Source organism: Tessaracoccus sp. O5.2 (genome assembly GCF_964266725.1).
In the GTDB taxonomy this organism is placed as follows: domain Bacteria; phylum Actinomycetota; class Actinomycetes; order Propionibacteriales; family Propionibacteriaceae; genus Arachnia; species Arachnia lapidicapta.
The window spans coordinates 1-56937 of the sequence record NZ_CAXWGV010000007.1; the positions used below are offsets into that span (position 1 = coordinate 1).

At 70.1% G+C, this 56937-nt stretch carries 48 protein-coding genes, 1 tRNA gene and 2 pseudogenes (1 of these 51 only partly in view); 20 read left to right on the plus strand and 31 right to left on the minus strand.

Annotation, left to right across the window (positions count from 1 at the left end; all coding sequences use genetic code 11):
- Positions 1–15: 15 nt before the first annotated feature.
- From ACFQPD_RS04290 to ACFQPD_RS04305, 4 genes and pseudogenes are all read right to left on the minus strand, one after another.
- A pseudogene (locus tag ACFQPD_RS04290) lies at positions 16–928 on the minus strand (IS5 family transposase).
- A 51-nt stretch (positions 929–979) separates the two neighbouring features.
- Positions 980–1160 (minus strand): annotated as a pseudogene (locus ACFQPD_RS04295) (transposase); the annotation flags it as partial.
- Positions 1161–1206: 46 nt separating this feature from the next.
- Positions 1207–1395, minus strand: coding sequence for an ankyrin repeat domain-containing protein (locus ACFQPD_RS04300; protein WP_385898780.1), 189 nt, complete (start codon positions 1393–1395; stop codon positions 1207–1209).
- Positions 1388–1654 carry a hypothetical protein gene (locus ACFQPD_RS04305; protein ID WP_385898782.1) on the minus strand — a complete coding sequence of 89 codons (267 nt, stop codon included), beginning with the start codon at positions 1652–1654 and terminating at the stop codon, positions 1388–1390. Before ACFQPD_RS04305 ends, ACFQPD_RS04300 begins: the two co-directional genes overlap by 8 nt.
- 321 nt (positions 1655–1975) lie before the next feature.
- Between ACFQPD_RS04305 and ACFQPD_RS04310 the strand changes: the two genes are divergently transcribed.
- The gene (locus ACFQPD_RS04310; protein WP_385898785.1) at positions 1976–3601 is read left to right on the plus strand and encodes an endo-1,4-beta-xylanase; all 1626 of its coding nucleotides are present in this window, start codon (positions 1976–1978) and stop codon (positions 3599–3601) included.
- A gap of 91 nt (positions 3602–3692) precedes the next feature.
- Here the strand turns inward: ACFQPD_RS04310 and ACFQPD_RS04315 are convergent, their stop codons facing one another.
- From ACFQPD_RS04315 to ACFQPD_RS04330, 4 genes are all read right to left on the minus strand, one after another.
- Entirely contained in the window at positions 3693–4967 is a 1275-nt protein-coding gene (locus ACFQPD_RS04315) for an alpha-L-fucosidase (RefSeq protein ID WP_385898788.1), read from the minus strand.
- A gap of 78 nt (positions 4968–5045) precedes the next feature.
- Positions 5046–5885 (minus strand): carbohydrate ABC transporter permease, encoded by an 840-nt coding sequence (locus ACFQPD_RS04320; RefSeq protein ID WP_385898789.1) that lies wholly within the window; start codon positions 5883–5885, stop codon positions 5046–5048.
- Positions 5878–6747 carry a carbohydrate ABC transporter permease gene (locus ACFQPD_RS04325; RefSeq protein WP_385898792.1) on the minus strand — a complete coding sequence of 290 codons (870 nt, stop codon included), beginning with the start codon at positions 6745–6747 and terminating at the stop codon, positions 5878–5880. Before ACFQPD_RS04325 ends, ACFQPD_RS04320 begins: the two co-directional genes overlap by 8 nt.
- 76 nt (positions 6748–6823) lie before the next feature.
- The gene (locus tag ACFQPD_RS04330; RefSeq protein ID WP_385898795.1) at positions 6824–8059 is read right to left on the minus strand and encodes an ABC transporter substrate-binding protein; all 1236 of its coding nucleotides are present in this window, start codon (positions 8057–8059) and stop codon (positions 6824–6826) included.
- 357 nt (positions 8060–8416) lie between these two features.
- Here ACFQPD_RS04330 and ACFQPD_RS04335 point away from each other — a divergent pair, with 357 nt between their 5' ends.
- The 5 genes from ACFQPD_RS04335 (at position 8417) to ACFQPD_RS04355 (ending at position 15936) form a co-directional block, all read left to right on the plus strand.
- A complete protein-coding gene (locus tag ACFQPD_RS04335) occupies positions 8417–9019 on the plus strand; it encodes a hypothetical protein (protein WP_385898797.1) in 603 nt (200 codons plus the stop codon).
- Between the two features lie 382 nt (positions 9020–9401).
- Positions 9402–11420 carry an AAA family ATPase gene (locus tag ACFQPD_RS04340; RefSeq protein ID WP_385898800.1) on the plus strand — a complete coding sequence of 673 codons (2019 nt, stop codon included), beginning with the start codon at positions 9402–9404 and terminating at the stop codon, positions 11418–11420.
- A complete protein-coding gene (locus ACFQPD_RS04345) occupies positions 11420–12268 on the plus strand; it encodes a hypothetical protein (protein ID WP_385898802.1) in 849 nt (282 codons plus the stop codon). Before ACFQPD_RS04340 ends, ACFQPD_RS04345 begins: the two co-directional genes overlap by 1 nt.
- Entirely contained in the window at positions 12265–14340 is a 2076-nt protein-coding gene (locus tag ACFQPD_RS04350; protein ID WP_385898804.1) for a hypothetical protein, read from the plus strand. The genes ACFQPD_RS04345 and ACFQPD_RS04350 overlap by 4 nt, the downstream gene beginning before the upstream one ends.
- Positions 14341–14532: 192 nt before the next feature.
- Complete coding sequence (locus ACFQPD_RS04355; protein ID WP_385898807.1) at positions 14533–15936, plus strand: ADP-ribosylglycohydrolase family protein; 1404 nt, start codon at positions 14533–14535, stop codon at positions 15934–15936.
- A 4-nt stretch (positions 15937–15940) separates the two neighbouring features.
- On the opposite strand, the gene ACFQPD_RS04360 is transcribed toward ACFQPD_RS04355, so the two are convergent.
- Entirely contained in the window at positions 15941–17047 is a 1107-nt protein-coding gene (locus tag ACFQPD_RS04360) for a YihY/virulence factor BrkB family protein (RefSeq protein WP_385898809.1), read from the minus strand.
- 171 nt (positions 17048–17218) lie between these two features.
- Between ACFQPD_RS04360 and ACFQPD_RS04365 the strand changes: the two genes are divergently transcribed.
- Both ACFQPD_RS04365 and ACFQPD_RS04370 read left to right on the plus strand, forming a co-directional pair.
- On the plus strand, positions 17219–18904 hold the full coding sequence (locus tag ACFQPD_RS04365; protein ID WP_385898811.1) for a glycoside hydrolase family 10 protein: 1686 nt from the start codon (positions 17219–17221) through the stop codon (positions 18902–18904).
- Between the two features lie 155 nt (positions 18905–19059).
- Positions 19060–20205 (plus strand): lycopene cyclase family protein, encoded by a 1146-nt coding sequence (locus tag ACFQPD_RS04370; protein ID WP_385898814.1) that lies wholly within the window; start codon positions 19060–19062, stop codon positions 20203–20205.
- Positions 20206–20211: 6 nt separating this feature from the next.
- On the opposite strand, the gene ACFQPD_RS04375 is transcribed toward ACFQPD_RS04370, so the two are convergent.
- Both ACFQPD_RS04375 and ACFQPD_RS04380 read right to left on the minus strand, forming a co-directional pair.
- A complete protein-coding gene (locus ACFQPD_RS04375; protein ID WP_385898816.1) occupies positions 20212–20823 on the minus strand; it encodes a YncE family protein in 612 nt (203 codons plus the stop codon).
- Positions 20824–21064: 241 nt separating this feature from the next.
- On the minus strand, positions 21065–21721 hold the full coding sequence (locus ACFQPD_RS04380; RefSeq protein ID WP_385898818.1) for a LysR family transcriptional regulator substrate-binding protein: 657 nt from the start codon (positions 21719–21721) through the stop codon (positions 21065–21067).
- A 35-nt stretch (positions 21722–21756) separates the two neighbouring features.
- Between ACFQPD_RS04380 and ACFQPD_RS04385 the strand changes: the two genes are divergently transcribed.
- Positions 21757–22116, plus strand: a complete 360-nt coding sequence (locus ACFQPD_RS04385; RefSeq protein ID WP_068749583.1) for a DUF5997 family protein — start codon at positions 21757–21759, stop codon at positions 22114–22116.
- 151 nt (positions 22117–22267) lie between these two features.
- Here the strand turns inward: ACFQPD_RS04385 and ACFQPD_RS04390 are convergent, their stop codons facing one another.
- Entirely contained in the window at positions 22268–23215 is a 948-nt protein-coding gene (locus tag ACFQPD_RS04390) for a DUF4349 domain-containing protein (RefSeq protein ID WP_385898821.1), read from the minus strand.
- A gap of 134 nt (positions 23216–23349) precedes the next feature.
- On the opposite strand from ACFQPD_RS04390, the gene ACFQPD_RS04395 reads away from it, so the two are divergent.
- From ACFQPD_RS04395 to ACFQPD_RS04415, 5 genes are all read left to right on the plus strand, one after another.
- Positions 23350–24297 (plus strand): hypothetical protein, encoded by a 948-nt coding sequence (locus ACFQPD_RS04395; RefSeq protein ID WP_385898824.1) that lies wholly within the window; start codon positions 23350–23352, stop codon positions 24295–24297.
- Between the two features lie 25 nt (positions 24298–24322).
- A complete protein-coding gene (locus ACFQPD_RS04400; protein ID WP_385898826.1) occupies positions 24323–26035 on the plus strand; it encodes an NERD domain-containing protein in 1713 nt (570 codons plus the stop codon).
- Between the two features lie 450 nt (positions 26036–26485).
- Positions 26486–27538 (plus strand): ABC transporter substrate-binding protein, encoded by a 1053-nt coding sequence (locus ACFQPD_RS04405; RefSeq protein WP_385898829.1) that lies wholly within the window; start codon positions 26486–26488, stop codon positions 27536–27538.
- Positions 27535–28320 (plus strand): ABC transporter ATP-binding protein, encoded by a 786-nt coding sequence (locus tag ACFQPD_RS04410; RefSeq protein ID WP_385898832.1) that lies wholly within the window; start codon positions 27535–27537, stop codon positions 28318–28320. The genes ACFQPD_RS04405 and ACFQPD_RS04410 overlap by 4 nt, the downstream gene beginning before the upstream one ends.
- A complete protein-coding gene (locus tag ACFQPD_RS04415; protein ID WP_385898834.1) occupies positions 28292–29167 on the plus strand; it encodes an ABC transporter permease in 876 nt (291 codons plus the stop codon). Before ACFQPD_RS04410 ends, ACFQPD_RS04415 begins: the two co-directional genes overlap by 29 nt.
- 826 nt (positions 29168–29993) lie before the next feature.
- Here ACFQPD_RS04415 and ACFQPD_RS04420 read toward each other — a convergent pair.
- The gene (locus ACFQPD_RS04420; protein WP_385898837.1) at positions 29994–30995 is read right to left on the minus strand and encodes a sugar phosphate isomerase/epimerase family protein; all 1002 of its coding nucleotides are present in this window, start codon (positions 30993–30995) and stop codon (positions 29994–29996) included.
- Positions 30992–32164 (minus strand): Gfo/Idh/MocA family protein, encoded by a 1173-nt coding sequence (locus ACFQPD_RS04425; protein ID WP_385898839.1) that lies wholly within the window; start codon positions 32162–32164, stop codon positions 30992–30994. Before ACFQPD_RS04425 ends, ACFQPD_RS04420 begins: the two co-directional genes overlap by 4 nt.
- 113 nt (positions 32165–32277) lie before the next feature.
- Here ACFQPD_RS04425 and ACFQPD_RS04430 point away from each other — a divergent pair, with 113 nt between their 5' ends.
- Complete coding sequence (locus tag ACFQPD_RS04430; RefSeq protein WP_385898842.1) at positions 32278–33288, plus strand: LacI family DNA-binding transcriptional regulator; 1011 nt, start codon at positions 32278–32280, stop codon at positions 33286–33288.
- A gap of 34 nt (positions 33289–33322) precedes the next feature.
- Here ACFQPD_RS04430 and ACFQPD_RS04435 read toward each other — a convergent pair whose 3' ends face one another.
- From ACFQPD_RS04435 to ACFQPD_RS04445, 3 genes are read right to left on the minus strand one after another with little or no spacing between them, the layout of a single operon-like run.
- Complete coding sequence (locus ACFQPD_RS04435; protein WP_385898845.1) at positions 33323–34036, minus strand: SGNH/GDSL hydrolase family protein; 714 nt, start codon at positions 34034–34036, stop codon at positions 33323–33325.
- Positions 34033–34302 (minus strand): maleylpyruvate isomerase N-terminal domain-containing protein, encoded by a 270-nt coding sequence (locus ACFQPD_RS04440; RefSeq protein WP_385898847.1) that lies wholly within the window; start codon positions 34300–34302, stop codon positions 34033–34035. The genes ACFQPD_RS04435 and ACFQPD_RS04440 overlap by 4 nt, the downstream gene beginning before the upstream one ends.
- 1 nt (position 34303) lies before the next feature.
- On the minus strand, positions 34304–34945 hold the full coding sequence (locus tag ACFQPD_RS04445) for a TetR/AcrR family transcriptional regulator (protein ID WP_385898850.1): 642 nt from the start codon (positions 34943–34945) through the stop codon (positions 34304–34306).
- A 70-nt stretch (positions 34946–35015) separates the two neighbouring features.
- Here ACFQPD_RS04445 and ACFQPD_RS04450 point away from each other — a divergent pair, with 70 nt between their 5' ends.
- Both ACFQPD_RS04450 and ACFQPD_RS04455 read left to right on the plus strand, forming a co-directional pair.
- Positions 35016–35579 (plus strand): hypothetical protein, encoded by a 564-nt coding sequence (locus ACFQPD_RS04450; protein WP_385898853.1) that lies wholly within the window; start codon positions 35016–35018, stop codon positions 35577–35579.
- A 27-nt stretch (positions 35580–35606) separates the two neighbouring features.
- On the plus strand, positions 35607–36422 hold the full coding sequence (locus ACFQPD_RS04455) for an oxidoreductase (protein WP_385898856.1): 816 nt from the start codon (positions 35607–35609) through the stop codon (positions 36420–36422).
- A gap of 6 nt (positions 36423–36428) precedes the next feature.
- Here ACFQPD_RS04455 and ACFQPD_RS04460 read toward each other — a convergent pair whose 3' ends face one another.
- Genes ACFQPD_RS04460 through ACFQPD_RS04470 form a run of 3 tightly spaced genes read right to left on the minus strand, consistent with a single transcriptional unit; the run spans position 36429 to position 39796 of the window.
- The gene (locus tag ACFQPD_RS04460) at positions 36429–37316 is read right to left on the minus strand and encodes a phosphoribulokinase (protein WP_385898858.1); all 888 of its coding nucleotides are present in this window, start codon (positions 37314–37316) and stop codon (positions 36429–36431) included.
- Positions 37317–37326: 10 nt separating this feature from the next.
- Positions 37327–38397, minus strand: a complete 1071-nt coding sequence (locus ACFQPD_RS04465) for a class 1 fructose-1,6-bisphosphatase (RefSeq protein WP_385898861.1) — start codon at positions 38395–38397, stop codon at positions 37327–37329.
- A gap of 22 nt (positions 38398–38419) precedes the next feature.
- Positions 38420–39796, minus strand: coding sequence for a ribulose-bisphosphate carboxylase (locus ACFQPD_RS04470; RefSeq protein ID WP_385898864.1), 1377 nt, complete (start codon positions 39794–39796; stop codon positions 38420–38422).
- A 161-nt stretch (positions 39797–39957) separates the two neighbouring features.
- On the opposite strand from ACFQPD_RS04470, the gene heR reads away from it, so the two are divergent.
- Positions 39958–40707: a heliorhodopsin HeR gene (gene heR, locus ACFQPD_RS04475; RefSeq protein WP_385898867.1), complete on the plus strand. Its 750-nt coding sequence runs from the start codon at positions 39958–39960 to the stop codon at positions 40705–40707.
- Positions 40708–40777: 70 nt separating this feature from the next.
- Here the strand turns inward: heR and ACFQPD_RS04480 are convergent.
- The 4 genes from ACFQPD_RS04480 to gyrB all read right to left on the minus strand — a co-directional run bounded on the left by ACFQPD_RS04480 (position 40778) and on the right by gyrB (position 46739).
- Positions 40778–40854, minus strand: a tRNA-Ile gene (locus tag ACFQPD_RS04480).
- Between the two features lie 343 nt (positions 40855–41197).
- Positions 41198–42082 carry a DUF3566 domain-containing protein gene (locus ACFQPD_RS04485; protein WP_385898870.1) on the minus strand — a complete coding sequence of 295 codons (885 nt, stop codon included), beginning with the start codon at positions 42080–42082 and terminating at the stop codon, positions 41198–41200.
- A complete protein-coding gene (gyrA, locus tag ACFQPD_RS04490; protein ID WP_385898873.1) occupies positions 42075–44696 on the minus strand; it encodes a DNA gyrase subunit A in 2622 nt (873 codons plus the stop codon). The genes ACFQPD_RS04485 and gyrA overlap by 8 nt, the downstream gene beginning before the upstream one ends.
- 45 nt (positions 44697–44741) lie before the next feature.
- Complete coding sequence (gyrB, locus tag ACFQPD_RS04495) at positions 44742–46739, minus strand: DNA topoisomerase (ATP-hydrolyzing) subunit B (RefSeq protein WP_385898940.1); 1998 nt, start codon at positions 46737–46739, stop codon at positions 44742–44744.
- A gap of 456 nt (positions 46740–47195) precedes the next feature.
- Between gyrB and ACFQPD_RS04500 the strand changes: the two genes are divergently transcribed.
- A complete protein-coding gene (locus ACFQPD_RS04500; RefSeq protein ID WP_385898876.1) occupies positions 47196–47942 on the plus strand; it encodes a sulfite exporter TauE/SafE family protein in 747 nt (248 codons plus the stop codon).
- Between the two features lie 3 nt (positions 47943–47945).
- On the opposite strand, the gene ACFQPD_RS04505 is transcribed toward ACFQPD_RS04500, so the two are convergent.
- The gene (locus ACFQPD_RS04505) at positions 47946–49271 is read right to left on the minus strand and encodes a M23 family metallopeptidase (RefSeq protein WP_385898878.1); all 1326 of its coding nucleotides are present in this window, start codon (positions 49269–49271) and stop codon (positions 47946–47948) included.
- 148 nt (positions 49272–49419) lie between these two features.
- Positions 49420–50043, minus strand: coding sequence for an SIMPL domain-containing protein (locus ACFQPD_RS04510; protein ID WP_385898881.1), 624 nt, complete (start codon positions 50041–50043; stop codon positions 49420–49422).
- Between the two features lie 46 nt (positions 50044–50089).
- On the opposite strand from ACFQPD_RS04510, the gene ACFQPD_RS04515 reads away from it, so the two are divergent.
- The gene (locus ACFQPD_RS04515) at positions 50090–50614 is read left to right on the plus strand and encodes a DUF721 domain-containing protein (RefSeq protein WP_385898884.1); all 525 of its coding nucleotides are present in this window, start codon (positions 50090–50092) and stop codon (positions 50612–50614) included.
- A gap of 6 nt (positions 50615–50620) precedes the next feature.
- Here ACFQPD_RS04515 and recF read toward each other — a convergent pair whose 3' ends face one another.
- The 5 genes from recF to ACFQPD_RS04540 all read right to left on the minus strand — a co-directional run.
- A complete protein-coding gene (gene recF / locus ACFQPD_RS04520) occupies positions 50621–51769 on the minus strand; it encodes a DNA replication/repair protein RecF (protein WP_385898887.1) in 1149 nt (382 codons plus the stop codon).
- A gap of 8 nt (positions 51770–51777) precedes the next feature.
- Positions 51778–52659 (minus strand): phosphogluconate dehydrogenase (NAD(+)-dependent, decarboxylating), encoded by an 882-nt coding sequence (gene gnd / locus ACFQPD_RS04525; RefSeq protein WP_385898890.1) that lies wholly within the window; start codon positions 52657–52659, stop codon positions 51778–51780.
- 24 nt (positions 52660–52683) lie between these two features.
- Positions 52684–53844 (minus strand): DNA polymerase III subunit beta, encoded by a 1161-nt coding sequence (gene dnaN, locus ACFQPD_RS04530; protein WP_385898892.1) that lies wholly within the window; start codon positions 53842–53844, stop codon positions 52684–52686.
- 137 nt (positions 53845–53981) lie between these two features.
- Positions 53982–56543, minus strand: coding sequence for an ABC transporter permease (locus ACFQPD_RS04535; RefSeq protein ID WP_385898895.1), 2562 nt, complete (start codon positions 56541–56543; stop codon positions 53982–53984).
- 4 nt (positions 56544–56547) lie between these two features.
- A protein-coding gene (locus ACFQPD_RS04540; protein WP_078919907.1) for an ABC transporter ATP-binding protein crosses the window boundary here: on the minus strand, positions 56548–56937 show its 3' portion. It continues 474 nt past the right edge of the window; only the last 390 of its 864 coding nucleotides appear in the window; its start codon lies beyond the right edge, outside the window; it ends in the stop codon at positions 56548–56550.

The following is a 56937-nucleotide window of genomic DNA, read 5'->3' on the forward strand; positions in this document are numbered from 1 at the left end:
CTAGGGCGTGTCTCCTTATGCGTGAAGCCAGAGGGTGATCGCGCGTAGGACAACGCCTCCTCGGTAGATGGCTGCGTGTTTGTCGTATCGGGTAGCGATGCCGCGCCATTGCTTGTGGTCGTTGAAGGAGCGCTCCACGACGTTGCGGTTCTTGTAGGTGACCTTGTCGAACGCTGGAGGGCGTCCGCCTGCGGACCCGCGGCGTTGCCGGTGTCCGATCTCGTCGGCCCGCTGCGGGATCACGGCGGTGATGCGTTTGCTGCGCAGCAGCGTCCGGTTGCCGCGACCGGAGTAGGCCTTATCGCCCAGCACCGCCTCAGGGCGGGTGCGTGGTCGGCCTGGCCCGGGCCGTTTGACAGCGAGGTCGGCCAAGAGGAACTTCAGCACCGGCGAGTCAGCGGCCTGGCCCGCGGTCAGCGTGATCGTCAGGGGGCGTTTGCGGCCGTCGACCAGCTGATGGATCTTGGTGGACAACCCGCCGCGGGAGCGTCCGATCGCGTGGTCGGGTGGCTCGTGGGCGGGGTCTGCGGAGGAGTTCTTGTAACTCCATTCAGCCCCCTGTGAGGCCCGCTGGTCGCTCGACGCGCTTGGTGTTGGTGGCGTGTTGGTGGGCGCGGTTGATAGTGGCGTCCACGCTGACGGTCCAGTCGACCTCGCCCTTGGCGTCGGCCTCAGCGACCAGCCGGGCGTGGATGCGATCCCAGGTGCCGTCGGTGCTGAATCGCTTGTGTCTCTTCCACACGGTTTGCCAGGGGCCGAAGGACGCGGGGAGGTCCCGCCAGGCGATCCCGGTCCGCAGACGGTAGATGATCCCTTCGATCACCTCGCGGTGGTCACGGAAGGGCCGCCCCCGGCGGCCGTCCGAGGACGGCATCAACGGCTCGATCCGGGCCCACGAAGCGTCATCGAGCACAGCAAAACGAGACATGAGTCAACAATCCCGCCCATCGACCCAGATCTTTGGGAGACACGCCCTAGNGCCAGGGGCCGAAGGACGCGGGGAGGTCCCGCCAGGCGATCCCGGTCCGCAGACGGTAGATGATCCCTTCGATCACCTCGCGGTGGTCACGGAAGGGCCGCCCCCGGCGGCCGTCCGAGGACGGCATTAACGGCTCGATCCGGGCCCACGAAGCGTCATCGAGCACAGCAAAACGAGACATGAGTCAACAATCCCGCCCATCGACCCAGATCTTTGGGAGACACGCCCTAGCGCAGCAGTCTTCCACGGAGGTGGGCGCACACGTCGCCGTGCCCGAAGTGGTCGGCCCACACCGCGGGCGTCATGCCGAACTGGGCATCGGCCAACTCCCTGTCGGCCCCATGGTCCAGCAGAAGCTCGACGATTGCCCGCTCCCCGGCCGCGGCCGCGTAGTGCAGTGCGCTCGGGTTACCCACATCGACAGCGGCGCCATGCTCCACCAGCGCCCGGCACCACATCCCAGCGTCTGAGTCCAGCCGTCTCCGCCAGCAACGAGACGGGCACCGCCGCCCCGCCGTCGAGCAGCCGCGACACCTCGTCAGCATCCCCCCGCCTCGCCGCCGCCACCATCGGATCCAGGCCGTCACGCTGGGCGCGGTAGAGGTCGCGCAGCAGGCAGATCTCCGCTCCGTGGGCGATCACCTCGCGGTTGATGTGCATCACCAGCGCGGCCATGGACTGGTCGGCATGGCGCTCGCCCTTCGGCCCGAGGGGCTGGAGGAGTGCGTCGTCGTCCAGCGAGGCGCGCGATGGTCGTCACCGGCGGGACTGGCGGTTCCACCGGTTCGCCTTTCGCTCGACGCCCCGGCCGAAATTTCCCGAAACCTCTTGACGGGCACCGAACACCCTTCGTAGGGTCTCATTCAGTTTGGTACTGAACGCGAACTAATTCGACGTGACGAAGGGCCAGCGCAGGCCCTAGTCAACCCACGAGTGCACGCACGACGTCCCAGGGCGCCTGGCCGCACCGACGGTACTTTCAGAGAGGACCACCCTTTGTCCACCAACCGACTCAAGACACGGATTCTCAGGACCGCGGGGCTCGGCGCAGCCGCAGCTCTCGCTCTGTCCGGGCTCGCCGCGCCAGCCCACAGCAGCCCGGATGACGGCCTGATCCCGCCGCTGAAGGACGTCTACTCCGACTACTTCAAGGTTGGCAACATCTACTCCGGTGAGCAGACGTACGCGGAGGACTCGCCTAACTGGGCGCAGGTCGAGCGGCACTACAACATCATGACCGCCGAAAACATCATGAAGCCCGACCAGCTCCTGCCGAACGACAACATCAACACGGACACGGGCGAGTGGACCTTCAACTTCGGCCCAGCCGACTACTTCGTCGACGAGAGCCGTGAGCGTGGCATCGACGTCCACGGCCACGTGCTGGTGTGGCACAGCCAGTCGCCGTCCAAGATCTACGGACTCGAGTCCGCTGACCCGCGCGCGCAGGCCAAGGCCAACATGGAGCGCTACATCAAGGAGGTGCTGACGCACTTCAAGGGCCGGATCGTCTCCTGGGACGTCGTGAACGAGGCCTTCGTCGACGGTCTCGACACCTTCGACCCCGCCACCCAGAACTGGGAGGACTTCCTGCGCGGCAACCCCAGCGACTACAGCTACTCCGGGTGGTACGACGCCTACACCACGGACATGGACGAGGCGGCGGGCGAGCGCCCCGGCGACTTCATCTACGACGCCTTCGTCTTCGCCCGCAAGTACGGCCCCGAGGCCAAGCTCGAGTACAACGACTTCAACGTCTTCCAGTCCGAGGGCAAGGCCAAGGCCATCCTGGCCATGGCGACGGAGCTCAACGAGCGCTACGCCGCTGAGTATCCCGAGGACGAGCGTCAGCTGATCGAAGGCATCGGGCTGCAGTCGCACAACTACATCAACCAGACGCCGGCCTTCGCCTGCTCCGACCTGACCCGTCTGCCCAAGCTGGTCGACGAGGACGCCGCGGAATGGCAGCCCGGCGCGTGCTCGGACCACGCATCGGTGGAACGCTCCCTGCAGCTGATCACCGAGGCCGGCTTCACCGCTAGCGTGAGCGAGCTGGATCTGCAGGTGTGGGAGGCGTGGAACGCCGAGCCGCAGGGCGATCGTGGCCCCTACTACGACCTGGATGACCCGGCCGCGGCGGACCTCTTCTACAAGGAGGGCTTCACCTACTGGGTGGGCAAGATCGACAACCGCATGGAGCTCGAAGCCATCCAGGCGCAGCGCTTCGCCGAGTACTTCGCGGTCTACAAGAAGTACTCGCAGGACCTCGATCGCGTCACGTTCTGGGGACTGACCGACGCCCTGAACTGGCGGCGCAACCACAACCCGCAGCTGTTCAACGCCGACTTCTCCCAGAAGCTCGCCGCCCCGGCGGTCGCTGATCCTGAGGGTCTGCTGGGCGTGAAGAAGCCGATCACCGACGCCTCCGGGCTGTTCGACGCCATCGGCGAGGCAGAGGCGCTGGGCCTTCAGGGCAAGCAGTACACCGGCAAGTCCATCGGTGCGCTTCGGGCCATCATCGGGCGGGCCACCGCGACGGCTCAGTCCGGACAGACCCAGGCCGAGATCAACGCAGCACACGAGGAGGTCGTCGAGGCAGCGGCCGGACTCGAACTGAAGTAGTCCCCACAATCCAGGAGCGCCCGCGGTGATCGCCGCGGGCGCTCCCTGGGTGCAGGCTTCTCCCTCAGGGTGCCTGCGCAGAGCTACCGCCTCACAGAAGGATCGGACCGGGCCTTCCTGCGGGGAGCTCGACCGAGACCTTCTCGCCACCGACGGTCAGCGTGGCCGTGGCAGCAACCTGGGGGTCGGCGTCCTCGACGTCGACGAACAGCCGACGCTCGCCATCCTTGCCCACACCCCGCACCCAGACGCCCTCACCGGGCGTGACGTCCTGCATGCTCACCGGGCGAGACCCGTAGAGGACCTCCTTCGCTCCGGTCTGCATCCATCGTGCGAGATCCAGAAGCGCCCGCCGCTGAAGCTCCGGGAGTGTGCCGTCGGCCTTCGGCCCCACGTTGAGCAGGAAGTGTCCTCCCCTCGACACGATGTCGGTGAGCATCCGGGCGATCTGATAGCCAGTCAGGTAGTGGCTCTCGTCCTCGAGCTGGTTGTAGGCGAAGGAGTAGCCGATGCCGCGGCAGTTCTCCCACGCCTTGGCGCCCTCATTGTCGAGCAGATGCGAGTACTCGCTGGTGAGGTAGTCGGAATGCGTGTCGCCGTACCGGTCGTTGACCACACCGGAGGGCACGCGAGCGTAGAAGTAGTTGAACAGCGTGCCCAGACCGTCGGGGCCGAAGTTCTTGGCATCGTCGGGCCATTGGATGTCGTTCCACAGGACCTCCGGCTGATACCGGTCGATAAGGTCGCGACAGTGCGCGGCGCAATACGCGCCGTACTCCGCGTCCTTCGGTCGGCCGGTGTCATTGACGGATTCGTCCGTGGTGTGAGGGGGCATGGGCCTGACGTGCCAATCCAGCCCACCCGAGTAGTACACCCCGAAGTGCATGCCGGCGCCGCGGACCGCTTCGGCGATGGGTGCGATCAAGTCACGCTTGGGGCCACGCGCCACTGTGTTACGCCCGTTCGTGTGCGGCGCATCCCACAGGGTGATGCCATCGTGATGTTTGGTGGTGGGGATGACGTAGCCGGCTCCCGCGTCGCGGAACAGCGTCGCCCACTCTGCGGGATCGAAGTTCTCAGCCTTCCAGAGATCGAGCAGACCGTCGTAGGGCATGTCGCCGTACACCTCACGATGGTGCTCCTGCGCCGGTGACCCGTCGATCCTGATCGTGTTGTAGTACCACTCGGAGTAGGGATTGTGCTTGAACCAGGTCTCCCACTCGATCGTGCCGAGGGCGCCGATGGGCTCCCCCCACGCGGAGACGGAGTAGGCCCCCCAGTGGATGAAGATCCCGAAGGGAGTGTCCGCGTACCACTGCGGTAGCTCACGCTCGGAGAGCTCCTCGAAGGTCGTGGCATCAGTCATGATTGACTCCTTTTCAGCGACTCGACGTCGCGTTGATGTTGAGCGAGATGCCGAGCCAGCCGGCAAAGGATCCTGGGGCTAGCGACCACCGAAGCCGCCGATGTTGATCCCCTTCGCGATCTGCCTCTGAAGGAAGACGACGATCGAGAGGCTTGCCAGCACCGCGATCGACGTTGCCGCCATGAGCGGACCCCAGTCCGTTCCGCGCTCTCCCGAGAACATGCTGAGCCCCAACTGCAGCGGCGCCTTGGCCGGATCAGTCACGATGATGAGCGGCCATAGGAAGGCATTCCAATAGTCGATGAACGTGAAGGCAGCCACGATAGAGATCGGGCCGCGGAGCAGCGGCACGATCACGTGCCGCAGCAACTGCCACTGGTTGGCACCGTCGATGCGCGCAGCCTCCTCGTAGTCCGGAGGGAGGGAGAGGAGAAACTGCCTCAGGAGGAACGTTCCGAAGGCTCCGAATGCAAAGGGCAGGATGATCGCTGGGTAGGTGTTGACGAGGCCCAGGCTGTTGGCGCCGATGAAGAGCGGGATAACCAGGACCTCGATCGGCAGCATCAGGGTGGCGATGAAAACGGCGAACAGTCCCCCCCTGCCAGGAAACTCGAGCCTGGAGAACGCATAGGCGCTGAGCACCGACACCGTCACGGCTATGAGGGCGCCCATTCCTGCGATGAAGAACGTGTTAGCGAGGATCCGTGCGAAGGGAATCGCCGAGAATACCTCGGCATAGTTGCTCCACCGCACCTCGGTGCCGAAGAGGCTGCCCCCGCCGAGGAGCACCTCGTTGCTGGGCTTCAGCGAGGAGAAGAGCATCCATATGAATGGGACGACGAAGATGAAGCCCACCACAGCCAGAGCGACCTTGCTGAACAGTTGCCCGTAGTTGAACGGCTTGCGGCGGTCAGGCATCGTAGCTCACCCACTTCTTCTGACCCACGAACTGCAGGGCAGTGACCAACATCACAATCACGAACAGCACCCACGCCATTGACGACGCGAGTCCCAACCGGTCATAGGAGAATCCCGTCCGGTAGAGGCTCAGAACAAGTGTGTTTGTTGCGTTTCCGGGACCTCCGAGGGTGAGCACATACGGCTGAGCGAAGACCTTGAATCCACCGATGACCGTCATCACGCTGCAGAAGAACAACGAGGGCGAGAGCATGGGGAACGTCACTCTCCAGAACCTGCTCCAAGCGGTCGTTCCATCGATCCGGGCGGCCTCCATGACTGACGGGTTGATGTTGTTGAGGCCGGCGATGAGGATCACGATGTTGTAGCCGATCCCTTGCCACAGGGACATGAGGATGAGCGACGTCATGGCCCAGCCGCCATCTCCCAACCATGAGGGGCCCTCGACGCCAAACCACCCCAGAAACGTGTTCAGCAGGCCACGGTCCTGCAGCATGAGGCGCCAGATCAGGGCATTCGCCACCATGGGCGTGACCACGGGAACGAAGAAGAGGATCTGGAAGAACGGCGCCCAAGTGGGAAGCGACCGCAGCCACACTGCGATGCCTGTGCAGATGATGAGGTTGGCGATCGTGTAACCGAAGGCGAAGAGCGCGGTGTTGCCCAGTACCGTGAAGAACACGGGATCCGCGCCCGACAGGATCTGGGCGTAGTTGTCCAGCCCCACGAACTCCCTCGAACCAAAGAGCGGCCATCGGTAGAGGCTGATCACCAACGAAGCGATCAGCGGAACGACGATGAACGAGATGAAGCCGGCCATGCCCGGAGCCAAGTGGAAGAAGGCCAGCAGGCGTTGGCTCATGCCTGGCTTGCTGGCCCTCTTAACATCTCGCTTCGGTGTGGTGCGACCCGCTACCGGAAGCGTGCTGTTCATCTGATCAGCCGATGCCCTGCTCGATGGAGGTGAGGATCTCCTCGGCGGTGCGGACACCGCGCACACCTTCAGGTGAGTACTGGGCGAATTGCGTCACGAACTGGTTCCACGTGGACGTGGTCTCCAGCGGAAGCGCGTTCTCGAGCAGTGCCTCCACAACTTCGACGTCCTCGGCGGGCTTGCCCTCAGACCAAGCACTCATGGCCTCAGGCACAGACGGCACAGTGCCGCGATTCTTGCCCACGTAGCCCACCACGTCAGGCGTCGTCATCTTCATGATGTTCTCGAACGCCGCCTCCTTGTCGGGGCAGGACTCCGCGATGCCGAAGCCCGAGCCCTGGATCATCCCAACAGGCTCACCCGATGTCGACGGCGGAACGGAGATTCCCACCTCGAACTCGGCCCCATCGACGATAGTCGAGTAGAACCAGGGTCCGTCGATGATCATCGCCACGTTGCCGGCGAAGAACTCCGCGCGACCGCGCTCGTCGTTGTCACCCGCGCTGGGGGCCGCCGCAACCTGCTCGACATTCACGAGGTCCATGACCCACTGAAAATCCTCGACGAAGGCGGGATCCGTGATCGCCAGTTGGCCGTCCTTGACGGGCGCGTTGCCGTCAGCGAACGCGATCGGAAGGTAGGGGTACATGGAGTCCGCTGCGACGTAGACGCCGTACTTGCCGTCGCCGGTCAGAGCCTTGGCGTCGGCCAGGAACTGATCCCGCGAGTAGGTAGCGCCCGGCAGATCGAGGCCCTTCTCCTCGAAGAGCGCCTTGTTGTAGTACAGGAGCATCGGCTCGGCATCGTACGGCAGTGCCCGCACCGTTCCGTCGACGGTCAGGCCCTGCATCATGGCCTCGTTGTACATGGAGAGGTCGAGGCCCGCATTCTCAGCCAGATCGTCCAGCGGTGCCAGGAGCTGTGACAGCTCCTGCGCTCGGGCAGCCTGGGTGGTCATGATGCAAGGCGCATCCCCCGCCGACATCCGGGTCTTCACCAGGGTCCAGTACTCCTGGAAGCTCGGGCCCTCCAGCGACAGGTCGAACTCGGCGTCGCCTCCCTCCTGGACGCCCGCGATGAACGTCTCCCACTGCTCACGATCGGACTCATTGGAGACCCACGTGTACATCTGGTTGGCCCGCTCGCTACCTGCGGCGCTGCCTTCCTCGTCCTGGCTGCAGCCCGCCAAGCCCAGCACGAGAACGCCAGCCAACAGCCCAGCCGAGATCCTTCTTGGCATCAGAACACTCCTTCGTTTTCTGCGCGGCCGGCCCGTGATGGGGTCTCCGTCGTTGGAGCCCGGGGTCTCGACCTGTGTGTCTCACGTTAACATCTTCTGTTAGCGTTACCAAACGACAGGACAATTCGTTACCAAACCGTGACCTTCGGAGGCTGACGCACTCATTCCCACTGCCCGCGGGTCGCGGGCGCGAGCGAAGGATGTGCCCTGCACCACCTCTGTCAGCCACCGTCGATAGACTCGCACGAGTCAGATCGGCTGCGCTCCACACGCTGGCGGGGACGCCGGCGTCCTTGATCCGCGGAGTTGGCCGAGCCCAGGGGCGGCACCTGACAGTGAGGTTGGGGGACCCACCACATGGCGGCAGTCAAGAAGTTCATCGTTCCGGCGCTCCTCGCCCTCCTCGTGGGGGTGCTCGCGCTGGTCGGATACCAGGCGGCGCAGAGCTGGCGGCTGTTCGGCAGCGAGTCCGAGTCCACGGACACGCGCGTCATCCAGTCCATCAAACGCGAGGAGCAGGTGGTGCTCCTCAGCCTGGGCATCCAAGGCATCTCCGAGAAGACCGAGAAGCGCACATTCCTGGGGGTCGAGGTCCCAGGCAGCGACCGGGCAACCTTCATGCAGTACTCCTTCAACGCCAAACTGGGCATTGACGGCCGAGACGTGCGGATCGTCCCGGTTGGCGAGAAGAAGTACCGCATCTCCATCCCCGAGTACATCTTCATCGGACACAGCAACGAGGACTTCAGGCTGGTGGCCGAGAACAACGGGGTCCTGAGCTTCATCACGCCGGAGAACGACCCGGTCGAGATGATCAACAGCATCCTCAGCGCAGATGCGCAGGCGGACTACATCGCCGACAACGAGCAGATCCTCCGCGAACAGGCCACCTACTTCTACTCCAGCATCATCACGGGCATCGACCCGGAGATCGACATCACCTACGACTTCAGCCAGTAGCCCTCTGCTCTACCGGCCCGGCACCTGGGACGCCGGGCCGGCGTCGTCGCCGTCACGAGTTGACGATCAGCACTCCCCGACCACCAGCGAGCGCGACACCTGTCCCAACACCCCAGGGCCCGTCACCTCGTCGCTCGCAGGGCCCGCCACCACGATGTCGGACCCCGGCTTGGCCGGGCCATGGACCTAGGTCGCATGTCGCCGGCGCGTCACATTTCTCGCTGTGGGGCTTCTTGCGTGCATATGCACAGAGAAAGCTCCACAGCGAGAAACTTGCCGGCACACAGGACCACTCGGAGCCCACATCCCACTCCAGACCGTCCTGCCTCTTCCCCGCTAGCCCGGTCGCCGCAATAATCCCCACCAACAAGGGGGTGCGCCTATGAGGCTCCGACGACCCGCTCAACCCGACGTTCTCGGCGCCGCCACGGAGCGGCTCACGGAGGAGACCGCGCGCGCCTGGCGGCAGAAGCGCTCCCGGGGACCCGAACTGGACCCCGTCCTTCACCACCCCGATGTCATGGATTCGTTGCTCCGCATGACGAATGGCACCTGCGCCTACTGCGAGCGTGCTCTGGAGGCGCAGGGCCCGGACGCGGCGGTCGTTGCCCACCATCGCCCGTCCTGGGGCGCGGTGGGCCTCGACGGCGCCATCGCCCTGTCCGCCTACTGGTGGCTCACCTACGACTGGGCCAACCTCTACCCCGCCTGCGCTGACTGTGTCCGCTCCCGCGGCACGAGGTTCCCCGTCGACGGGCCGCGCGCGGCGGCACGCCAACCGCTCGACGCCGAGCTTCCACTTCTCCTCGATCCCCTCGACGACGACCCCGACGAGCACCTGCGCTACCAGCCCGACGGCACCGTCACGGCCCTGACCGACCGCGGCCGCGCCACCATCGACGTCCTCGCCCTCAACCGCGACTTCCTCGTCAAGGCCCGCCAGGCCGCGCTCACCTCGCCCGGCCACGCCTTCCCCACCCTCCACCGCCAGCTCGGCGGCTACGCGGAGTCCGCGCCCCCGGAGGCGGAATCAGTTCCCCCTCCCGCGCCGCTACCCCAAGGCCCCGACCTCCCGCCCATGGCCGGCGCCGGGCCGGGCGCCCCCGCCTACGACCTCAACGTCGCCATGGCGGCGCCCGAGCGCGGCAACTACTACCAGGCGACGCAGTGGATCGAGCGCGTCGTCATCCGCAACTTCCGCCCCGTCCGCGACCTCGAGATCGACCTCGCGCGCTCCACCAGCGACCGCGGCCCCTGGACGGTGCTCCTCGGCGAGAACGGCTGCGGCAAGAGCTCGGTGCTGCACGCCATCGCACTGACGTTGATGGGCGGCCAGCAGCGCCGCCAACTCGGCATCGACGCCCGCCGCTTCCTCCGCGACGGCGCCCGCAAGGGCCTCGTCGAGGTCTACCTCTCCGGCCGGCAGGAGCCACTGCGCCTCGAGTGGGCGAAGGGCGAGCGGGACTTCCACGGCCCCGAACCGGTCCCGGCGCTGCTGCTCGGCTACGGCGCCACCCGCCTGCTGCCGCGCACGCCGTCGCCCCTCGACGACAACCGCGTGGTGCGGGTGGACAACCTCTTCGACCCCGTCGCCCCGCTCACTGACCCCACCTCGTGGCTGCTCTCCCTCGATGAGGACACCTACGACGACGTCGCCAGCGGCATCCACGAGATGCTCGCCCTCGACCACGACGCCGAGCTCATCCGCCACCGCGACCGTGTGGTCCTCAAGCAGGGCCGCACCCGCTCGGACATCGGCACGCTGAGCGACGGCTACCAGTCGATGGTGGTGATGGCCTGCGACATCCTCCGCTCCACGATGCGGCTGTGGACGCAGTCGGCGCTCGCGGAGGGGATCGTGCTGATCGACGAGATCGGCGCCCACCTCCATCCGCGATGGCGGCTGCGGATCGTCACCGCGATGCGCAACCTCATGCCGCGCATCCAGTTCATCGTCACGACCCACGACCCGCTGTGCCTGCGGGGCATCGTCGACGGCGAGGTCGTCGTCATGCGCCGCAACAGCGAGGGCGACATCGTCTCCCTCTCCGACCTCCCGCCCGTCACGGGCATGCGCGTCGACCAGCTCCTCACCTCCGAGCACTTCGGGTTGGGCTCGACCGACGACCCGGAGGTCGCCGAGCTGTGGGAGAGCTACTACCGCCTCATGGGCCTCAAACACCCGACGGCGGAGCAGGCTGAGCGCCTCGGTCGCGTCCGGGCGCGGCTCGACGAGCTCGAGCAGTTCGGCTCCACGGAGCGGGAGCGGCTGCTGCTGACGTCGGCCGCCGGCTACATCGCGCAGCGCCGCGAGTCCGGCGACGCCGTCGCCCCCACCAGCGCCGAGGTCAACGCCAAGCTGGCCGACCTGTGGCGCCAGTACCTGCCGGGCGGCGACTGATGCGCCGGGTGAAGCGGCCCGCGGCGCCGACGAGCCTGTCGGAGAAGAAGGCGCTCGACGAGCGCCAGGCGGCCCTCGACTTCTACGCGGCCTGGGACGGCACCACGAAGTACGACGGCTACAAGGTCTACAAGAACCCCGACATCCGGGCGGAGCTGGAGAAGGCGTTCGGCGGCAAGTGCGCCTACTGCGAGACGTACTACGCCGCGACCCAGCCGGTCGCCATCGAGCACTACCGCCCCAAGGGCGAGGTGACCATCGGCGGGAAGCGGGTCCCTCCGGGCTACTACTGGCTGGCCAGCGAGTGGACCAACCTGCTGCCGTCGTGCACCGACTGCAACAGCCCCCGCAAGCAGGACCTGCCCGACGACACCCGCACCGCCGGCAAGGCCAACGCGTTCCCGCTGGCGTCGGAGGCGTCGCGCGCCACCGCGCCCGGCGACGAGAAGCGCGAGAAGCGGCTGCTGCTGCATCCCTACCTCGACTATCCCGAGAAGCACCTGGAGTTTGTGTGGGGCACCGGCACCGTCGACGACGGCTGGGTCCGGCCCCGGCGCGGCAGCGCGAAGGGCGAAGCGACCATCGCCGTGTGCGCGCTGCAGCGTCGCGGGCTGCGAGCCGCCCGCCGCGACCGCCTCCTCGACCTCGTCGCCCACCTGGAGACCGTCGTCGAGGCCAGGGAGAACGTCGCCCGGCATCCCGACGACCCCGCCCTCCTCGCGCAGTACGAGCGGCGCCTCGCCGAGGTGAGCCGCTTCGTCGACGACCACGCCCCCTACAGCGCCATGTGCCGCCAGGTGGTGTCCAGCTACCACGACCGGCTGTTCGGACCGAAGGAGCCCCGATGACCACACCCAGCCCGTACGCCGCGCCGTCGCTGACCTGCGACATCGTCATGAAGGGCGGCATCACCAGCGGCGTGATCTATCCGCGCGCCGTCGCGGAGCTCGCGCAGACCTACCGGTTGAGCTCGGTCGGCGGGGCGTCCGCCGGGGCGATCGCGGCGGCCGCCGCTGCCGCCGCCGAGCTCGGCAGGCAGACCGGGGGCTTCGAGGAGCTCGACGCGATGCCCGACGAGCTGGCCGCCGTCGGGCCCGACGGGCACTCGACGCTGGCGTCGTTCTTCCAGCCGACGGCGACGGCGGCGCCGCTGTTCCGGCTGCTGTTCGCTGTCGCGGGGGCTGAGGGCGGGAAGGTCGGCGCCCTGGTGCGGGGTCTGCTGGGCAGCTTCTGGAAGGAGGCCCTCGGCGGTTCCCTCGTGGGATTGGTCCTGGTGGTGGTGAGCCTGTTGGGCGAGGGTGTCGCGACGGTCGCGGGCCTCATCGGTGGGCTGCTGCTGCTCGTGATCGGCGCGGCGGTGGGGGTCCTGGTCGGGGCGCTGCGGACGTTCGCGCGGGTGGCGGGCGACGGCTTCGGCATGTGCACGGGCATGGAGGGCGACGGCGCCGGCGGCGCGACCCCGCTCACGCCGTGGCTGTACGAGAAGATCCAGTCGCTGGCCGGGCGCGGCCCGGGCGACGCGCCGCTGACGTTCGGGGACCTGCGCCGCGCCGGCGTGACGCTGCGCGTGATGACCACGAACCTCACCCGGCACCAGCCGATGGCGATGCCGTGGACCACGGGCGAGTTCTGGTTCGACCCCGACGAGTTCCGCCGCCTGTTCCCCGAGGACGTGGTCGCGTGGATGGAGAACCCGTTCGCTGAGGTCGCGCCCGACGGCGCAGCCGTCCGGGCGAGTCTCGAAGCCGACGCCACCCCGCTCGCTGAGGTCGCGCCCGACGGCGCAGCCGTCCGGGCGAGTCTCGAAGCCGACGCCGCAGGCGTCGATCCCCTGACCCGAGCGACCCCCTTCGACACCCAGCTCCGCAGCGCACAGGCCGGGCGACTCCGCCCGTGGCCGTCCCCCGACGACCTGCCGGTGATCGTCGCGACCCGCATGTCGCTCAGTTTCCCCGTCCTCATCTCCGCGGTCCGGCTCTGGTCCATCGACTTCACCCAGCCGTCGAACTGGCGCGCCGTGGACGAGGCCGCGCGCTGGCGTCGCGCCAACCCGGACGGCACCGTCGAGCAGGCGCTGGCGGCACTCCCGGCACCGACGTTCTCGCCGGTGTGGTTCACCGACGGCGGGCTGTGCGCGAACCTGCCGGTGCACTTCTTCGACTCGCCGCTGCCCAAGCATCCGACGTTCGCGTTCAACCTCGGTCCGTTCCCGCCGGGTCGGGAGAAGTCGCCGGACCAGTCCGAGAACAGCTACCTGCCCACGGCCAACGCGGGCGGCCTGCAGCGACCGTGGTTCCCGCTGCCGACCGCGGGTCTCGGCGCGTGGGCGTCGTTCGGCATGCTCATGGTGCACACCGCGCGTGAGTGGGTCGACGCCGCGCAGATGGTGATGCCGGGCTACCGCGACCGCATCGTCACCGTCCACCACGACGAGTCCGAGGGCGGGATGAACCTGTCGATGCCGCCGGACGTCGTGCGCGACCTCGCCGAGCGCGGCCGCCTGGGCGCGGTGAAGCTCGTCGACGTGTTCGCGGGCGAGCGGCCCGGCGTCGTGCCCGCCCGCGGCTGGGACAACCACCGCTGGATCCGGTTCCGGACCGCGGCGTCGGGCCTGGCGGGCTGGCTGGGGGCGTGGAACCGCAGCTACCGTGACGCGTCTCCCGGCGGCACGTCGTACCCCGACCTGGCCGGGCCCGGCGCGGACGCCGAGCTGCCGTCGTACCGGCCGACGAACGCGCAGCGGGAGTCGCTCAACGAGAAGACGGGCCAGCTGGCGGGCCTGGCCGACGCCTGGGGGGCCGCGCCGATGCCGCCCGCGCCCCAGCCGGCGCCGCGGCTGCGGCTGGTACCCGACGACGGCACCGCGGCCGGCCTCGACGCCTCCGACGACCCGCCGTCGCCGCCCCCCGCGACGTCGTGACTGGGCTGGTTCGTGTCGGTGCCGCCGGGCGGATGGGTTTGAGCAGATGGCACTGCTCAACGTGGTCGGCCCGCGTGGGCTGAGCGTCGGCCTGGCCACGAGTCGTGCCATCTGCTCAAACCCCATCCCGGCACGGCCGACGGGGCGAGAATGGAGCCCTCCCCTGAGCCCACCCATACCTGGAGGACCGCAGTGACGCCCAACACCTTCCCGGACGACGCCGGCCGGCTCGTCGCCTCCGCGCGGATCTCGTCGCTCGCGCCCGACGAGGTGTTCGTGTTCGGCTCCAACGCCGCGGGCGCACACGGCGGGGGTGCCGCGCGGTTCGCGATGGACCGGTTCGGCGCGGTCTGGGGACAGGGACACGGTCCGCAGGGCCGCAGCTACGCCGTCGACTCCATGAGCGGCCTCGACGTGCTGGCGCGCGAGGTCGCGGACTTCCTGGCGTACGCCGCCGCGCACCGCGACGAGGTGTTCCTCGTCACGGAGATCGGGTGCGGGATCGCGGGGTACACGCCCGACGACGTCGCGCCGCTGTTCGCCGGGGCGCCGGGGAACGTCGCGCTGCCGGCGTCGTTCCTGGAGCGGCTCCCCGCCTCGGACGCCGCCACGCCCGGATCCGTGCCGCTCGGCGCTGACGACCGGGTCGCGGATCGGGCTGCGGGGGTCGTGGTCGCCTCGGCCGCCGGCGACGCCCTCGGCGCGCCGTACGAGTTCGGTCCGTCCCTGTCCGACGAGGTCACACCGGCCTTCGGCGTCGGCACCTTCGGCCACGCCCCCGGCGAGTGGACCGACGACACGTCCATGGCGATGCCGATTCTCGAGGCCATCGCCCGCGGCGACTCCCTCCGCGACCCCCAGGTCCTCGCCCACATCGTCCGCCGGTGGTGGGAGTGGTCCCGCGACGCCCGCGACGTGGGCGCCCAGACCCGCGCCGTCCTGGCGGGCACCGAGGCGACCGGCCCGGCCGCCATCACGGAGGACTTCATGCGGGGCCGGGCCCGCGCCGTGCACGACGCCACCGGGCGGAGCGGCGGCAACGGCTCGCTCATGCGCACCGGCCCCGTCGCGCTGGCCTACCTGGCGCAGGGCGCGGAGCGAGATCTGGTCGACGCCGCCGCCCGCATCGCGCAGCTGACCCACTGGGAGGACGACAACGTCGACGCCGTCGTGCTGTGGTCGCTGGCCATCCGGCACGCGGTCCTGACCGGGGAGCTCGACCCGCGTGTCGGGCTCCCCTTCGTGCCGGAGCAGCGTCGCCACAGCTGGGCCGGCCTCATCGACGACGCGACGGCACCCGGAGCACATCCCCGCGACTTCCACGCCCAGAACGGCTGGGTGGTCCGGGCGTTCCAGGCGGCGCTGGCCGCCGTCGTCGGCGCGGCCGGTCTCCGCGACGCCCTCGAGCGCGCCGTCCGCGGCGGGGCGGACACGGACACGGTCGCGGCCATCGCGGGATCCCTCGCCGGGGCGGTGTGGGGCGCCTCCCACGTACCGGCGGAGTGGCGCGCATCCCTGCACGGCTGGCCCGGCTACACCGTCGACGACCTCAGCCGCCTCGCCCTCGAGGCCCTCGGCGAAAGCCCGGCGAGCTGAGCCCTCACGCCTCGCGCGAGCGATCCCGGCCTTGCTCGAGGCGCAGTTCGCGGCCGCGATCCACCAACGCTGCGTGCTTGTCGGCGAGCTTCTCGGACGCGCGGGTGTCGCGGGGCGGGAGCTTGATCGTCTCCTCGGCCTCGATGCCGCCCTGCAGCTGCCGGCCGCGCTCGATCTCGGCGTCGATCTCCGCGCCGAACAACAGGACGTTGTTGATGATCCACAGGCCCAGCAGCATGACGATGACCGAGCCGATGATCCCGTAGGTGGCGTTGTAGGACGCGAAGTTCGCCACGTACACCGAGAACGCCGCGACCGCCAGCGCCGACACCACGAGCGCCACCACCGCGCCGACGCTGATCCAGCGGAACCTCGGCTGCCGCACGTTGGGCGTGAAGTAGTACAGGAGCGCGACGGCGAGCACAGCCAGCGCGACGACCACCGGCCACTTGGCGATGTTCCACAGCAGGACGGTGGTGTCGGCCAGGCCGATGAACGCGCCGACGGTGTCGGCCAGGTCGCCGGACAGCAGGAGCGCGAACACGATGACCGCCATGAGGAGGACGAGCACGAACGTCAGGGCGAGCATCTGGGGCTTGTGCTTCCAGATCGGCCGCCCCTCCTCCACCTCGTAGATGCGGTTCATCGCGCGCGAGAACGCCCCGACATACCCCGACGCGGCCCACAGCGCGCCCGCCAGGCCCGTGATGAGCGCCAGGCCCGCCCCGGTCTGCCCCGCGAGGCCGGTGATGGTGTCGCCGAGGAGTTCGGCGAGCTCGGCCGGCGCATAGGTCTCGATCCAGCGGTTGATGCCCTCGACCGTCTGCTCGCCGCGCCCGAACACGCCCAGCAGCGACACGAGCGCCAGCAGCATCGGGAACAGCGACAGGACGGCGAAGTACGTGAGGCTGGCCGCCAGGTCAGTGACGTGGTCCTTGGAGAACTCCGACAGCGCCCGACGCAGCGAGTACCGCCACGAGGGCTTCGCGAGATCCGACGGCGAGTCGGGCTTGCGGGGATCCTCCGGGTGGGGCGCGGTCGCGGCCTTGTCGCGGGTCTGCTCGACGGACTCGGGCTCCGAGCCGTCGGCGAACTTCTGGTCAGGGGACATAGTCCGTCGATACCCCACAGGCCCCGGCGTCAAACCGTCGAGCCCCTTCCAGTACGGAGCGCTCAGGCGTAAAATTGCTAGCCCGGTGGCTTCGAGCAGCCCCGACGCCCGCCCACCCGCGCCCGCCGCAGCGCTCCTCCCCTGACCATCGGATACCGGTGGGAGGACACCATGAGGAAGTTCATCACCCTGGCGATCGCGGCGCTGCTCGCCGTCGTCGCCTTCCAACCGAACCCGGCCGCGGCTGCGCCCGTGTCGCAGTGGCGCTCGCTCTGGGTCGACGCGTTCAACCCGGGCTTGTCGTCGCCGCAACAGATCGCCCAGGTGGTGGCCGACGCGAAGGCGGCCAACGTCAACACCCTCCTGGTGCAGTCGGTGCGGCGCTTCGACTGCTTCTGCACCAAGTCCACCTATCCGCGCAGCTCGACCATCGCGACGCCCGCCCCGTTCGATCCCCTCGCAGAGGTGATCCGGCAGGCGCACGCCGCGGGGCTGCGCGTGCACGCCTGGTTCAACGTCGGCACCCTGTGGAACAGCACCACCCCACCGGCCGACCCCTCGCACCTCTACAACACCCACGGCCCGTCGGCGACCGGGGCGAACCGCTGGCTCGACAAGCGCTACGACGGCGGCGAACTCTCCGGAAGCAACTCCTACGTCGACCTCGCCAACCCCGCCGCCGTCGACTACATCGTCGCGGGCGCCAACTCGATCGTGCGCAACTACGACGTCGACGGCATCAACCTCGACTACATCCGTTACCCCGACCGCACCGGCACCATCGCGGGCAACGACTGGGGCTACTCCGCCACCTCGCTGCAGCGGTTCCGCGCCGCGACCGGCCGCACCGACACGCCGCTGCCGTCGGACCAGCAGTTCTCGCAGTGGCGTCGCGACCAAGTCACCAACGTCGTGCGCCGGATCAGCCAGACCGTCGCGGCGGCGGACACCTCCGTCGTGCTGTCGGTCAACGCCATCTCCTACGGCGACGGGCCGTCCGCGACCCTCAGCTGGCAGGCCAGCGCCCCCTACGCCGCGGTGCTGCAGGACTGGTACGGGTGGACCAGGGCCAAGCTCATCGACGCCGTCGTGCTGATGAACTACAAGCGCCAGCACGACGCCGCCCAGGCCGCCATGTTCACGTCCTGGAACCAGTTCCTGGTGCGGGTGCGCAACGAGACCGGCCGGCACATGATCTCCGGCGCCGCCTTGTACCTCAACACCATCCCCAACTCGGTGCGGCAAGCGCAGGCGGTCACGTCGCTCGGGCTCGGCTGGTCCGGGTTCAGCTACGCCAACACCAGCCAGGCGGCCGCGGCGTCGACCTCGCTCACGGTGAAGACGGAGCAGCGACGGCAGACGTTCGCCGCGCTGAAGGCCAGCGTGTTCGCGGCCCCGGCGTCGGTGCCCGCGATGCCGTGGAAGACGCCGGTCGACGTCTACAGCACGCCCGGCTACCACCAGGTCAACGGACGCGAGTGGCGCACGACCTGCGAGCCGTACTCGCAGACCATCCGCTGCCGCACCGACATCTGGGCCACCGCCGTCACGTACACCGGCGGGCGGTACGTGAAGACCAACACGTGGGTCTTCAACAACCTCACCTACCTGCCGTACATGACGCGCGCGCAGTGGGGCAGCAACCCGCTCGCCAATGACTCCGACGGCAAGGTGTTCTACTCCGGCGGCCGGCAATGGAAGACGGAGTGCGACACCGCCACCACCGGATACGGCGGCTGCCGCAGCTACATCCTGTCGCTGGGTGTGGTGCACGCGGTGCGCAACCCCGACGGCACGTGGCGGTACTACCGCGCCGACACCTGGGTGTTCAACAACATGGTGCGCTTCAAGCTGTGACGTGAGGCGGGGTGGTTCCCCGCCGTGCCGCGGGCCGGTCGGGCCGGTGGGGGTTGAGCAGATGGCACCACTCGCGGATGGCGTCGCGCGTGAGCCGAGCGTGCCCCGCTCGTTGAGCCGTGCCATCTGCTCAACCCCATGGGACGATGGGCGGCGTGAGTGCTTCGTCCCGCTTCGACGTCGCGGTGGTCGGGCTAGGCCCCGCCGGGCGGGCGCTGGCGTCGCGCGCCGCGGCGCAGGGCCTGCGCGTGCTGGCCGTGGACCCGCGGCCCGACGCGGTGTGGTCGCCCACGTACGGCATCTGGGCCGACGAACTGGGCGACCTCCCGCCGTCGGTGGTCCGGTCACGGGTCGCGCGCCCCGAACTGCGCTCCCACGGCGTCTACCCCCTCCCCCGCGACTACCTCGTCCTCGACAACCCCACCCTCCAGGCCGCACTCCCCCTCGACGGCGTGGCCGTACGGCGAGAGAGGCTCGATGACGACGGCGTCGCGGCGCTGCGCGCGGAGGCACGGGTCGTCGTCGACGCGCGGGGCGCGCGGCCCGACGGCATCGTCCCCGGCGACCCGGCGCCGGCGCAGACCGCGTTCGGCATCGTCGTCCCGGCCGACGACGCGGCCCCCGCGCTCCAGGGCGCGACCGGGCTGCTGATGGACTGGCGGACGGACTGGGCGGCGGGCGACGGGGCCGGCGCGACACCGACCTTCCTCTACGCCATCCCGCTCGGCGACGGCACCGTCCTGCTCGAGGAGACCTGCCTGGCGGCCGCACCCGGCCTGCCGATCGCCGAACTGAAGGCCCGACTGCGACGGCGGCTCCTCGCCCGCGGCATGGCCGAGGCCGCCGTCGACCATCCGCTCGAGCGGGAAGTGGTGCGGATCCCGATGCGCGGGCGCGGACGCCCGGCGCCGGCCGGTGTGCTCGCGGCCGGGACCGCCGGGCGCGGCGGGAACCTCGTGACCGGGTATTCGGTGGCGCATTCCATGGCCCGGGCGGGGTCGCTCGCCGCCGAGCTCGCGGCCGGGCGGGCACCGCGGGCGGTGGACGCGCGGGGTCCCGCGGACGTGTTCCGGGAGATGGGGTTGCGGGCGCTGCTGCGGCTCGACGTCGCGGGGACGTTGGGCCTCTTCGACGCGTTCGGCCGGCTGCCGGCGTCGGCGCAGCGCGACTTCATGTCGCGGGACTCGACAGCCCCCGGGCTTGCCAGAGCGATGTGGGGGATGTTCGTGGGCATGTCGGCCCGCGACAGGGGCCGGCTGATCACCGCCACGCTCGGCCCGCCGTCGCTCGGACAGGGCTGAGCGGGGTCAGGACAGCGGGGAGGCCATCCAGATGGAGGTGTCGTCGGGAAGCGCGACGTAGACCATCCGGGTGACCTCATCCACCGCGATGCCCGTGGGCGTGTGCTCCAGGTGCACCGTCGTCTCATCGCCGGTCAGTGCGTCGGCTGCCGTGAGCGTCCTGAGGCTCCGGTCCACGCCGTAGCGGTCATGGCGCACGCTGTCGATCGCCAGGACGTCCCCCACTGGCTCATACATGCCCGTGCGGGTGAATTCCTCGTCGTGGCAGAAGACCATGTTGAGCGCCGGAGGACGCACGAGGCACACTCGTTTCTGCGCCGAATCGACCGCAACGCCCGACGTCGGATAGCCCAGAGCCTGGGTCCGCAGAAGGGTGACGGTGCCCGTGTCCACGATGCTGAGCGAGTTGTCGAGCGAATTGACGACGTAAGCGCGCCCCGCCGAACCGTCGACGGCGATCGCCTCCGGTCCCTGACCCACGCGCAGGCGGGTCACATGCTTGCCACCGGGCGTCAGCACCGTCACGGATGCGTCGTTGTAGTTGGTCACCCACACCAACTGCTCGACGGGGTCGAACGCGATCCCCAGCGGCTGTTGGGCCACCGGCCAGGTCGCCACTGCCCGCTTCGTGGACTCGCCCTCGCCATCTACGCCCTGCGGCGCCACGATCGGCACTGGCCGATGTGGGTGGGACTCGTCGCGAGCGGGCTCACCGTCGCGTTCTGGCTCTACTTCTTCATCGCGAACATCGTCGCGCCCGCCTGAGACCCGAGGTCCTGCACTTTTCTTCCTGTGGAGCCTTATCTGTGCATATGCACGCAAGAAGCTCCACAGGAAGAAAAGTGCAGGACCCTCCGGATCAGCGGCGGCGCGGGCGCCGCCTCGGCGCCGGGCGCGACCCCTTCGCCGCCGCCTTCCGCGCCGGGGCCGGTTTCGCGGCCGCGGGCTCATCACCGCGCTCCCGCGCCGTGCGCGAGCTGTTCACCGTCCGCCCCCGGACCACACCGATGAACTCGTCCACCCACTCGTTGTCGCTGTCGGTCCGCCACGCGAGCGCCACCGTCGACGGCGGCGCGTCGGTCACCGGGCGGTAGGCCATGTCGCGGCGACTGTGCGACCGGGCGATCGACATCGGCACGAGCAGCACCATCGCGCCGGAGTGTGCCGCGACGTCCACCGACTCCGCCGTCACCGCGTCGACCACCGTCTCCCCCGCCAAGTCGGCGAGGGTGACCTTGTCGAGGACCGAGACCGGATGCTCCTTCGACGCCCAGGCCACCATCACCTCGTCGTACAGCGGGATGGCGTGCAGACCCTCCTGGTCGAGGGGCAGCCGGACGAAGCACATGTCCACGGCATCCTCTGCGAGGACGCGGCGCTGGTCCGCCTCGTCCACCTCGAGGACGTCCAGGGTCACCCGGGGGAACCGCTCCTCCCAGATCCGCCGCCACTTGGTCAGCGTCACGCCGGGCACGGCGCCGACGCGGAGACGGTCGCCGGAGGGGGAGGTGGTCACGCGCGCAGGCTACCCCACCGGGCTACGCTCAGGGCATGAGCCAAACGATGAAGCCGGTCACGGCCGCCGCCAAGCTGGGCATCTACCTGCCGGCGGCACCTGAGGAGTTCCAGACGACGCCGATCACGCGGGCGGAGCTGGACGCGCTGCGCGCGGACCCCCCGGCGTGGCTCACGGACCTGCGCCGCAACGGGCCGTTCCCCAAGGAGGTCATGGCGCAGAAGCTGGGCATCTCCCGCTCCGGGTTGGTGCGCGGCGGCATCACGGAGGCGCTGACGGCCGACCAGATCGGGGAGCTCATCGCCGACCCGCCGGAGTGGCTCGTTCGCGAGCGGGAAACGCATCGCAAGGTCCTGGAGGAGGAGGCGCGGCTGAAGTCGGAGCAGTCCCGCTGATCGCACGCGTTCAGTCGGCCAGCCCGGCCCGCAGCGCCCGCAGCCACGAGTCCCGGAACGCCCGCATCGACGGCGCCGGCAGCATGTCCATCGCGTGCGCCATCCCGGGCACGGCTCCGCGGATAGCTCGAGGACAATCGCCTGCTGGCGGTCATTCGCTATCTGGAGGGGTCGGCGGGGTAGGTGCGGTGGTCGTCGTGTCGGCGGCACGGCGCCGGCGCACCAGCGCCCGGATCGGGAAGAACAGGATGAGCGCCGCCAACCACAGCGGCGAGGAGGCGATGAGCACCGTCAGCGCCACCGACACCAGTTGCGCGGCGCCACGAACGCCGTCGGTCAGGGCCTGCACGAACCCCCACGACTCCCCCTCCGGCCTGACCACGGCCCTCGGCTCGACGAGCTCGACGGCGACGGTCGCCATCGCCGCTTGGCGCTCCAGCAGCGTGACCTGCGCGTCGAGCGACTCGATCTCCCCGCGCACGCGGCCCAGTTCCTTCTCGATGGCCAGCATCTCCGTGACGTTCTTGGCCGCGTCGAAGAACTCCCGCAGGCGCTCCTCCTGGGCGCGCATGTTGGCCAGCCTGGCGGACAGGTCGACGTGCTCCTGCGTCACGTCGTCGGTGGCCTCCGACTGGAACTTGATGGTCCCCAGCTCCCCGACCTCGGCGACGAAGTCCTCGTACTCGTCGGTGGGGATGCGCACGGTGACCCAGCCCCGCAGGGCGGTGCCGTCGCCGGTGAGGTTGCCGCGTTCGTCGTAGCGGTAGAGCCATTCGTCGGTGTCGGTGGCCACCTGCATGTCGGTGACGGTGCCGTCGTGGGTGCGGGTGAGGTCGCGGATCTCGGTCACGGCGTCGGCCGTGCTCTCGACCTCCAGCCGCAGCGTCTTGGTGCGGATGACCAGGCGGCCCTCGTCGCCGTCGCCGCCCTCGGTGCCCTCCCCCGGGAACGCCTTGCCGCCGCCGTCCTGTGCCGGTGCGGGCTCCACGCCCGGCATGTCTGTCGACTGACCCGAGCCGGAACACCCCGCCACCAGAACCGCCAGCAGCAGGACGACGACGGTCGCCATCGCCCGGCGCAGCCACGAACTCTGCCTCATCGTGCCCTCCTCATGGGACGTGGGCGCCGGGGCCGACAGGGCGCCGACGCGCCGAAACGGGGCGCTGCAGCGGGCCTCCTGCGTGATCCGAGGTTACACCTCCGGGCCGTCACCTCCGGGGCGACAATGGGTGGATGGAGGGACGGGATACGTCACACCTCGAGGCCATGGTCGCCGCCGTCGAGGCCCTCGCCGCCGAGGGACGGGCACAACTGGACGAACGTCGTGTGGCGGAGGTCCACGACGAGCTGGAGCGCATGGCCGCGTCGACGGCCTGGAAGCTGGGCCACGACGCGCTGCGGTTGGGCGAGTTGCGCCGCCAGCACGCCGCAGAGATGGAGCGGTTCTCCGAGGAGGTGCGGCGCCTGACTGTCGACGCGGCGTCAGAACGGGCCCAGCGACTGGCCGGCATGGTCGACTCCTGGCGGCAGGACCTGCTCGACCACCCGGACCTGCTGGGTCCCGACACCGACCTGCTGCTCGAAGCGGACTTCATCCGGTCCTGGGCCAGCTCCGACAACCTCGTCGAGGAGCGTCGTCGCCCGGGCGTCACCTGGGCGCGGTACCGGGTTCGCGAGGAGGCCGACGCCATCCGCGCGCATGCCACGGAGAAGGTCTCCTTCTACACGGTGTGGCAGAACCCGACCGACCACGACGTCCTGGTCGACGTCCAGTCCCGGATGACGGTCAATGGCCACCTGGACGTGGCTGCGGACGGCGCCGGCGTCGCGGCGTGGTTCTTCCCGCGGCCGCGGGCCGCCGTCGAGGTCGAGGCGCGGCTCACGCTGTGGCAGCTGTGGAGCGACCCAGCGCCGCAGGTGGTGGCCGACACCCGGCCCATCGCGACGGCGTCGGCCGAGGGCGGGTTCCTGGGCGCGAGCGACGGGAGCTTCGTGAGCGCGGCGCCGGGCCTGGCCACGACGGGGTTCTGGGTGCGCGGCGGGTCGGCGATCCTGCTGGAGTCCTCGCTCGTGGTGGACTACGACGCGCTGAGCGGCTCGGTGGACGCAGACTTCGCAGCTGACCCGTCCTTCAACGTCGGCTGGGCCTACGCGACGGTGACCCGCCACCCGCTGCTGTGACGCCCGCGCCCGTTACCGTGGCCCCATGGCGCCGACGCTGATCCCTGACGAACCACGCTTCACCACGTCGTCGGAGGAGTTCGTGTGGACCAGGCTGCGCGACGCTCTCCGCCCCGAGGACACCCTCATCGCGAACCACCGGCTCACGGACGAGGCCAAGGACTACGAGGCCGACCTGGTGGTGGTGATGCCGGGTGCCGGGGTGGTCGTCGTCGAGGTGAAGGGCGCCGGCATCGGGTGTCGCGACGGTCGGTGGTTCATGGATCGCGAAGGACGGCGCGAGACGGTGGACCCGGTGGCCCAGGCTCGCGACGCCCGGTACGCGATCCGCGACTACGTCGAGTCGGATCGACGATGGGCGGACAGCTCCCGCGGCCGGGTGCGGTTCGCGCACACCGTCGTGACCCCGTTCCTCACCCTCGGCGACGACTTCGACCTCCCCGACTGCCCCCGCTGGATGGTGCACGGCCGCGAGGACATGCCGGTGCTGGCGGCTCGGCTGGCCGAGGTTCCGCTGCGGTTCGAGACCAACCGCCTGGCACCGTCGCTCGACGACTGCCAGCTCATCATCGAGATCCTTACCGGACGCGGGGTCGACGCGGCGCCGACAGTAGAGGACGAGGCCGACGAGCGCCACGCCCGCGCCGACCGGCTGACGCAGGAGCAGGCGCTGGTCCTCGACGTGACGCGGCTGCTGCGCCGCATCGAGGTGCGCGGTGGGGCCGGGAGCGGCAAGACCGTGCTGGCGTTGACGCAGGCCAAGCAGCTGAGCCGCGGGCAGGGTGGGCGCGCGCCTGAGCGGGTGGCGCTGCTGTGTTATTCGATCGGGCTGGCGAGCTACTTCCGGCGTGAGGTAGCGGGGTGGCCGCGTAAGCACCGCCCGGCGTTCGTCGGGACCTTCGAGGGGCTGGCGAACCTGTGGGGGATCGCGTCGGGATCGCGCGACGAGCCGGACTTCTGGGAGCACGAGTTGCCGCGGATCATGGCTGACCGCGCCGCAGAACTGCCGCCGGGCCAGCGGTTCGACTCGTTCGTCGTCGACGAGGCGCAGGACTTCGCCGAGTCGTGGTGGCGGCCTCTGGTGTCCGCGCTGAAGGATGAGCAGGACGGCGGGTTGTTTCTCTACTCCGATGAGAACCAGCGGATCTTCCAGCGCTTCGGGCGTCCCCCGGTGCCGCTGGTCCCCTTGGTGCTGGACCACAACCTGCGCAACACCCGGCAGATCGCCGAGGTGTTCCGGCCGCTGGCGCCACTGCGGATGCGTCTGGAGGGCGGCAACGGGCCTGACGTCGCCTTCGTCCCCGCCGCTCCCGACGACGCCGACGACGTGGCCGACGACCAGGTCGAGGCTCTGCTCGACGAGGGCTGGGCGCCCGGGCATGTGGCGCTGCTCACCACCGGCAGGCGGCATCCGGAGCAACGCAGCCGGCAGGAGGTTGACGGTCAGGACGGATACTGGGAGTCGTTCTGGGACGACGACCTCGTGTTCTACGGCCACGTGCTCGGCTTCAAGGGGTTGGAGCGGCGCGCCGTCGTCTTGTGCGTGAACGAGGACGGGACACGGGAGCGGTTCCGGGAGCGCATGTACGTGGGGCTGTCGCGGGCGACGGACCGGCTCATCGTCGTCGGAGATCCGATGGCGATCGCGCGCGCGGGCGACCAGGTGCTGCGCGGACTGGCCGGCGCCGACCGTCGAGACTTCCACACCCACCCGCGACCAGTACCCCGTGGGGTATAGGGTGGTGGTGTCGCCCGCACCTGAGGAGCCGTTCGGGAAGCCGCTGCGCGGCGCCGAGGTGCGCGCCTCCCTGCGCTGATTCAGCGGCCGCCCGCCCGTGCGCCGCGTCGACGCCGTGGGTTGGTCGCCCGCCGCTGGGAGCCCCTGCCGAACTCTCGGTTGAGCCCGATTCTGGTGTCGCCAGAGTCTTTAACGATCAAATGTCCCGAATGGGTCGTCGACACCCGGCGCAGGCTCAACCCCACTCCCCCACCCCCGCCGCAGGCTCAACCGAGCCCCGCAGACCGCGTGTCAGGCTCAACGGGGATCGCCGAAGATATTCCCGCGTTCAGCGCTCAGCGAAAGACACCGTCGCAGCACGCTCAGGGGAAGTCTCACCGCGCCGGCGGGCGTTGACGGTGGTGTCGGGGCCCACCTAGCTTCGGCACAACCCGCCCGGCAGGAGACCCCATGCACGACCGCCGCAGCCCCCGGCCCGCACGCGCGACGACGCTCGCCGTCGCCATGCTGGCCTGCGCACTGCTCGCCGGGTGCACCACCGCGGCGGGCGCCGACGACGGCGTCAGCATCGGCTACTTCCCCACCGTGACCCACGCGCCGGCCCTCATCGCCGACAGCGAGGGCCTGTTCGATGACCGGCTCGCGGAGGTCGGTGCCACCGCGACCACGCAGTCCTTCCGCGCCGGGCCAGAGGCACTCCAGGCGGTGCTGGCGGGATCGGTCGACATCGCCTACATCGGCCCCAACCCCGCCGTCACCGCGTATCTCCAGTCGGGCGGCGACGCCGTCCGGGTCATCGCCGGCTCCACCTCCGGCGGTGCGTCGCTGGTCGTCCGCCCCGGCATCGAGGACCCCGCCGACCTCCGCGGCGCCCGCCTCGCCACCCCCCAGCTGGGCAATACCCAGGACATCGCGCTGAGGCACTGGCTCACCGCGCAGGGCCTCACCGCCACCGAGGATGGCGGGGGCGACGTCCACGTCCTCCCCCAACCCAACTCCGCCGCCGTCCAGGCGTTCCGCACTGGCCAGATCGACGGCGCCTGGCTGCCCGAGCCGTTCGCGAGCCGCCTCGTCGAGGCCGGCGGACGGCTCCTCGTCGACGAGCGCGACCTCTGGCCGGGCGGCCGCTTCGTCACAACCACCGTCGTCGCGCACCCCGACGTCCTCGCCGAGCACCCCGAGCGCGTCCAAGCCGTCCTCGAGGCCCACCTCGACGCCCTGGCTCTCATCGACGACGACCCGGCCGCCGCCCGCGACACGGTCGCCGCCCAGATCACGGCCCTCACCGGCCAGGACCTGGACCCCGCGACCCTCGCCTCCGCCTGGGAGACCCTGGACTTCGGACCCGACCCCCTGGCCGACGCCCTCCGCGACGCCGCCGCCCACGCGGACGCCGTCGGCCTGCTCCCCGACAAACCTCACGACGACTTCGCCCGGCTGTGGGACCTCGCCCTCCTCAACGAGGCCCTCGCCGCACGCGGCCTCCCGGCGGTGGCTGCGTGAGCGCCGCCGCACCGACCGCCGCCCGCGGCGGGCTGCGCCTGCGCGGCGTCTCCAAGTCGTTCGGGCGCGGCGACTCCCAGGTCACGGCGCTCGGCGACCTCGACCTCGACGTCGCCCCCGGCGAGTTCGTCGCCGTCGTCGGCGGGTCCGGCTGCGGGAAGTCGACCATGTTGACGCTCGCCGCCGGCCTCGAGACCCCGACGACCGGGAGCATCGACGCCGGCGGCAAGGTGGCGCTGATGTTCCAGGAGAGCACGCTCCTGCCGTGGCTGACCGCCGCGGGCAACGTCGAACTCGCGCTCCAGCTGCGCGGCGTGCCCACGGCGGACCGCGGTGCCCTGGCCCGCCAACTGCTCGGCCGGGTGCGCCTCGGCCGGCACGTCGACAAACGCCCCCACGAGATGAGCGGCGGCATGCGGCAGCGCGTCGCGCTGGCCCGGGTCCTCGCGCAGGACGCCGCCGTCGTCCTCATGGACGAGCCGCTCGGCGCCCTCGACGCCATGACCCGCGACCAGATGCACGACCTCATCGAGGAGGTGTGGCTCGACGCGGGGTTCAGCGTCGTGTTCGTCACCCACAACGTGCGGGAGGCGGTCCGGCTGGCCGACCGCACGATCCTCATGGGCGCCCGTCCGGGGCGGATCATCCACGAGCAGCGCATCCAGGTGCCCCGGCCGCGCGCTATGGAGTCGGCCCCCTGCGTGGCGCTGGCCGCCGACCTCACTCAACGCCTACGCGAGGAGGTGGCCCGCCATGACGAGGCCGACTACTTCGAGATCTGACGTCGCCGAGCCGCTGGATCCCGCCGAGGAGTCGCTCGCCGACGACGCCCCCGCCCGCCCGGCCCGCTGGCGGCGCGCGGTGCCGATCCTGCTCGCCACCGGCATGTTCCTCGCGCTGTGGCAGGTCGTGTCGTGGTCGGGCTGGAAGCCTGACTACCTCCTCCCGGGGCCAACCGTCGTGCTCGGCGAGCTCGCCCGGCTGGCCTCAGAACCGTCGTTCTGGGTGGCGCTGGGCCGGACGCTCACCCGCGCCGTCGTGGGGTTCGCGCTCGCGGTGGCGATCGGCACGGCCATCGGGTTGGCGACGGCGAGGTCGCGGCTGCTCCGCTCGGCGATCGGGTCGCTCGTGACCGGCCTGCAGACCATGCCCTCGGTGGTGTGGTTCCCGCTCGCCATCCTCCTGATGGGCCTCGGCGAGCAGGCCATCATGTTCGTCGTCGTGCTGGGCGCCGCGCCCAGCGTCGCCAACGGCGTGCTCACCGGCGTCGACCAGGTGCCACCCGCCTACCACAGGCTCGGCGATGTGCTGGGTGCCCGCGGCTGGACCCTCTACCGCCACATCATCATCCCGGCGGCCCTGCCGTCGTACGTCGCGGGACTCAGCCAGGGCTGGGCCTTCGCGTGGCGCTCGCTCATGGCGGGCGAGCTGCTGGTGGTCATCCCGGGCGCGATCGCGCTGGGTAACCGGCTGTCGTTCGCGCAGGAGTTCGGCGACGCCGCCGGGCTGATGGCCTACATGATCGTCATCCTCGTGGTCGGCATGCTCGCCGACACCGCCTTCAGCGCCGCAGCCAGGCGGCTGCGCGAGCGTCGCGGCCTGGCCACCCCGGCGGAGCGTCGCGCCTGACCCCCGCCCCGCCAGGCGGAACGCTTCACACAAGCTACGACATCTCCTCTCGACGCTTCGCCAACGGTCAGGGCCCGTCGACCCGCAGGGCTGCGCGGGTCTGCCCGCGGCGTCGCGAACGAAGCGGCCCCCACCGATCCCTGAGGAGGCCGGAGTCGCGAAGCGACCGTCGGCCGTCTCGAAGGGTCGTAACCCGCACCGTCCAGCAGTCTCTGCCCAATGTCGCGACACAACCCTTCGAGACGATCACCGGCGCTCCGCGCGGCGATCTCCTCAGGGAGCGAAAACAGACAGGCCCCGCCGCCGCGGGCGGCCCCACCGATCCCTGACGAGGACGGAGTCGCGAAGCGACCACGGGCGGCCCCACCGATCCCTGACGAGGACGGAGTCGCGAAGCGACCGTCGACCGTCTCGAAGGGTCGTAACCCGCACCGTCCAACAGTCTCTGCCCAATGTCGCGACACAACCCTTCGAGACGATCACCGGCGCTCCGCGCGGCGATCTCCTCAGGGAGCGGTGAGAACGACCCACCGGCGCTCCGCGCGGCGATCTCCTCAGGGAGCGAGAACAGACAGGCCCCGTCGCCGCGGGCGGCCCCCACCGATCCCTGAGGAGGCCAGCGTCGCGAAGCGACCGTCGGCCGTCTCGAAGGGTCGTACCCCGCACCGTCCAACAGTCTCTGCCCAATGTCGCGACACAACCCTTCGAGACGATCACCGGCGCTCCGCGCGGCGATCTCCTCAGGGAGCGGTGAGAACGACCCACCGGCGCTCCGCGCAGCGACCTCGTCAGGGAGCGGCCGGAACGATCACCGGCGCTCGGCCCGTCACTCGGCCTCGAACGCCGCCAAGGCGTCCTTCAATACCTCCGCGGCGACCTCCAGCCCCTCTATGCGACCCAGCTCAGTGTCCTCGTGCTCGATGTTCAGACACATGTCCGGGTCCACCTCGTGGAGGGCCCGGATGAACTCCGTCCAGTACTCGGTGTCGTGGCCCTTACCCAGCGCGACGAAGTCCCAGGAGGAGTCCGTCGGCCACTCGTTGGCCCACTCGTCGCCGCCGAGGTTGACGCGCGCCTCGTCGGGCGAGAGTCGGCGGAACCCGTTGTCGAGGACCCCGTTGAGCCGCGCGTTCGGGTTGATCCGCACGTCCTTGGCCGCGGCATGGAAGATCAGCGGCCCCAGTTCCCGAACGACGGCGATCGGATCGGCCTGCTGCCAGAACAGGTGCGACGCGTCCATCTCGACGCCGATGTGGGTAGCTCCGGTGAGCTCGATGAGCTTCTTGACGTCGCGGGCGTTGAACACGAGGTTCTGGGGGTGCAGCTCAAGGGCAACCTTCACGCCGTGGTCCTTGGCGAACCGGTCCATCTCGCTCCAGAACGGCGCGGCGATCTCCCACTGGTAGTCGAGGACGTCGAGCGCGGCGGAGTTCCAGGCGTTGACGATCCAGTTGGGGTACTTCGTTCCCGGTTCGCCGCCGGGCAGGCCGGACATGGTGACGACGCGGGTCTGGCCGAGCGCGGCGGCCGCACGGATGGAGCGGCGGATGTCCTCGGCGTGCTTCTCGGCGATCTCCGCGTTCGGATGCAGCGGGTTGCCGTTGCAGTTGAGGCCGGCGATCTCGACGCCGGTGCCCTCGAAGCGCGCCAGGTATGCCTTCGCGGCCGCGGGGCTGGCGGCAATCTCCTCGATCTCCGGGATGTGGACGGGGGGCAGGAAGCCGCCCGAGTTGATCTCGATGCCGGTCAGGCCGAGACCTCCGATCACCGCGAGAGCATCCTCCAGCGGGCGATCGTGCAGGACCGCGTTGTAGACACCGAGTTTCACAGGGTCACCGTCTTTCCGTTGTTCGCGGCCGACTCAGCGACGGCGGCGAGGATTTCCATGTTGTGGACGCCGTCGTCGAACGAGGCGTTGCGGGGCAGGGACTCCGATTCGGGGATCCCGGCCACCTCTTCGAGGAAGGCCCGCGCCTGAAAGGCGAAGCCCTCGTTCTGGCCGAAGCCCACGCCCGAGACGTCGATGGCCATGCCGCCGGCGACGTAGGGGTGATCCGAGCCCAGGTTCACGGTCCGGTAGCCGTTGGTGCCCGGCTGGTCGTCGTGCAGGTAGAGCCGCACCTGCGACGGCGTGTCCTGGTGGAAGCTCGCCGCGCCGTTGACGCAGAAGACCTCGAAGTTCAGGCCGTTGGGGTATCCGGCGGCCACGCGGGAGGCCTCCAGGCTCGCCGTCGTGGTGCCGAACTTCGCCGTGAACGTGGCGTAGTCGTCGTTCTCCACCGGCTCGGTCTCGGTCGAGACCTCGACCTGGCCGTGCCCGACGACGGCGCCCAGCGGCAGCGGGCGCTCCGTGATGGCGGTCGTGAACGCCCCGCCCGAGACGGCGGTCATGTCGCCGCACAGGAACTCCGCCAGATAGGTGAGGTGGCTGCCGACGTCGGCGAGCGCGCCCGACCCCATGGGGCCCTTGTAGCGCCAGCTCATCTGGCCTTTCGGGTTGCACGCGTAGTCGCACCAGTAGCGCGCCGAGAGGTGCAGCACCGTGCCCAGGGTCCCGTCCTGGATCCAGTTGCGGATGGCGGCGATCCCGGGCTGCCGGACGTACGTGAGACCGATCCGGGCGATCGACGACGCCTCGCGGGCCAGCCGCGCCATCTCGCGGGCGGACTCGAGTGTGTCGGCGAGCGGCTTCTCACACAGGACGTGCTTGCCCGCCTCCAGCAGGCCGCGGACCACCTCGAGGTGCAGGCTGTTGGCGATGACGACGCTGACGACGTGGATGTCGGGGTCGGCGGCGATGGCCCGCCAGTCGGTGTCGCTGCGCTCGTAGCCGTAGCGGCGGGCGGTGGCCTCGCCGATCTCGGCGTTCACGTCGCAGATGGAGACGTAGCGCAGGTCGGGCAGCGTGGGCCGATACAGGGTCGGCGCGACGCGGTAGGCGGCGGCGTGCGACTTCCCCGCCATGCCGGCTCCGATGACGGCGATGCCGATGGTCATTCATCCTCCTCGATGTATACTTGGAGCGGTCCAAGTGACTCCACGGTAGGCCGAGGACACTTGTCCTGTCAATAGCTGCGTTACCCTCGGTCATCGTGGAAGGAGGTGCGTCAGTGTCACCCCGCCGACGGCCCGTCAGGCCCACCATCTACGACGTCGCCCGTGAGGCCGGCGTCTCCAAGTCACTCGTGTCGCTCGTGCTCAACGACTCCACCCTCGTGGCTGAGGCCAAGCGGCAGGCCGTCCAGGACGCCATCGCCAAGCTCGGATACCGTCGCAGCCAGGCCGCCTCAGCGCTCGCGGCGGACCGGACGCGCACCGTCGGCCTCGTCATCGACGATTTCCAGAACCCCTCGTTCGTCGAGCTGCTGCGCGGCCTCCGCTCCGCGGTGGGGCCACAGGGATTCCACGTCGCCATCCGGGAGCACTACCGGGAGGGCGACACCTTCGTCAACGCCATCGACGGCTTCCTCGACAGCCAGGTCGACGCCCTGGTGGTCGCGGCCGAACCGGGGCGCGACCTTCCCACCCTCGGCGTCCCGACGGTCCTCGAGGGCACGCGATTGCACCGCATCGACGACGCCGACACCGTCGAGAGCGACCAGCGCCACGGCGTCGATCAACTCATGGAGCACCTGCGTTCGGCAGGACATCGCCGGATCGGACACGTGACCGGCGCCGGCGGCGCGGCCGCGGTCCGTCTGCAGGCGTACCTCGAGGCGATGGAGGGCCAAGGCGAGGCGGCCCGGTTCGCCGGCGGGTCCAACGAGACGAACGAGAACGGCGGGTACGCCGGGGCGGTGGAACTGCTCCGCCGCCATCCGGACGTGACGGCCGTCTTCGCCGCCAACGACACCATGGCGCTCGGCGCCCGCGCGGCCCTGAGGGAGGCGGGGCGCGAGGTGCCTCGCGACGTCGCGCTGATCGGCTACGACAACTCGCACCTGGCACGCAGCCGGTTCCTCGACCTCACCACGGTCGACAGCCATGCCTACGACGCCGGCGTCGCATGCGGCGAGGCGATTCTCCGGCGCCTCGCCGAGCCCGATCTGCCCCCCGCATCGGTGGTGGTCCCGAGCACCCTCGTCGTGCGGTCGTCGTCCGCGACCGTCGTGACACGCTGACCAGGCGCCGTCCTCCGACGCCGGGTCACCGACCTCAGTTCTTCGGCAGCTTCACCATGCCGCGCGTGGTGTCGCTGGAGGTGGTCCCGCCGGTGGTGACGGTCGCGGCGGTGCCGGTCGCGGTGCCGCCGAGCACTCCGGCGACGGTGGGCTTGTAGCCCGAGGCGTATCCGGTCGCGTTCGGGTGGAACGACTGATACGTGGCCAGCGATGCGTTGTTGATCCAGGACGGCGAGTCGCAGACAGCGTGCCCGGTGAAGGGTTGGCGCACGTCGGCGAAGCCGATGCCCGCGCGCTCCGCGGCCTCGCTGATGGTGGCGGAGAGAGTGTCAGCCCCACTGTTGATGGCCGTCACCTCGTTCTTGGTGAAAACGGTGAGCCAGCTGCAGTCGGGCTTGATGGGACTCAGGAGGTGGGGGTAGTTCGTCGCAACGATTGTGGCCTCGGGCGCCGCGGCCTTCACTGCCCGGAACACGCTGTCCAGCTTGTCCGGCAGCGTGTCAGTCGTGTCCGCGACCGCCGCGCTGACAGCCGACAGACAGGCCGACTCGTTGCTCCCCATGCACGTCGTCATGGTCGAGGCGAAGCCGACGTCGTTGCCGCCGATGGTGATGGTCACGTAGCTGGCGTCCGCCAGGTTTCCAGTGAGCTGCTTCTTCAGGACGTCCGTGGTCACGGCGCCCGAGCACGCCTGCAGGTCCAGGGCATAACCCTTCTCGGTCGCGATGAGGCCGGGATAGCCCTTCAACGAGCGGTAGCACCCGCTCGCGTCCTGCGGTAGCGGAACCGCCCGATCTGCGCGTCGACGAGAAACAGCAGCGGGTTGCCCTGGAAGCGGGCGCCGGACGCGACGTGGCCCACCATGTCGCGGACCGTCCAGGCCGGGCACTCCGTGGTGGTGCCCCACTGTTCCGGGCTGAGGCCGCTCAGCTCGTCGATGAGGCGCAGGTGCTGCGCGCGCGCGACGCGCAGCCCGTCGCCGGGGCCGGGGAGGGGGATGTCGATGGCGCGCATGTCAGGTCCTTTCGGGGAGGTGCGCGAGCACGAGGGCCCGGACGAGAGCCGGGAGGTGTCCGACGGCAACGCCGTCGGCATGGGCGACACCCGGCTCGTTGGCCAGGTGCCGCACGACCGCCCCGGTGGTGGCGGTGGCGAGGTTCTGCACGAGTTGGTCGACATCGGTGGTCGGCCGCAGCCGGCCGTGGTCACGGAGCGCGGCGAGTTCGTCCCGGGAGAGCTCGGCTGCCGCCAGCGACGGTGCGAACGCCTCGGGCGTCGGCTGCCACTGCGGCACCGGCCGGGTCAGCATGAGCTGGCTGAGCTCGGGGTTCGCCAGCGCCCAGCCCACGAAGGAGTCGGTGATCGCCAGGACCCGCGCCACGGCGTCCGTGTGCCCGTCGATCGGCCCCAGGGCGTCGCGGCGCGCCCGCATCTCGTCGAGGCAGGCCCACCACCCGCGTCGGAACAACTCGTCGTAGAGGGCGTTCTTGGACTCGAAGTAGGTGTAGAGCGACGGCGTGCGCACCCCGAGCCGTCGGGCCACCTCGCCCAGCGACAGCCCCGCCACGCCCTGCTCGGCCATGATCGCGACGGCGTGCTCGACGATCTGGCCGCGGGTCTCCCCGTGCCGTCGATTCCGGCGCCCCGAAGGATCCATCACCCCTCCTAATACCCTAAGGTAAAACTAATGGTATTAGGATGCAAGGGGTTCCGCACGGAAGTCTGTGATGGCGTCGTTCGTGTTCGACTCCGAGGCCATCTTCGCCGAGCCGGTGATCCGTGACTACTACCTGCCCTATGCGGCCACCGACCCTGTGTGGTCTATCGGGCTCCAGTTGCTCCGAGGGGTCCTCTTCGGGACGGTGCTGCTGCCGTTGCGGCGATTCCTGGCCGCGACCGACCTGGGCTGGCTGTGGTTGTGGCTTCTGTTCGTCGGGATGGGCAGCCTCGGTACGCCCGCGGCGGCGCCCGGCTCGCTCGAGGGCATGATCTACACGCAACTCCCGCTCTGGTTCCACGCCGTCGGCATGCCGGAGATGCTTCTGCAGACCCTGACCTTCAGTTTTCTGGTGCACCGGACGCTGCGGTCCGCCGAGCACCCGTTCCCCTCCAGGGCGCGCACACTGCTCAGCGCCACGGCCGTGGCGTCGATCTCGTTCCTCGGCTACACGGCCGTGTCGCTGGCCTTCGCCTTCGCCGCGGGCGCCGGTGCTCATCTCGCTGCTGATGACCCGCCCACGCCGGTCTCCTGTGCTCGCCCCGGCGCCCACGGCGGCTCGGGAATAGAGTGACCGCAACGACCCACAGGGAGGACCGCCATGGCCACATGGCTGATCACCGGATGTTCGAGCGGCCTGGGCCGCGCGCTGGCCGAGGCGGTCCGCGACGCGGGACACCAGGTCGTCGCGACCGCCCGCGACCGCGCCACACTCGACGATCTCGCTGGCGACCGCGTCCTCACCCTGGCCCTCGATGTGACCGATCCGGCCCAGATCGCCGCCGCGGTCGCGGAGGCCGAGGCGGCGTTCGGCGGGGTCGACGTCCTGGTCAACAACGCGGGCTACGGGTACCGCGCCGCCGTCGAGGAGGGGGCCGACGACGACGTGCGCCGCCTGTTCGACACGCACTTCTACGGGTCCGTCGCGCTCATCAAGGCCGTGCTGCCCGGGATGCGGTCGCGCCGCTCGGGGGCGATCGTCAACCTGTCATCGATCGGCGCCACCATGACGCCCGTCGGGTCCGGCTACTACGCCGCCGCGAAGGCCGCCGTGGAGGGCATGTCAGGCTCACTCCGCGGGGAACTCGCGCCGCTCGGGATCTCCGTCACCGTCGTCGAGCCCGGGGTGTTCGCCACCGACTTCGCCGGCCGGTCGCTGACGCAGTCGGCGACGGTGATCGATGACTACGCGGGTACCGCGGGCACGCGGCGCATCGAGAACGTGGTCAAGAAGCCGGCGCCGGGCGACCCGGTGAAGGCGGCGGCGGCGATCCTGCGCGCCGTCGAGGCCGACGAGCCGCCCGCGTTCCTGCTCCTGGGCAGCGACGCGCTCGACACCTACCGCGCCGTGATGCGTGCCCGTCTCGACGAGGTCGACCGCTGGGAGGACCTCAGCCGCAGCACCGACTTCTCCTGACCGCGGTCAGGTGCGCGCACCCTCGCGTGCCCTGGCCTTCCGGCTGGACTCGACCAGCCGCCAGATCAGAGGCGTGAAGATCAGCTGCATCGCCAGGTGCATCTTCCCGCCCGGCACGACGATGCTGTTGGCCCGCGACATGAACGAGCCGTCGATCATCGACAGCAGGTAGGGGAAGTCGATGCCGCGCGGATCGGCGAACCTGATCACCACCATCGACTCGTCGAGCGTCGGGATCCAGCCGGCGATGAACGGGTTGGAGGTGTCGACGACGGGGACGCGCTGGAAGTTGATGTGCGTGTTGGAGAACTGCGGGCAGATGTAGTGCACGTAGTCGGGCATGCGACGCAGGATGGTGTCGGTGACGGCCTCGGTGGAGTAGCCACGCGTGCTTCGATCGCGGTGCAGCTTCTGGATCCACTCGAGGTTGATGATGGGCACCACCCCGATGCGCAGGTCGACGTGCCTGGCGACGTCGACGGCGTCGGTGCGCACGGCGCCGTGCAGCCCCTCGTAGTAGAGCAGGTCGGTCCCGGCGGGCAGGTCGAGCCACGGGGTGAACGTGCCCGGGGGGCGGCCGTAGAGCTGGGCCTCCTCGTCGTCGTGGACGTACTGACGGACCTTCCCGGTGCCGCTGCGTCCGTACTCGGCGAACAGGTCCTCGAGTTCGCCGAACAGGTTGGCTTCGGGGCCGAAGTGGCTGGGCGCGTTCTCTCCGGCCTCCTCGTAGACCCGCTTCATCTCGTCACGGTCGTAGCGGTGGAAGGAGTCACCGTGGACGATGGCGGAGGTGATGGACTCCCGCGCGAAAATCTGCGCGAACGTGTCGGTGACCGTCGTCGTCCCGGCCCCGGAGGAGCCGGTGATCGCGACGACCGGATGCGTGTCGGACATGGCGGACTCCTCAGGGTTCGATGAACAGCGTGCGGTGGTGGAACAGCGGGTAGGACTGGCCCTCGTCGAGCCCCCGGGCATGCTCGTCGACGTAGCGCTCGATCCGGCGCACCTCCTCGACGGCGCCGAAGAAGATCGGGATGCGCTGGGTCAGCGAGAGGGGCACGAGGTCGAGGATGCGTTCGCCGCCCGTCGTGGCCGCGCCGCCCGCCTGCTCCGCGAGGAACGCCAGCGGCGCCGCGTTGTGCATGAGCGGCATCCCCCACAGGCCCACGCGCCGCCCCGTGTCGGGCGCCATGAACAGTCCGCCGTTGACGAGGACCCGGAAGGCACCGATGACCGCCGAGGCGTTCCAGCGCATCGTGAAGTCGCGCCCGCGCGGGCCGTCGGAGCCCCGGAGGCATTCGTCGACGTAGCGCTTGGTCGGCGGCGGCCAGTGCCTTGCCTCCGACGGGTTGATCGCGAAGCTCCCGGAGCTCGTGGGAATGGTCATCTGGGGATGGGTGAGGACGAAGTTGCCGACGTCGCGGTCGAGGGTGAAGCCGTCGACGCCGTGCCCCGTCGTGAGGACCAGCATCGTGCTCGGCCCGTACAGGCCGATCCCTGCGCACACCTGCCGCGTCTCCGGCTGCATGAAGTCGGCCTCGCCGCACGGGCCGCCGCCGAGCCGCTCCAGGATCGAGAACGCGAGCCCGACCGTCTGGTTCTCGTAGAGCCCGCCCGACCCGTGGAGGGCCTCGGCGAGCAACAAGTATCGCGCGTCCAGGCCGGCCGAGATCTGGTGGATGCTGGGGTCTCCGGCGATCGACACCGCCGCCAGGCGGCCGATGCCGGCGACCCGCTCGAGCAGGGTCCGGGTGGCCAGGCGGCGCAGGCCGCGTTGAAGTGTCCCTGGCTCGCCCGCGGACCGGGAGGCGCCGCTGAGCGCCAGCGGCCCGCGGCTCACGAGCGAGGCGGTGAGCTTCATCGACACGGCGACGGCGCTGAGGATGTGCGCGTAGTCGTGGCCGGGCGGACGCTGCGGGCCGCGGGCCGCGTCCTGCACGTCGAGCAGGTACTGGGTGAACGTCTGATCCGACATGTCCGGTCCCGGTGGGTCCGGCTCAGCGGTCCACGCCGAGGGCCTGCCGCCAGCCCGGGTACAGGGCGTCGGCGTCGGCGGGGAAGGACTCGAAGGCCCGGGCGAACTCCCGGTGCCCGGTGGCCCACTCGACGGGGTCCGCGCCCGCCGCCCAGCACTCGTGCGCCTGTCGCAGCGATCGCCCGCCGGCAGCGGCGCCGTCGAGGTGCCCGTACGCGCCGCCGCCCGCGGTGTTGATGATGTTGGCGTGCCCCAGGTTGGCGAAGAACCCGGGCAGGCGCAGCGCGTTCATCCCGCCGGAGACGATGGGCGTGGTGGGCCGCATGCCGTGCCACTCCTGGTGGAAGGCCGGGCCCTGGTACTGGTCCCGCTCGCAGATGTACGCGATGGCGCGGTCGTCGCGGGCGCCCTCCATCTTGCCGTAGCCCATGGTGCCGACGTGGATGCCCGAGGCGCCCTGGAGGCGCGCCATCTTCGCCAGCACGTACGCGGTGTAGCCGCGCTTCGAGCTGGGGGACGTGACGGCGCCGTGGCCGGCGCGGTGGAAGTGGAGATACTGCCTGGCGAAGTAGCGCCGCGCGGTGGTGACGGCACCCGGCCCGCCGACGTAGCCGTCGACGAGGAACGCCACCTTGTCGGCGTCGGGGCCGAAGGTCTCGAGGATGAACTCGCCGCGGGCGATCATCTCGGCGTGGTCGTCGGCGGTGATGTTGGCGCTGAACAGCTTCGCCTCGCCGGTGTCGTCCATGGCGCGTTTCATCGCGTCGTAGACCAGGGGGATGGTCTGCTTCATGGGGGCGAACACCTGGTTGCCCTGGGGCTCGTCGTTCTTGATGAAGTCGCCGCCCAGCCAGAACTCGTAGGCCGCGCGCGCGAACGGTTCGGGGCGCAGCCCCAGCTTGGGCTTGATGATGGTGCCGGCGATGTAGCCGCCGTCGGTGACCGGCCGGCCGAGGACGCGCCACAGGTCGGCGATGCCCATGGACGGGCCGTCGAACAGGCTGATCGCGGCGCGCGGGACGTAGAAGTCGAACATCTTGGCGTACTCGATGTCCCCCATGCCCTGGTTGTTGCCGATGGTCAGCGTGAGGAAGGACACCATCATCATCCGGCCGTCGATCATGTTGCGGTCGAACAGGTCGAGCGGGTACGCGATGCGCACCTCCTCCGTCGCTTCGTCGGCGTGGTAGACGATGGCGTCGACGCCGCGGGTGAAGTCGTCGGTGGTGGAGACGTCGACGTTGGTGCCCGTCGACGACTCCGCGGCGAAGTGCGCCGCCGCCTCCAGGAAGGAGCCGGACTTCGGCCGCATCGTGTAGGCGCAGAGGATGTGCTTCCCCCCGGCGATGAGGTCGTCCTCACGGAGGCTGAGATCGGTGTAGCGGGCTGACTGGTCCACGGTGACTCCCACAGGATCGGATGGGCGGGCGACGGCGTGGGCGGTCTGGGTGTCGCGGTGCCACGTCGTCGTCGGCTCCTTGGGGTAAGCGTGCCCGTGCCCGCGCCGATTCCAGCGCCGAGCCGCCTCACGTGCACGTCGGGCTCAGCGGCGCTGCACTCATGTGCAGGGAGGCGGGGTATCGCCTGCGCACCCTCAACCTCGCAGCCGCAGCGCTGCACCTCGTCCAGGCGATCGTCGTGGTGATCCTCGCCACCGACTTCTCACTGCCGATCACCGCGGCCTACCTCGCCGGCCCGCCCGGGACGCCGCCGGGGCCCGCGACCGTTCAGGTGGACCTCCCCACCGGCCTGGCGGTGGCCGGCTTCCTCGCGCTCTCGTTCCTCGCCCACCTCATCGTCGCGACCGTGTGGTTCCCCCGCTACATCCGCGACCTGTCGCACAGGATCAACCGGGCGCGCTGGGTGGAGTACTCGTTCTCGTCGACGCTCATGATCGTCGTCATCTCGCAGCTCGTCGGCATCACGGATGTGGCGGCGCTCATCGGAATCGCGGGCGCCAACGTGTCGATGATCCTGTTCGGCTGGCTCCAGGAGAAATACGAGCAGCCCGGCGGCCGCGGATGGCTGCCGTTCATCTTCGGCTGCGTCGCGGGGATCGTCCCCTGGCTGGCGATCCTCTACTACACCGTCGCGCCGGGCTCCGAGGCCGAGCCGCCCGGCTTCGTCCACGCCATCGTGGTGTCGCTGTTCCTGTTCTTCAACGTCTTCGCCCTCAACCAGTGGCTCCAGTATCGCGCGAAGGGCCGCTGGGCGGACTACCTGGTTGGGGAGCGCAGCTACATCATCCTCAGCCTCGTGGCGAAGTCGCTCCTGGCCTGGCAGGTCTTCGGCGGCACGCTCGCCGGCTGACGCGTCGCGGTCCGGGTGGGGCGCCCGACCGGGACAGCAAAAGACCCGCGCCTGAGACGCGGGTTTGCGATGGTGGGCCTAACTGGACTTGAACCAGTGACCTCTGCCTTATCAGGGCAGCGCTCTAACCGTCTGAGCTATAGGCCCGTTCACCGACGCGTAACTCTAGCGCACCGTTTCGTCGCCCGGCAAACCGAGGCCTCCGTCGCCATGAACGACCTTGTCAGCCTGGTTTCCTAGCCTCCGGCGCCGAGCAAGAACTCGGGCAGGCCACCCGTCGGCGCCTGCGGAAATTCAGATCGCCTGCCCTGTAGAGCAGGCATCTGAACGCAGGGCAGGCGATGGAGAGACGCCTGCGCTGTAGGGCAGGCGCCGAGACGCGAGGCAGGCGCCCAGACGTAAGGCAGGCGGCCAGACGTAAGGCAGGCGCCGAGGCGCAAGGCAGGCAACTGATCACAGAACCGGAGGCACCTCAGCCAGCCAGGCGGGGTCAGTCCTCGGCGAGCGTGACCTCAAGGCCGCCCATCACGGTGGCCGCGAGGTTATACAGGAACGCGAACAGGGTCGACACCGCGGTGAGGATCACGACGTCGACCGCCGCGACCACCGTCGCGAAACCCAGCACCCGCGACATGCTCAGGAAGTCGCCGATGTTGAACGCCGTGTCCTCATCGCCGATCAGCGTGTTGATCAGCTGGTTCGTGGATTCGAGCGCCCCGGAACCCGCGAGCACCGACCACACCATGAAGGTCGCGGCCACCAGCATCACGCCGAACGCGATGGAGAACAGGAACGACGTCTTCATCACGGACCACGGATCGATCCGGGCCAGGCGCAGCCGCGCCTTTCGGGTCCGCCGCACCGTGCGGTGCGGAGCAGCGCCCTCGGCGGGCGTCGGCTCGTGGTGTTCCGCGACGGCGGCACCGGTCACGAGGCCGGCCGCGGCGCCGGACGCCGCTCCCGTCGTGGCGGCAGAACCCGCCGACGGACCACCCGGGGTGATGACGACGGCGCTGCGGGCCTTGGCCGCCCATTCCTGGGCCGCGCGGGCCGCCCGGCCGGCGAACGCCGGCAGCGTCCGGGTCTGCTCACTCCCCGACTCCCCCGTCGCGTCGGCGTCGGCGCTGGGACGTTCCTCATCGGTCGCGTCGGGATCGTCAGCCGCGCGCGACGGCGTGGTCACCGACGCCCCCGCGCCTCCGTCGCCCGGCACCGCATATCCGGCCCGGACAGGGGCCGGCGGGGTCTCGAGGGGCTGCCACTCGGCGGGACGTCCGTTGGCCTCTGTCTCCTCAGACGGGCTGGGGCGGTTCCGGGAGAAGTCCAGACCCCCCGCCCCGGACGCGGACGGCCAGCGCGGCGAGTTCTCACTCATCGTCGGCTACCCCCTCAGTGGTCGGCTCGGACGTCGCCTGATCGGCAGCGCTGTCCTCTACCGTACCGGGTTCGGCCTCCGCAGCATCGCCGTCGAAAGTAGCCGGATCGGCGTCGACTGCGTCGGCGGCCTCCGACTCGGGGTACAAGGCGATCGCGCCGACGGCGTCGTCGCCCTTGACCCCGACGAACTTCACCCCCATGGTGTCGCGGCCCTTGACGGGGACACCCGCCACCGCGGATCGCGTCACCTGCCCGGACACCTTGATGGCCAGCACCTCGTCGCCCTCGCGGACGATGAGCCCACCGACCAGCGATCCGCGGTCCTCGTTCAGCCGCATGGCCTTGATGCCCAGCCCGCCGCGACCCTGCACACGGTACTCGTCGACGGCGGTGCGCTTCGCGAAGCCGCCGTCGGTCACCGTGAACACGAAGCGGTCCGACTGGTCCTCATCCGCCCGCAGGACCGCCATGGACAGCAGCTCGTCACCGGAGCGGAACTTCATGCCAGTCACACCGGAGGTCGCGCGGCCCATGGGGCGCAGCTGGGCGTCGTCGGCGGGGAACCGGATCGCCTGGCCCTTCCGGGAGATGAGCAGGACGTCGTCGGTGGAGCTCACCAGCGACGCGCCGATCAGTTCGTCGGACTCTTCGCGGAAGTTGACCGCGATGACACCGGCCTGGCGCGGCGAGTCGTAGGCCTTGAGGTCCGTCTTCTTCACCAAGCCGTGCTTCGTGGCCAGCAGCAGGTACTCGGCGTCCTCGTAGCTGCGGATGGTCAACACCTGGGCGATCTTCTCGTCCGGCAGGAAGCTGAGCAGCCCGGCCACGTGGCCGCCCTTGGCGTCGCGGCCCGACTCCGGCAGCTGCCACACCTTCGCCCGGTACACGCGGCCGAAGTTGGTGAAGAAGAGCAGCCACTGATGGTTCGTCGTCGTGAAGAGGTGCTCCACCTCGTCGTCGGCCCGCAGCGCCGCGCCGCGGACGCCCTTGCCGCCGCGCTTCTGAACCCGGTACTGATCGGCGCGGGTGCGCTTGGCGTAGCCGCCGTGCGTGATGGTGACGACCACGTCCTCGTCGGGGATGAAGTCCTCCTCGGAGAAGTCGCCGTCGGCCGCGACGATGCGCGTGCGGCGGTCGTCGCCGTACTTGTCGACGATCTCCTGCAGCTCGTCGGCGATGATCTGCCGCTGCCGGGGCTCGTTGGACAGGATGTCCTTGAGGTCCTCGATGCGCGCCTCGAGCTGGGACAGGTGGTCGATGATCTTCTGCCGCTCGAGGGCCGCGAGGCGCCTCAGCTGCATGTCGAGGATCGCGGTGGCCTGGACCTGGTCGATGCCGAGCAGATCCATCAGGCCCTCGCGGGCGTCCTCCGTCGACGGCGAGCGCCGGATGAGCGCGATGACCTCGTCGAGCGCGTCAAGGGCCTTGACCAGGCCGCGGTAGATGTGGGCCTGCTTCTCCGCGTCGTCGAGCTGGTACTGGGTGCGGCGACGGATGACGTCGAGCTGGTGCTTGATCCACAGCGAGATGAACTGGTCCAGGCGCAGCGTGCGGGGCACGTCGTCGACGATGGCCAGCATGTTGCAGCCGAAGGTGTCCTGCAGCGCGGTGTGCTTGTACAGGTTGTTCATCACCACGCGCGGCTGGGCGTCGCGCTTGAGGACGATGACGAGGCGCTGGCCGGTGCGGGCGGAGGTGTCGTCGCGGATGTCCGCGATGCCCGTGAGTTTGCCGGCGTTGACGAGGTCGGCGATGCGCTGGGCCAGCGCGTCCGGGTTGACCATGTAGGGCAGCTCGGTGACCACCAGCATCTGGCGGCCCTTGTTGTCCTCCTCCATGTCGATGACGGCGCGCATGGTGACCGACCCGCGGCCCGTGCGGTACGCCTCCTCGATGCCGCCGCGGCCGACGATGAGGCCGCCGCCGGGGAAGTCGGGACCCTGGATGCGGTGCATCGCCGCGTCGAGGAGCTCCTCGCGCGTCGCCTCGGGGTGCTCGAGCGCCCACTGGACGGCGTCGTTGACCTCGCGCAGGTTGTGCGTCGGGATGTTGGTGGCCATGCCGACCGCGATACCGGTCGAGCCGTTGACCAGCAGGTTCGGGAACCGCGCCGGCAGGACGACGGGCTCCTCCTCGCGGTTGTCGTAGTTGGGCTTGAAGTCGACGGTGTTCTGCTCGATCTCGCGCACCATCTCGACGGCGAGCGGCGCCATCTTGCACTCGGTGTACCGCATGGCGGCGGCCTTGTCGTTGCCCTGGCTGCCGAAGTTGCCCTGGCCGGAAACGAGCGGGTGCCGCATGGCCCACGGCTGCGCCAGGCGCACGAGGGTGTCGTAGATGGCGGTGTCGCCGTGCGGGTGGTAGAGGCCCATGACCTCGCCGACGACGCGGGAGCACTTGTTCCACCCGCGGTCCGGGCGGTAGCCGCCGTCCCACATCGCGTAGAGCACGCGCCGGTGCACGGGCTTGAGGCCGTCGCGCACGTCCGGCAGGGCGCGCCCGACGATGACGCTCATCGCGTAGTCGAGGTACGAGCGCTGGATCTCGACCTGCAGGTCGATGGGGTCGACCCGACCCAGGGACGGGGGGACCAGAGTGCCGTCGTCAGCCATGCGTCAACAAACCTTTCGAAAACGTGGACATCGTCGCCGCGGGGATCAGATGTCGAGGAAGCGCACGTCGCGGGCGTTGCGCTGGATGAACGTGCGGCGCTGCTCGACGTCCTCCCCCATGAGGATGGAGAACATCTGGTCCGCCATGGCGGCGTCCTCGAGCGTGACCTGCAGCAGGATCCGGTTGTCCGGGTCCATCGTGGTGTCCCACAGGTCGTCGGCGTTCATCTCACCCAGACCCTTGTACCGCTGGATCGGGTTGACCTGAGGGAGCTTCTTGCCCTCCTCGAGGCCCTTGATCCGCAGCGCGTCGCGCTCGGAGTCGCTGTAGGCCAGCTCGTGCGGCGCGTTGGTCCAGCGCAGCCGGAACAGCGGCGGCTGCGCGAGGTAGACGTGACCGGCCTCGATGAGCGGGCGCATGAACCGGAACAGCAGCGTGAGCAGCAGCGTGCGGATGTGGGCGCCGTCGACGTCGGCGTCGGCCATGAGGATGAGCTTGTGGTAGCGCAGCTTCGCGAGGTCGAAGTCCTCCTGCATCCCGGCGCCGAGGGCGTTGATGATCGCCTCGACCTCCTTGTTCGCGAGGATGCGGTCGATGCGCGCCTTCTCGACGTTGAGGATCTTGCCGCGGATGGGGAGGATCGCCTGGGTGCGGGGGTCGCGGCCACCGCGGGCGGAGCCACCGGCGGAGTCGCCCTCGACGATGAACATCTCGCACTCGGACGGATCCGTCGACTGGCAGTCGACCAGCTTGCCCGGCAGGCCGGAACCGCCGAGCAGACCCTTGCGGGAGCGGGCCATGTCGCGGGCCTTGCGGGCCGCGATGCGCGCCTGCGCCGCGGACTGCGCCTTGCGGACGATGTCCTTGCCCTCGGCGGGGTTGCGCTCGAACCAGTCGCCCAGCCGGTCGTTGAGGACGCGCTGCACGAACGACTTCGCCTCGGTGTTACCCAGCTTCGTCTTGGTCTGGCCCTCGAACTGCGGCTCGGAGACCTTGATCGACACGATGGCGGTGAGACCCTCGCGGATGTCGTCGCCGGAGACGCGGTCCTCCCGCTTCTTGATCAGCCCCCACGACTCGCCCCACCGGTTGACGGTGTTGGTCAGCGCGGCCCGGAAGCCCTCCTCGTGCGTGCCGCCCTCGTGCGTGTTGATGGTGTTGGCGAACGTGTAGACGCTGTTGGTGTACGACGAGTTCCACTGCATGGCGATCTCGACGCCCATCCCCTGCTCCGGGGCGTGGGCCTCGACAGCGATGACGGTGGGGTGGATGGTGTCCTTGCCCGCAGACAGGTACTTCACGTAGTCGATGAGGCCGTCGTCGAACTGGAACTCGTCGTACGGGGTGTCGGTCTCGCCCTCGTCGCCGGTGGCGACCTGGTGGTCGGCGCGCAGATCGATCAGCGAGATCCGCAGGCCCTTGTTGAGGAACGCCATCTCGCGGAAGCGCGTCGCGAGCGTGTCGTAGTTGTAGCGCGTGGTCTCGAAGATGTCCGGCGAGGGGTAGAACGTGACCGTGGTGCCTGTCTCGGTGGTCTCCTCGAGGCGCTCGAGCTCCGTGACCGGGACGCCGAGGTGGAAGGTCTGCTGCCAGCGGTAGCCGTCGCGGCGGACGTCGACGATGAGCTTGTCGGACAGAGCGTTGACCACGGACGAGCCGACGCCGTGCAGGCCGCCGGAGACCTTGTAGCCGCCGTCGCCGAACTTGCCGCCGGCGTGGAGCACGGTCAGCACGAGCGTCACGGTGGGGATCTTCTCGACCGGGTGCTCCTTGACCGGGATGCCGCGCCCGTCGTCCTTGACGCGGACTCCGCCGTTGTCGAGGAGTTCGATCTCGATGGAGTTGCAGTACCCGGCCAGTGCCTCGTCGACGGAGTTGTCGACGATCTCGTAGACCAGGTGGTGAAGGCCGCGCTCGCCGGTGGACCCGATGTACATGCCGGGGCGCTTGCGGACCGCCTCGAGGCCCTCGAGGACCGAGATCTGATCGGCGTCGTAGCTGCCGGAGACCGTATTGTCCGCCGTGTCGAGCAGCCCTTCCATGCGCTCCGTGGGGGTGAAGTCCTCGTCTGCCTGCACGTCGTCGGTCACTTTGCTCCTGTCCACACAAACGGGCGCCGGGCTGGCCGGCGCCGTTGATCGTCCCAATTCTACCGTGGTCACGCCCAAAACCGGACATCGGAGCGGGGTGAATATGGCACTGGGACGCGACCAGAGCCGGTTTGGCGCGGACGGTGGAGGCAGATGCAGGGTCCCCTATCCCTCTGGGGGCCGTAGGGCGCCAGATCGGCGCAAGGGTTTGAGCCTGATTCTGGTGTCGAACAGGAATGTAACGATCCAACGCGAAATTCCGGGTTTGAGACTCGATTCAGGCTCAACAGCGGGGCACGAACCGCGAATCAGGCTCATCCCATCGCCGCACGCCGCGTGTCAGGCTCAACACGGTTGGGTCCGGCAGGGGCCGCCGGGGTAGCCTGCCCGCGACAGAGGGAGACCCCCGTGGAGTGGACATGGATCGCGGCCGGCGCCGCCGCGCTGATCATCGGCATCGCCAAGACCAGCTTCGGCGGCCTCGGGTCCATCGCCGTCGCGCTCCTGGCCCTCGCCCTGCCGACGAGGGAGTCCACGGCGGCCGCCCTCCTGTTGCTCATCACCGGCGACATCATCGGCGTGATGCGCTACCGCCGCTCCGCCGACTGGTCGCTCCTGCGCGCCCTCCTGCCCTCCGTCGTGCCGGGCATCCTCCTCGGGGCGTTGTTCATCAACGTCGTCGACGACCTGGTCCTGCGCCGCTCCATCGGCGCGATCCTCCTGACGTCCGTGCTCATCCAGCTCGTCATGACGACGCTGGCGCGACGCCGCGCACCCGACCCCGCCGACGCAGGCCCCCCGCATCGCGCGCTGACGATCGGCGCGGGCGTCGCGGCCGGCTTCACCACCATGGCCGCCAACGCCGCCGGCCCCGTCATGGCGGTCTACCTGCAGCTGGCCAAGGTCGAGAAGATGCGCTTCCTCGGCACATCGGCCTGGTTCTACTTCATCGTCAACGTGGCCAAGACCCCGCTCACCGCGTCCCTGGGGCTGTTCACGCCGCAGGTCCTGGTCACGGTCGCGTGGGGGATCCCCGTCGTGCTCGTCGGAACCATCATCGGCGTCGCCCTCATCCACCGCGTGCCACAGCGCGCGTTCGACGTCATCACGCTGCTGACGTCGATCCTCGCCGCGGGCGCCCTGCTCTTCGTCTGAGCGTCAGGCGGCGGGGCTCGGCTCCGCCGTCGGCTCGGGCGCGGCCTCCGACGTCGGGGCGGGCTCCGGCGCGGGCTCCTCGGCGGGGGCCGGCTCCGGCGCCTGGGTCGTCGGCGGAGGGGCCTCGGTCGTCGGGGGCGGCGGGGGCGGGGCGGGTGTCGTCGGCTCGGGCGCGGGTGAGGACGCCGCCTCCGTGGAGGGGGAGGCCACCGACGCCGCCGCGACCGGACTCGACTCGATCGCCGACGGCGTGGGCGAGGGATCGCTGACCGCCGGTGACGGCGTCAGCGACGGCGACGGGGCCGGCGACGCGACCGGACTCGGAGACGGCGAGACCGACACCGACGGCGAGGGAGACGGCGACAGCGACGGGCTCGGCGACCACGACAGCGACGGTGAGGGCGACGCGCTCGGCGACGGCGAACCGCTCGGAGACAGCGACAGCAGCGGGCTCAGCGACGCCGACGCGCTCGGGCTGGGCGACACGGACGGCGTCGCCGACGGCAGCGGCGAGGGCATGTCCGGCACGTCGAAGAACGCGACCGAACTCAGATCCACCCGCGACGGCTTGCCGTTGAGCCACGGATCGGGGTCGGTGAACTGGCCGTTGGCGATGACCTCGAAGTGCAGGTGACACCCCGTCGAGTAGCCGGTGTTCCCGACCCGCCCGATCCCGTCGAGCGCCTCGACGACCTGGCCGACGCGCACGCCGATGGCGGACAGGTGGTTGTAGGTGGTCACAACGCGGTAGCCACCGATCCACCCGTGGTCGATCTTCACCTGGACGCCGTTGCCGCCGGCCCAGCCGGTCGCGACGACCCGCCCGCCCGCGGCCGCGCCGATGGGGGTGCCGCACGGGGCGGCGAAGTCCAGCCCGGTGTGCAACTTCCAGCGGCGCAGCACCGGATGGAACCGCATGCCGAACGCCGAGGTGCGCCGGCCATTGACGGGCTGCGCGAAGAGGTCGCCGTCAACGACGTCCCCGAGCGATCCGATGCTCGGTTCGGCGGAGATGGTCGGCGGCGCCGAGGGCGGCGGCGGGTCAGGGACGCGGGGACCCTCGAGCGGGGCGATCTCGGGCGTGGGGGCGCTGAAGGGGTCGAAGGTCAGCTCGCGGTCCTCGTTCCGCGCCAGTGCCTCGACCGCGACCCGCATCGGGAGGCTCGGCAGCTCGGCGGCCGCGAGGACCGGGGAGGGGGCCGCGGAACTCACCGGGGCGGGCACTGCCTCGAGGGCGGTTCGGGGATCCTGGGCGGTGGCGACGGCGCCTCCCACCAGGGCAGCCGAGATCGCCGCCGCGATCACGGATGACAATCCCTGCAGTCTCATCCAGTCCCCCCACCGGTCAGCTGCCCGTCTCTCATGTAACCACGGCTGGGCCCCGGTGGGAAGGGTTCTGCTGAAGAGATCTCAGCCGACTCTCAGGGCCTCGACACAGGCCGCGCTTTGCCCTGTGGCGAGACGATCCCCGGCGGTGTCAGCGCGCGTCGAACTCCACCGTCAGCGTCGCCGACAGGTCCACCTCGCCGGGGTCGAGGTCGAACGACGGCGCCGCCTCGGCCATGCGCATCGCCGAGCGGGCGAAGGTGCCGGGTGCGCCGCCGTCGGTGATCGACACCACCTCGAGGCTGCCGGTGCCCGCCGCGGCCGCGATCCATTCGGCGCGGCGCCGGGCGCGCCCGAACGCGTCGGCCAGCGCGCGGGGCTGGAGGTCGGCGACGGTGGCGTCGCGCAGCCGCCAGTCGAGCCAGCCGATCTGCACGCCAGGGACCGTGGCCAACTCGCCGAGCAACGGCCCCGCGACCGTCAGGTCGTCGAGCACGACGCTGCCGCGCACCTCCGCGGTGTGCTGCGCCGGCGCCGGCCGGCCCCGCTCGTCGACGGGCGTGGCGGTCCAGGTGCGCAGCCCCGACAGGGTGAGGTCGCGGGCCGCGCCCGAGGCGACGGCCTCGGCGAGGCGGGCCCGCAGCCGGTCGGCCAGGGCCGCGGTGTCGGCGATGACGGGTTCGCGGTCCGCGCCGCTGAACCCGAGGGTGAGGGTCACCGCGACGCACTCGGCGGGCAGGGTGACGGTGCTGGTGCCGGTGACGGTGATGCGCATGTCTCGAGCGTAGGTGTCGCGGGCGGGGGCCGGTACCCTCGAGATCATGAGCGAGGAGGCGCACGACCCCACCGGGCTGGAGCTGGCCTCGGAGATCGCGCGCGCCGCCGTCGAGTCCGCCGCGTACGGGCCGACGCTGCCGGAGCCGGCGCCGCCGAAGCCGGTCCGGCGCCGGCGAGTCTTCCAGGAGCAGCGTTCGGGGGCGCACCCCAACGAACGCGACCCTCAGCGGGTGGGCGACGTGCTCGAGTCGGTGATCCAGGCCAGGGGTTGGCAGCGCCGCATCGGCCTGTCGACGGTCCTGCGGCGGTGGCCGGAACTGGTCGGAGAGGCCAACGCACAGCACTCGAAGCCCGTCGACTACGCCGACGGCGTCCTGATCGTCGACTGCGACTCCACGGCCTGGGCCTCCGCGATGCGTTACGCCGCCTCGCAGATCGTCGCGACCCTCAACCGGAAGCTCGGGGACCGCACGGTGCTGCGGGTCGAGTTCCGCGGCCCGAAGCCCCCGAGCTGGAAGAAGGGCACGCGCTCGGTCAAGGGGCTGGGACCCCGCGACACCTACGGCTGAGCGCCCCTACGCCTCGGGTCCGCTGACCGTCCCCGCCTCGACGCGGAACCGCCGCTCGGCGGGGAAGTCCGGCACGTCCGCCCCCACCGCCGCGGTGATGAGGACCTGCTCGGCGTCGGCGACGGCGGCGGCCAGCCGCTCCCGCCGCGACACGTCCAGTTCCGCGAACACGTCGTCGAGCACCAGCACCGGCTGGACCCCGTCGTCGCGGACCAGCGAGAAGCCGCCGAGCCGCAGCGCGAGCGCCAGGGACCAGGACTCGCCGTGCGAGGCGTAGCCCTTCGCCGGCAGAGCCCCGATGCTCAACTCGACGTCGTCGCGCTGCGGCCCCACCAGCGTCACCCCCCGCGACACCTCGTCGCGGCGCAGCCGCTCCATCTGCTCCAGCAGCCGCCGCTGCAGCTCGGCCCTGACGTCGTCGCCGGGCATAGCGCCGAGGTCCAGCCCCGTCTTGTACGTGGCGTCGATGCGGTTGTTGACCGGCGCGATCGTCTCGTAGGCCCGCTGCGCGTGGGGCAGCACGTCCGCCAGGGTGTCGAGCCGGGCGTGCAGCAGCTCGGCGCCGAGGGCTGCGAGCTGCTCGTTCCACACGGTCAGCGTCACGTCCTCGTCGCCGCCGGTGGGCACGAACGAGCGCCCGGCCATGCCCTTGAGCAGCGCGTTGCGTTGTTTGAGGACCTTGTCGTAGTCCTGCCGCACGCCCGCCATCCGCGGCCAGCGCGTCACGATGAGCGAGTCCAGCCAAGCGCGTCGGTCCGAGGGGTCGCCGCGGACGATTCCCAGGTCGACGGGCGAGAACACCACGGTGCGCAGCGCGCCGACGATGTCGCGCGCCCGGGCCACCGGCGCCCGGTTCAGCCGCGCCACGTTCGAGCGCCCGTTGGCGATCTCCAGCTCCAGCGAGATGACCCGCTCGTCCTCCGGGCCAGCCTGAACCTTCGCGCGGACGACGGCGGTCTCGGCGCCGGCCCTGATGAGCGGAGCGGTGGCGGACACGCGGTGCGAGGACATCGTCGAGAGGTACTCCACGGCCTCGACGAGGTTGGTCTTGCCCTGCCCGTTGGCGCCGACGAACACGGTCACGCCCGATGACAGCGTCAGCGACGCCTCCGTGTAGTTGCGGAAGTCGACCAGCGCCAGTTCGGTGACGAACACCGAGCCGGTCAGTCCTTCGCGGGCGCGACGGCGTGGCCGCCGAACTGCTGCCGCATGGCCGCGACCATCTTCATGGCCGGCGAGTCCTCCTGCCGCGACACGAAGCGGGCGAACAGGCTGGCGGCGATCGTCGGGACCGGCACCGCGAGGTCGACGGCGGCGTTGACCGTCCAGCGGCCCTCGCCCGAGTCCTCGGCGTAGCCCTCGATGCCGTCGAGGTGCGGGTCCGCGTCGAGCGCGTGCGTCATGAGGTCCAGCAGCCAGGACCGGATCACGGTGCCCTCGCGCCACGACTCGAACACCTCGGGCACGTTCTTGACGATCTCAGCGGTCTCCAGCAGTTCCCAGCCTTCGGCGTACGCCTGCATGAGGCCGTACTCGACGCCGTTGTGGACCATCTTCGCGAAGTGCCCGGCGCCGTGGTCGCCCGCGTGCACGAAGCCGAACTCGCCCTCAGGCTTGAGCGCCTCGAACACGGGCATGGCGATCTCGACGGCGTCCGCGGGCCCGCCGACCATGAGCGCGTAGCCGTTCTCCAGGCCCCACACGCCGCCGGAGACGCCGCAGTCGAGGAACCGGACGCCGGCGTCGGCCAGGTAGGCGGCGTGCCGGGCGTCGTGCGTCCACTTCGAGTTGCCGCCGTCGATGACGATGTCACCGGGCGACAGCAGCGGCTTCAGGGTCTCGATGAGCGCGTCGACGGCGTGGATCGGCACCATGAGCCAGATGACGCGGGGCCCGTCGCCGAGCTGGGCGATGAGGTCCGCCTCGTCGGCGGCGTCGGAGATGGCCGGGTTGTGGTCGAGACCGACGACCTCCACGCCGCCGCGGCGGAGCCGCTCGCGCATGTTGCCGCCCATCTTGCCGAGGCCGATCAGACCGATGCGCATGGTGGAACCTCCTGGGTGGACGGGTCAGTTCGGCAGGCGCATCAGCATGATGACGTGCCGGTAGTCGACGAGCGGGTCGCCGTCGATGGTGGCCAGCCCCATGATGAGACACGGCTTTCCGGGCAGCGTGAACGAGAAGTGCGCGTAGGGGGCGTCGAGCGCCGTGAGGGCGTCGAGCAGGTAGTGCGGGTTGAAGCCGGCGTCGGTGATGGACTGCTCGTCGCCCACGACCTCCACCTGCGCCTCGAGCGCCTCGGACGCCTGCGCCTGGTCTCCGGTGGCGGCCTCGAGCGCGATGTGGTCGTCGTTGATGCGCATCCGCAGCGGGGTGTTGCGCTCCGCCACCAGCGACACGCGCTTGACCGCGGCCAGCAGGTCTCCGGTGTTGACCCGCACGCTGACCGTGGCATCGACATCCATGAGGTGGCGGACCTTCGGGAACGCCTGGCTGAGCAGGCGGGTGGTGGCCTCGCGGGTGCCGCGGGCGCTCTCGCCGACGAAGCCGGCCAGGCCCTCGCCCTCGGCCTCGGTGGTCGACAGCGAGATGGTCACGGTGTCGCCCGACGTCATGGACTTGGCCGTGTCGGCGAGCACCTTGCCCGGGACCAGCACGGCGCCCTCGACCGACGGCGACGACGGGCGCCAGGTCAGCTCCTTGAGCGCCATGCGGTAGCGGTCGGTGGCCAGCAGCGACAGCGATTCGCCGTTGATCTCCATCTTGACGCCGGTGAAGACGCTGAGCAGTTCGTCGCGACCGGCGGCCACGAACACCTGCCCGACGGCCTTCTCGAACACCGCGGCATCCACCTCACCGGTCTGGGTGGGCATGTCCGGGAGCGTGGGGTACTCGTCGACGGGCAGCGTCTGGAGCGTGAACCGCGCCTGGCCGCACGTCAGCTCGACCTTGGAGTGGTCGGCGACGAGGTCGACCGGCTTGTTCGGCAGTGAGCGTGCAATCTCGGCCAGCAGGCGGCCCGAGACCAGCACGGTGCCTTCATCGGTGACCGTGGCGGGCAGCGAGACCTTGGCCGACGTCGTCGAGTCGAAGCTGGACATCGTCAGGCCCTTGGCATCCGCCTGGAGGAGCATGCCGGCGAGGATCGGGGCGGTCGGACGGGTGGGCAGGCTCCGTGCCACCCAGGCCACAGCGTCGGCCAACGCGTCGCGCTCAACTCGGATCTTCACTGGTTCCCCTTCGATACTCGCCAACTCAACATGGCCCGCGGACCCGGGCTGCACCGATGCGACTCGGCGGCCGTGGATACTTGACCGTCGCCTGCATCATAGCCGGGCGCGTCGGCCGGTGCGCCAGGCCCGAACCGCTACTCCGTGGCGATCGATTCCAGCACGTTGAGGCGCGCCGCGCGCCGGGCGGGACCCACAGCCGCCAGGACCCCGAACAGCCCCGCGACGAGCACGAACCCGGCCAGCTGCAGCCACGGGATGACCAGAATGTCGATGCCGTCGTCGCGGAGCAGCGACACCAGCACCGAGCCGAAGACCACCCCGAGCACGACGCCGAGCACGGCGCCCAGCGTCGCGACCATGACGGACTCGAGCGTGACCATGCGCCGCAACTGGGCGCGCGTCATGCCGACCGCGCGCAGCAGCCCCACCTCCCGGGTGCGCTCCATCACGGACAGCCCGAGCGTGTTGACGATGCCCAGCACCGAGATGATGATCGCCAGCGCCAGGAGGGCGTAGAGGATCGAGAACAGCTGCGAGAACTGGGAGATGCGGGCGTCGATGAACTCCTCGACGTCGGCCACCACGACGGTGGGCAGGTCGTCGGCGGCCGCCTCGAGGGCGTCGCGGACGGCGGCCTGGTCCGCGTCGTCGGCCGTGAACACAACGAGGCGCTGGACGAGCGACGCGTCGCCCAGCTGCGCATACGTGTCCAGGTCGACGATGATGTCGCCCAGCTGCAGCCCCGGGCCGCCGTCGTGGATGCCGGTGACGAGAAGCCGCACGGTGCCGCCCGTGGGGGTCGGCAGGTCGAACAGCTGGCCGAGCGTGAGGTCGTGGTCGTCGGCGACCTCGCGGCTGATCACCGCGGGCGGGGCGCCGCCGTCGCCGCTGAGGGAGCCGGCGATGAGCTCCAGGCTGCTGGCGCGGGTGAGGCCGTCGGCGGAGGCGCCGCTCAGCTGTACGGGTTCGTCGCCGATGCGCGTGATGCCGCGGTAGAACTCGTAGACGTCGGTGACGCCGTCGACGGCGCGGACCTCGTCGATCACGGTGGCGTCGAACGGCTGGTACGCGACGGGGCTGAGGGTGAAGTCGCCGCGCTGGTCGGCGGTGAGGCGCTCGCGGATCGACGTCGTCGTGCTCGCGGCGAGGATGGCGACGGTCGCGACGAGGGCCAGCCCGATCATGAGCGTCGCGGCGGTGGCCGCGGTGCGGCGCGGCTGGCGGACCGCGTTGAGCCGCGCGAGCCGGCCCACCTCCCCGAAGAGTGCGCGGTAGGCCGCGCCGAATGCGGCGATCAGCGGGGTGCCGACGACCACGGCGGCCAGCACCATGCCCACCAGCAGCAGGACGGCGCCGACGCCGGCCCACCACAGCGGCTCCGGCACGTCGAGCCAAACGGCACACACCAGGGCCGCCACGCCGATCTCGATCATGGCCATGCCCACCATCGGCAGCCCGCCGATCCGCTCCGGGCCCGACTGGGCGGCGGCGGCCATGGCCTCCACCGGCCGGACCCGCGACGCCTTCCGCGCGGGCAGCGCCGCCGCGACCAACGTGATGACGATCCCGATGGCGTACGAGGCGACCACCGCCTGCCACGCGATGGTCGGCACGGCGGTGCCGAGGTCGATGCCGAAGGAGCGCATCGCGACGAGGATCCCCCAGGCGAGGCCGTAGCCGACGCCGAGCCCGAGCGTCGCGCCGACCAGTCCGATGGCGAGGGCCTCGCTCAGCACGGCGACGCGGACCTGGCGCCTGGTGGCGCCGATGGCGCGCAGGAGCGCCAGCTCGCGCGAACGCTGCGCCACGAGGATCGAGAACGTGTTGAGGATCAGCAGGGTCGCGACGAGCAGCGCGATGCCCGCGAACACCAGCAGGAACGTGTTGACGAACCCGAGCCCGACGTCGAGCTGCTCCTCGATCTCGGCGGCCAGATCGTCACCGGTCTCCGCGATGAAGCCCTCCGGGAGCCCGGCTTCGACGGCGTCCGCGACCGTCGCGGGGTCCGCGCCGGGCTCGGTCACCACCCACGCGGCGTAGAAGCCCTCGGCCCCGTCCTGCACGATCTCCTGGGCCTCGTCGAGGGTGAAGAACAGGTAGCTGGCGCCCGCGGTCGCGCCCGCCCCGTAGGTGCCGGTGCCGACGAGGGTGTAGCTCTTGAGCCCACTGCGGGGGGTGGACACCTCGACGGTGTCGCCGAGGACGTAGCCGCCGCGCGTGACGGTCGCGGGGTCCATCATGAGCTCGTCGGCCGTCTCTGGCGGCCGACCGTCGACCACCCGGGCGCCGACCTGGCCGCCGGCCGCGGGGGCCTGGATCCAGTTCATGCCGACGCCGGGCGCGCCCGGGAACGACAACAGGTTGCCGTCCTTGTCCAGCGGGAAGATCTGGCTGCTGGAGACCATGCCCTCGACCTGCGCCACGCCGTCGACGTCGGCGATGGCCGCCACGTCGTCGGGGCTCATCAACACCTGCTGCAGGCCGGTGGTCTGGTCGAAGCCCTCGATGCCCACACCTTCGGCGGACACGTTGACGTCCGCCAGGGCGCCCTTGACCAGCTGGTCGAAGCTCGACGACAGCAGGTTGGTGAACAACAGCGAGCCGGCGACGAACGCGACGCCCAGCACGATCGACAGGGCGCTGAGCACCAGGCGCACCTTGTGCGCCCAGAGAGACCTCCAGGTGGCGTGCAGCATCCGCTCAGCCCATCAGGGCGCGGCGCGCGATGGAACGCTCGACGGTGGGCTCCTCATCGTCGACGGGGCCGGCGTGCGTGGGCGCGTGGCCGCCGTCGCGGTAGACGGGCTCGGGGGCGGGGCGCCGCTGCGTGGCGTCGGTGCGCGGGTAGATGTGCGACATGGCGCTCAGCAGGTCCTCCTGCGTGGCGCCGCGGAGCTCGTGGACGATCCGCCCGTCGGAGAGGAACACGGCCCGATCGGCGTAGCTCGCGGCGTGGGCGTCGTGCGTGACCATGACGACGGTCTGGCCGAACTCGTCGACGCTGCGCCTGAGGAAGCCCAGCACCTCGGCGGCCGACGTCGAGTCCAGGTTGCCCGTCGGCTCGTCGCCGAAGACGATGTCGGGCCGGTT

Coding starts and splice junctions, on each gene's coding strand:
- ACFQPD_RS04305 (WP_385898782.1), bottom strand. CDS start 1,654: ATGGCCGCGCTGGTGATGCACATCAACCGCGAGGTGATCGCCCACGGA.
- ACFQPD_RS04315 (WP_385898788.1), bottom strand. CDS start 4,967: ATGACTGATGCCACGACCTTCGAGGAGCTCTCCGAGCGTGAGCTACCG.
- ACFQPD_RS04320 (WP_385898789.1), bottom strand. CDS start 5,885: ATGCCTGACCGCCGCAAGCCGTTCAACTACGGGCAACTGTTCAGCAAG.
- ACFQPD_RS04325 (WP_385898792.1), bottom strand. CDS start 6,747: ATGAGCCAACGCCTGCTGGCCTTCTTCCACTTGGCTCCGGGCATGGCC.
- ACFQPD_RS04330 (WP_385898795.1), bottom strand. CDS start 8,059: ATGCCAAGAAGGATCTCGGCTGGGCTGTTGGCTGGCGTTCTCGTGCTG.
- ACFQPD_RS04335 (WP_385898797.1), top strand. CDS start 8,417: ATGGCGGCAGTCAAGAAGTTCATCGTTCCGGCGCTCCTCGCCCTCCTC.
- ACFQPD_RS04340 (WP_385898800.1), top strand. CDS start 9,402: ATGAGGCTCCGACGACCCGCTCAACCCGACGTTCTCGGCGCCGCCACG.
- ACFQPD_RS04345 (WP_385898802.1), top strand. CDS start 11,420: ATGCGCCGGGTGAAGCGGCCCGCGGCGCCGACGAGCCTGTCGGAGAAG.
- ACFQPD_RS04350 (WP_385898804.1), top strand. CDS start 12,265: ATGACCACACCCAGCCCGTACGCCGCGCCGTCGCTGACCTGCGACATC.
- ACFQPD_RS04360 (WP_385898809.1), bottom strand. CDS start 17,047: ATGTCCCCTGACCAGAAGTTCGCCGACGGCTCGGAGCCCGAGTCCGTC.
- ACFQPD_RS04365 (WP_385898811.1), top strand. CDS start 17,219: ATGAGGAAGTTCATCACCCTGGCGATCGCGGCGCTGCTCGCCGTCGTC.
- ACFQPD_RS04385 (WP_068749583.1), top strand. CDS start 21,757: ATGAGCCAAACGATGAAGCCGGTCACGGCCGCCGCCAAGCTGGGCATC.
- ACFQPD_RS04390 (WP_385898821.1), bottom strand. CDS start 23,215: ATGAGGCAGAGTTCGTGGCTGCGCCGGGCGATGGCGACCGTCGTCGTC.
- ACFQPD_RS04395 (WP_385898824.1), top strand. CDS start 23,350: ATGGAGGGACGGGATACGTCACACCTCGAGGCCATGGTCGCCGCCGTC.
- ACFQPD_RS04400 (WP_385898826.1), top strand. CDS start 24,323: ATGGCGCCGACGCTGATCCCTGACGAACCACGCTTCACCACGTCGTCG.
- ACFQPD_RS04405 (WP_385898829.1), top strand. CDS start 26,486: ATGCACGACCGCCGCAGCCCCCGGCCCGCACGCGCGACGACGCTCGCC.
- ACFQPD_RS04415 (WP_385898834.1), top strand. CDS start 28,292: ATGACGAGGCCGACTACTTCGAGATCTGACGTCGCCGAGCCGCTGGAT.
- ACFQPD_RS04425 (WP_385898839.1), bottom strand. CDS start 32,164: ATGACCATCGGCATCGCCGTCATCGGAGCCGGCATGGCGGGGAAGTCG.
- ACFQPD_RS04440 (WP_385898847.1), bottom strand. CDS start 34,302: ATGCGCGCCATCGACATCCCCCTCCCCGGCCCCGGCGACGGGCTGCGC.
- ACFQPD_RS04445 (WP_385898850.1), bottom strand. CDS start 34,945: ATGGATCCTTCGGGGCGCCGGAATCGACGGCACGGGGAGACCCGCGGC.
- ACFQPD_RS04450 (WP_385898853.1), top strand. CDS start 35,016: ATGGCGTCGTTCGTGTTCGACTCCGAGGCCATCTTCGCCGAGCCGGTG.
- ACFQPD_RS04455 (WP_385898856.1), top strand. CDS start 35,607: ATGGCCACATGGCTGATCACCGGATGTTCGAGCGGCCTGGGCCGCGCG.
- ACFQPD_RS04460 (WP_385898858.1), bottom strand. CDS start 37,316: ATGTCCGACACGCATCCGGTCGTCGCGATCACCGGCTCCTCCGGGGCC.
- ACFQPD_RS04465 (WP_385898861.1), bottom strand. CDS start 38,397: ATGTCGGATCAGACGTTCACCCAGTACCTGCTCGACGTGCAGGACGCG.
- heR (WP_385898867.1), top strand. CDS start 39,958: ATGTGCAGGGAGGCGGGGTATCGCCTGCGCACCCTCAACCTCGCAGCC.
- ACFQPD_RS04485 (WP_385898870.1), bottom strand. CDS start 42,082: ATGAGTGAGAACTCGCCGCGCTGGCCGTCCGCGTCCGGGGCGGGGGGT.
- gyrA (WP_385898873.1), bottom strand. CDS start 44,696: ATGGCTGACGACGGCACTCTGGTCCCCCCGTCCCTGGGTCGGGTCGAC.
- gyrB (WP_385898940.1), bottom strand. CDS start 46,739: ATGGAAGGGCTGCTCGACACGGCGGACAATACGGTCTCCGGCAGCTAC.
- ACFQPD_RS04505 (WP_385898878.1), bottom strand. CDS start 49,271: ATGAGACTGCAGGGATTGTCATCCGTGATCGCGGCGGCGATCTCGGCT.
- ACFQPD_RS04510 (WP_385898881.1), bottom strand. CDS start 50,043: ATGCGCATCACCGTCACCGGCACCAGCACCGTCACCCTGCCCGCCGAG.
- ACFQPD_RS04515 (WP_385898884.1), top strand. CDS start 50,090: ATGAGCGAGGAGGCGCACGACCCCACCGGGCTGGAGCTGGCCTCGGAG.
- gnd (WP_385898890.1), bottom strand. CDS start 52,659: ATGCGCATCGGTCTGATCGGCCTCGGCAAGATGGGCGGCAACATGCGC.
- ACFQPD_RS04535 (WP_385898895.1), bottom strand. CDS start 56,543: ATGCTGCACGCCACCTGGAGGTCTCTCTGGGCGCACAAGGTGCGCCTG.